52 protein-coding genes and 1 pseudogene (1 of these 53 only partly in view) are annotated in these 57,368 nt (G+C 62.1%); 31 read left to right on the top strand and 22 right to left on the bottom strand.

Going from position 1 to position 57,368, the window contains the following annotated elements:
* Window positions 1-1,303: the 3' portion of a glycosyltransferase family 4 protein gene (locus B0G71_RS28730; protein WP_258875680.1), read on the top strand. 1,211 nt of this gene lie to the left of the window's left edge; 1,303 of the gene's 2,514 nt are visible here — the last part of the coding sequence; its start codon lies off the left edge, out of view; the stop codon is at window positions 1,301-1,303.
* Between the two features lie 59 nt (window positions 1,304-1,362).
* Here B0G71_RS28730 and B0G71_RS28725 read toward each other — a convergent pair whose 3' ends face one another.
* From B0G71_RS28725 to B0G71_RS28710, 4 genes are all read right to left on the bottom strand, one after another.
* Window positions 1,363-1,590 carry a hypothetical protein gene (locus tag B0G71_RS28725; protein WP_116146017.1) on the bottom strand — a complete coding sequence of 76 codons (228 nt, stop codon included), beginning with the start codon at window positions 1,588-1,590 and terminating at the stop codon, window positions 1,363-1,365.
* Window positions 1,591-1,659: 69 nt separating this feature from the next.
* Window positions 1,660-2,904 carry a tetratricopeptide repeat protein gene (locus tag B0G71_RS28720; protein WP_258875679.1) on the bottom strand — a complete coding sequence of 415 codons (1,245 nt, stop codon included), beginning with the start codon at window positions 2,902-2,904 and terminating at the stop codon, window positions 1,660-1,662.
* 58 nt (window positions 2,905-2,962) lie between these two features.
* Window positions 2,963-4,828 carry a CHASE2 domain-containing protein gene (locus B0G71_RS28715; RefSeq protein ID WP_116146014.1) on the bottom strand — a complete coding sequence of 622 codons (1,866 nt, stop codon included), beginning with the start codon at window positions 4,826-4,828 and terminating at the stop codon, window positions 2,963-2,965.
* Entirely contained in the window at window positions 4,816-6,129 is a 1,314-nt protein-coding gene (locus tag B0G71_RS28710) for a FecR family protein (RefSeq protein ID WP_258875678.1), read from the bottom strand. The genes B0G71_RS28715 and B0G71_RS28710 overlap by 13 nt, the downstream gene beginning before the upstream one ends.
* Window positions 6,130-6,333: 204 nt before the next feature.
* Here B0G71_RS28710 and B0G71_RS28705 point away from each other — a divergent pair, with 204 nt between their 5' ends.
* From B0G71_RS28705 to B0G71_RS28670, 7 genes and pseudogenes are all read left to right on the top strand, one after another.
* Window positions 6,334-7,191: a Crp/Fnr family transcriptional regulator gene (locus tag B0G71_RS28705; protein WP_241974810.1), complete on the top strand. Its 858-nt coding sequence runs from the start codon at window positions 6,334-6,336 to the stop codon at window positions 7,189-7,191.
* Complete coding sequence (locus B0G71_RS28700) at window positions 7,080-8,411, top strand: glycosyltransferase (protein ID WP_309546272.1); 1,332 nt, start codon at window positions 7,080-7,082, stop codon at window positions 8,409-8,411. Before B0G71_RS28705 ends, B0G71_RS28700 begins: the two co-directional genes overlap by 112 nt.
* Entirely contained in the window at window positions 8,411-9,976 is a 1,566-nt protein-coding gene (locus B0G71_RS28695; protein ID WP_116146011.1) for a mannose-1-phosphate guanylyltransferase/mannose-6-phosphate isomerase, read from the top strand. Before B0G71_RS28700 ends, B0G71_RS28695 begins: the two co-directional genes overlap by 1 nt.
* 316 nt (window positions 9,977-10,292) lie before the next feature.
* Window positions 10,293-11,264, top strand: a complete 972-nt coding sequence (locus tag B0G71_RS28690) for an EAL domain-containing protein (protein WP_116146009.1) — start codon at window positions 10,293-10,295, stop codon at window positions 11,262-11,264.
* Window positions 11,265-11,320: 56 nt separating this feature from the next.
* Complete coding sequence (locus B0G71_RS28685) at window positions 11,321-13,177, top strand: diguanylate cyclase domain-containing protein (RefSeq protein WP_116146008.1); 1,857 nt, start codon at window positions 11,321-11,323, stop codon at window positions 13,175-13,177.
* Between the two features lie 335 nt (window positions 13,178-13,512).
* A pseudogene (locus tag B0G71_RS28675) lies at window positions 13,513-14,522 on the top strand (IS30 family transposase).
* Between the two features lie 42 nt (window positions 14,523-14,564).
* Window positions 14,565-15,371 carry an IS5 family transposase gene (locus tag B0G71_RS28670; RefSeq protein WP_116146006.1) on the top strand — a complete coding sequence of 269 codons (807 nt, stop codon included), beginning with the start codon at window positions 14,565-14,567 and terminating at the stop codon, window positions 15,369-15,371.
* 55 nt (window positions 15,372-15,426) lie between these two features.
* Here B0G71_RS28670 and B0G71_RS28665 read toward each other — a convergent pair whose 3' ends face one another.
* The 3 genes from B0G71_RS28665 to B0G71_RS28650 form a co-directional block, all read right to left on the bottom strand.
* Entirely contained in the window at window positions 15,427-16,737 is a 1,311-nt protein-coding gene (locus tag B0G71_RS28665) for an SUMF1/EgtB/PvdO family nonheme iron enzyme (RefSeq protein WP_116146005.1), read from the bottom strand.
* Between the two features lie 131 nt (window positions 16,738-16,868).
* Entirely contained in the window at window positions 16,869-17,672 is an 804-nt protein-coding gene (gene fnr / locus B0G71_RS28660) for a fumarate/nitrate reduction transcriptional regulator Fnr (protein ID WP_404935410.1), read from the bottom strand.
* A 254-nt stretch (window positions 17,673-17,926) separates the two neighbouring features.
* Window positions 17,927-18,394: a universal stress protein gene (locus B0G71_RS28650; RefSeq protein WP_116146000.1), complete on the bottom strand. Its 468-nt coding sequence runs from the start codon at window positions 18,392-18,394 to the stop codon at window positions 17,927-17,929.
* A gap of 289 nt (window positions 18,395-18,683) precedes the next feature.
* On the opposite strand from B0G71_RS28650, the gene B0G71_RS28645 reads away from it, so the two are divergent.
* Entirely contained in the window at window positions 18,684-19,373 is a 690-nt protein-coding gene (locus B0G71_RS28645; protein ID WP_116145998.1) for a FadR/GntR family transcriptional regulator, read from the top strand.
* 210 nt (window positions 19,374-19,583) lie between these two features.
* Here B0G71_RS28645 and B0G71_RS28640 read toward each other — a convergent pair whose 3' ends face one another.
* Window positions 19,584-20,177: an acyl-homoserine-lactone synthase gene (locus B0G71_RS28640; protein ID WP_116145997.1), complete on the bottom strand. Its 594-nt coding sequence runs from the start codon at window positions 20,175-20,177 to the stop codon at window positions 19,584-19,586.
* 152 nt (window positions 20,178-20,329) lie between these two features.
* On the opposite strand from B0G71_RS28640, the gene B0G71_RS28635 reads away from it, so the two are divergent.
* Window positions 20,330-20,647, top strand: a complete 318-nt coding sequence (locus B0G71_RS28635) for a hypothetical protein (protein ID WP_106276804.1) — start codon at window positions 20,330-20,332, stop codon at window positions 20,645-20,647.
* Here B0G71_RS28635 and B0G71_RS28630 read toward each other — a convergent pair.
* Entirely contained in the window at window positions 20,631-21,335 is a 705-nt protein-coding gene (locus tag B0G71_RS28630) for a LuxR family transcriptional regulator (RefSeq protein ID WP_116145995.1), read from the bottom strand. The genes B0G71_RS28635 and B0G71_RS28630 overlap by 17 nt on opposite strands.
* Before the next feature lie 795 nt (window positions 21,336-22,130).
* Here B0G71_RS28630 and B0G71_RS28620 point away from each other — a divergent pair.
* The 6 genes from B0G71_RS28620 (at window position 22,131) to araD (ending at window position 29,281) form a co-directional block, all read left to right on the top strand.
* A complete protein-coding gene (locus tag B0G71_RS28620; protein ID WP_116145994.1) occupies window positions 22,131-23,072 on the top strand; it encodes an SMP-30/gluconolactonase/LRE family protein in 942 nt (313 codons plus the stop codon).
* Window positions 23,073-23,311: 239 nt separating this feature from the next.
* The gene (locus B0G71_RS28615; protein WP_116123148.1) at window positions 23,312-24,481 is read left to right on the top strand and encodes an extracellular solute-binding protein; all 1,170 of its coding nucleotides are present in this window, start codon (window positions 23,312-23,314) and stop codon (window positions 24,479-24,481) included.
* Between the two features lie 89 nt (window positions 24,482-24,570).
* On the top strand, window positions 24,571-25,650 hold the full coding sequence (locus B0G71_RS28610; RefSeq protein ID WP_116145992.1) for an ABC transporter ATP-binding protein: 1,080 nt from the start codon (window positions 24,571-24,573) through the stop codon (window positions 25,648-25,650).
* Window positions 25,647-26,525: an ABC transporter permease gene (locus B0G71_RS28605; protein ID WP_116145990.1), complete on the top strand. Its 879-nt coding sequence runs from the start codon at window positions 25,647-25,649 to the stop codon at window positions 26,523-26,525. Before B0G71_RS28610 ends, B0G71_RS28605 begins: the two co-directional genes overlap by 4 nt.
* Window positions 26,525-27,463: an ABC transporter permease gene (locus tag B0G71_RS28600; protein WP_116145989.1), complete on the top strand. Its 939-nt coding sequence runs from the start codon at window positions 26,525-26,527 to the stop codon at window positions 27,461-27,463. Before B0G71_RS28605 ends, B0G71_RS28600 begins: the two co-directional genes overlap by 1 nt.
* 12 nt (window positions 27,464-27,475) lie before the next feature.
* Window positions 27,476-29,281, top strand: a complete 1,806-nt coding sequence (gene araD / locus B0G71_RS28595; RefSeq protein ID WP_258875677.1) for an L-arabinonate dehydratase — start codon at window positions 27,476-27,478, stop codon at window positions 29,279-29,281.
* 105 nt (window positions 29,282-29,386) lie between these two features.
* Here the strand turns inward: araD and B0G71_RS28590 are convergent, their stop codons facing one another.
* Together B0G71_RS28590 and B0G71_RS28585 are read right to left on the bottom strand one after the other, a co-directional pair.
* A complete protein-coding gene (locus B0G71_RS28590; protein ID WP_012426177.1) occupies window positions 29,387-29,992 on the bottom strand; it encodes a short chain dehydrogenase in 606 nt (201 codons plus the stop codon).
* 216 nt (window positions 29,993-30,208) lie between these two features.
* The gene (locus tag B0G71_RS28585) at window positions 30,209-30,661 is read right to left on the bottom strand and encodes a DUF3005 domain-containing protein (protein WP_041759487.1); all 453 of its coding nucleotides are present in this window, start codon (window positions 30,659-30,661) and stop codon (window positions 30,209-30,211) included.
* Window positions 30,662-30,984: 323 nt separating this feature from the next.
* Here B0G71_RS28585 and B0G71_RS28580 point away from each other — a divergent pair, with 323 nt between their 5' ends.
* The 3 genes from B0G71_RS28580 to B0G71_RS28570 all read left to right on the top strand — a co-directional run bounded on the left by B0G71_RS28580 (window position 30,985) and on the right by B0G71_RS28570 (window position 33,239).
* Entirely contained in the window at window positions 30,985-31,218 is a 234-nt protein-coding gene (locus tag B0G71_RS28580) for a hypothetical protein (RefSeq protein WP_012426179.1), read from the top strand.
* A gap of 126 nt (window positions 31,219-31,344) precedes the next feature.
* Window positions 31,345-32,271 carry a serine O-acetyltransferase EpsC gene (gene epsC, locus B0G71_RS28575; RefSeq protein WP_116145987.1) on the top strand — a complete coding sequence of 309 codons (927 nt, stop codon included), beginning with the start codon at window positions 31,345-31,347 and terminating at the stop codon, window positions 32,269-32,271.
* Window positions 32,272-32,417: 146 nt separating this feature from the next.
* A complete protein-coding gene (locus B0G71_RS28570) occupies window positions 32,418-33,239 on the top strand; it encodes an AraC family transcriptional regulator (protein ID WP_116148947.1) in 822 nt (273 codons plus the stop codon).
* 3 nt (window positions 33,240-33,242) lie between these two features.
* Here the strand turns inward: B0G71_RS28570 and B0G71_RS28565 are convergent, their stop codons facing one another.
* From B0G71_RS28565 to B0G71_RS28555, 3 genes are all read right to left on the bottom strand, one after another.
* A complete protein-coding gene (locus tag B0G71_RS28565; protein ID WP_116145985.1) occupies window positions 33,243-33,758 on the bottom strand; it encodes a metal-dependent hydrolase in 516 nt (171 codons plus the stop codon).
* A gap of 138 nt (window positions 33,759-33,896) precedes the next feature.
* Entirely contained in the window at window positions 33,897-34,367 is a 471-nt protein-coding gene (locus B0G71_RS28560) for a hypothetical protein (protein ID WP_116145984.1), read from the bottom strand.
* A 195-nt stretch (window positions 34,368-34,562) separates the two neighbouring features.
* Entirely contained in the window at window positions 34,563-35,711 is a 1,149-nt protein-coding gene (locus B0G71_RS28555; protein ID WP_106276824.1) for a porin, read from the bottom strand.
* Window positions 35,712-36,336: 625 nt separating this feature from the next.
* Between B0G71_RS28555 and B0G71_RS28550 the strand changes: the two genes are divergently transcribed.
* Entirely contained in the window at window positions 36,337-36,873 is a 537-nt protein-coding gene (locus tag B0G71_RS28550; protein ID WP_116145982.1) for a hypothetical protein, read from the top strand.
* A gap of 217 nt (window positions 36,874-37,090) precedes the next feature.
* Complete coding sequence (locus tag B0G71_RS28545; protein WP_116145981.1) at window positions 37,091-39,043, top strand: PhoX family phosphatase; 1,953 nt, start codon at window positions 37,091-37,093, stop codon at window positions 39,041-39,043.
* Window positions 39,044-39,098: 55 nt separating this feature from the next.
* Here B0G71_RS28545 and B0G71_RS28540 read toward each other — a convergent pair whose 3' ends face one another.
* Window positions 39,099-39,533, bottom strand: a complete 435-nt coding sequence (locus B0G71_RS28540; protein ID WP_116145979.1) for a hypothetical protein — start codon at window positions 39,531-39,533, stop codon at window positions 39,099-39,101.
* A 238-nt stretch (window positions 39,534-39,771) separates the two neighbouring features.
* Between B0G71_RS28540 and B0G71_RS28535 the strand changes: the two genes are divergently transcribed.
* From B0G71_RS28535 to ggt, 6 genes are all read left to right on the top strand, one after another.
* Window positions 39,772-40,473, top strand: coding sequence for a CDP-alcohol phosphatidyltransferase family protein (locus tag B0G71_RS28535; protein WP_116145977.1), 702 nt, complete (start codon window positions 39,772-39,774; stop codon window positions 40,471-40,473).
* The gene (locus B0G71_RS28530; RefSeq protein ID WP_116123162.1) at window positions 40,470-41,282 is read left to right on the top strand and encodes a 2OG-Fe(II) oxygenase; all 813 of its coding nucleotides are present in this window, start codon (window positions 40,470-40,472) and stop codon (window positions 41,280-41,282) included. The genes B0G71_RS28535 and B0G71_RS28530 overlap by 4 nt, the downstream gene beginning before the upstream one ends.
* Window positions 41,279-42,298 carry a lysylphosphatidylglycerol synthase domain-containing protein gene (locus B0G71_RS28525; RefSeq protein WP_116145976.1) on the top strand — a complete coding sequence of 340 codons (1,020 nt, stop codon included), beginning with the start codon at window positions 41,279-41,281 and terminating at the stop codon, window positions 42,296-42,298. The genes B0G71_RS28530 and B0G71_RS28525 overlap by 4 nt, the downstream gene beginning before the upstream one ends.
* A gap of 27 nt (window positions 42,299-42,325) precedes the next feature.
* Window positions 42,326-43,090 (top strand): NTP transferase domain-containing protein, encoded by a 765-nt coding sequence (locus tag B0G71_RS28520; protein WP_106276841.1) that lies wholly within the window; start codon window positions 42,326-42,328, stop codon window positions 43,088-43,090.
* Window positions 43,091-43,341: 251 nt separating this feature from the next.
* Complete coding sequence (locus B0G71_RS28515; RefSeq protein ID WP_106276843.1) at window positions 43,342-44,745, top strand: MFS transporter; 1,404 nt, start codon at window positions 43,342-43,344, stop codon at window positions 44,743-44,745.
* A gap of 208 nt (window positions 44,746-44,953) precedes the next feature.
* The gene (gene ggt / locus B0G71_RS28510; protein WP_116145974.1) at window positions 44,954-46,687 is read left to right on the top strand and encodes a gamma-glutamyltransferase; all 1,734 of its coding nucleotides are present in this window, start codon (window positions 44,954-44,956) and stop codon (window positions 46,685-46,687) included.
* A gap of 133 nt (window positions 46,688-46,820) precedes the next feature.
* Here the strand turns inward: ggt and B0G71_RS28505 are convergent, their stop codons facing one another.
* Complete coding sequence (locus B0G71_RS28505; RefSeq protein WP_116145972.1) at window positions 46,821-47,858, bottom strand: S1C family serine protease; 1,038 nt, start codon at window positions 47,856-47,858, stop codon at window positions 46,821-46,823.
* Between the two features lie 51 nt (window positions 47,859-47,909).
* Entirely contained in the window at window positions 47,910-48,179 is a 270-nt protein-coding gene (locus B0G71_RS28500; RefSeq protein ID WP_147308715.1) for a hypothetical protein, read from the bottom strand.
* On the opposite strand from B0G71_RS28500, the gene B0G71_RS28495 reads away from it, so the two are divergent.
* A complete protein-coding gene (locus B0G71_RS28495) occupies window positions 48,178-48,576 on the top strand; it encodes a VOC family protein (RefSeq protein WP_106276851.1) in 399 nt (132 codons plus the stop codon). The genes B0G71_RS28500 and B0G71_RS28495 overlap by 2 nt on opposite strands.
* 156 nt (window positions 48,577-48,732) lie before the next feature.
* Window positions 48,733-49,659, top strand: coding sequence for a polyphosphate kinase 2 (ppk2, locus tag B0G71_RS28490; protein WP_116145969.1), 927 nt, complete (start codon window positions 48,733-48,735; stop codon window positions 49,657-49,659).
* Between the two features lie 109 nt (window positions 49,660-49,768).
* Here the strand turns inward: ppk2 and B0G71_RS28485 are convergent, their stop codons facing one another.
* Window positions 49,769-51,355 (bottom strand): inorganic phosphate transporter, encoded by a 1,587-nt coding sequence (locus B0G71_RS28485; protein WP_116145967.1) that lies wholly within the window; start codon window positions 51,353-51,355, stop codon window positions 49,769-49,771.
* Window positions 51,356-51,562: 207 nt separating this feature from the next.
* Window positions 51,563-52,192 (bottom strand): short chain dehydrogenase, encoded by a 630-nt coding sequence (locus B0G71_RS28480; RefSeq protein WP_258875785.1) that lies wholly within the window; start codon window positions 52,190-52,192, stop codon window positions 51,563-51,565.
* A 229-nt stretch (window positions 52,193-52,421) separates the two neighbouring features.
* On the opposite strand from B0G71_RS28480, the gene B0G71_RS28475 reads away from it, so the two are divergent.
* Entirely contained in the window at window positions 52,422-53,303 is an 882-nt protein-coding gene (locus B0G71_RS28475; protein ID WP_116145964.1) for a CHAD domain-containing protein, read from the top strand.
* Between the two features lie 42 nt (window positions 53,304-53,345).
* On the opposite strand, the gene B0G71_RS28470 is transcribed toward B0G71_RS28475, so the two are convergent.
* Window positions 53,346-54,386, bottom strand: a complete 1,041-nt coding sequence (locus tag B0G71_RS28470) for a VTT domain-containing protein (RefSeq protein ID WP_116145962.1) — start codon at window positions 54,384-54,386, stop codon at window positions 53,346-53,348.
* A gap of 294 nt (window positions 54,387-54,680) precedes the next feature.
* On the opposite strand from B0G71_RS28470, the gene B0G71_RS28465 reads away from it, so the two are divergent.
* Window positions 54,681-55,595 carry a DMT family transporter gene (locus B0G71_RS28465; protein WP_116145961.1) on the top strand — a complete coding sequence of 305 codons (915 nt, stop codon included), beginning with the start codon at window positions 54,681-54,683 and terminating at the stop codon, window positions 55,593-55,595.
* A 33-nt stretch (window positions 55,596-55,628) separates the two neighbouring features.
* Here the strand turns inward: B0G71_RS28465 and folE are convergent, their stop codons facing one another.
* Together folE and B0G71_RS28455 are read right to left on the bottom strand one after the other, a co-directional pair.
* Window positions 55,629-56,267 carry a GTP cyclohydrolase I FolE gene (gene folE / locus B0G71_RS28460; protein ID WP_116123172.1) on the bottom strand — a complete coding sequence of 213 codons (639 nt, stop codon included), beginning with the start codon at window positions 56,265-56,267 and terminating at the stop codon, window positions 55,629-55,631.
* A gap of 123 nt (window positions 56,268-56,390) precedes the next feature.
* Window positions 56,391-57,320, bottom strand: coding sequence for a LysR family transcriptional regulator (locus B0G71_RS28455; protein WP_106276866.1), 930 nt, complete (start codon window positions 57,318-57,320; stop codon window positions 56,391-56,393).
* Window positions 57,321-57,368 lie beyond the last annotated feature (48 nt).

Raw genomic sequence — 57,368 nt, 5'->3', positions numbered from 1 at the left:
GGGTAGCCTGTGCGACGCGTTGCTCGCGGCCGGGCGGCAAACCACAACAGCATCCGATGCCTTTAATGCAGCGGGTGCCGTGAGGCTGGCTGCACCCAGCGTCGTGACCCGCCAGGCAAAGCCCGTTCTCGGCGTCATGAATACCTTTCCCATCGCGCCGGTAATCAGTGGTGGGAAACTCCGCCTGCAGGGGCTTTATTCGCGTGTTGCCGACCAGTTCCAGGTGCAGTTCGTCAATCTGGCACCCTCACATCTTCACGGCGTGCGCAAGCTTGCCCCTGATTTCAGCGAGGAACTGGTGCCAAAGTCCCGGGCGTTCGCCGAGGCCGAGCAGCAGCTGGAGCACACGCTGGGTGCTTCGGTTGAAGATCTGGCAGCGGCACTCCATCCGGACACCGCGCCTCAGTGGCTCGACGCCATTGATGCACTGGTACGGCGTGCGGATTTGATTGTGTGCTCGCATCCCTATACCGTGCCGGCGTTGCGTAAAGTTTCGTCGCGGGCTTTCGTATATGAGGCGCACAACGTCGAGGCCGATCTCAAGGCAGATATTTACGGCCCGCACCGATGGGCGATTGACCAGGTGTCGGCGCTCGAACGCCGCGCCGTGCGGGAGGCGTCTCTCGTCACCGCCTGCTCGGTCCAGGACCGCGAACGCATGGCTGAACTATACGGCGCGGCAGACGACGCAAAGCTGATTGTCGTGCCCAACGGGATCGATGTTGCCGCGACGCCTTTGCGTGCGGTCGCACACATACAGGACCGCCGCGCGGCGCTGCGCGTGGCGCACCCCCTCGCACTCTTCATGGGCAGCGCTCACGGGCCGAATATCGATGCCGCCCGCCTCGTCGTGGAGGCTGCCGCGCAGCTGCCTTCGGTCCATTTTCTGCTGCTGGGTTCCATCTGCCACGTCATGGAAGCATGGGAACGACCCGCGAACGTTGGCCTTCTGGGTGTCGTGAGCGATGTGGAGAAGGCCACCTGGCTTGCGATTTGCGACCTGGGTTTGAACCCGGTCATTTCAGGATCCGGGACCAATCTGAAGCTATTCGAATATGCGGCAGTCGGGCTGCCCGTAGTAAGTACGGAGTTTGGTGCTCGCGGGTTGGGTTACCGTGCGGGACAGGATTACGTGTTGGCGGAACCGCACGCTTTCGCACAAGGCATCAATGCGATGCTGGAGCTGACGCAGACAGAACGCGATCGCATGGTGCACAACGCGCGACGGCGCGTTGAAACGCACGGCGACTGGGCGGCGATTGCCGCCACCTACTCGCAGGCGCTCACGCAGCTTCTCGGATAAGCACTAAGAACGGGGCCGGTCGGGACGACCGTCACCCGTTCGGCTTAGAGCACTGCTTCTTACAGCAGATAATGGCTGAGCGGCAGCAGCGCGTCCGGCTGGCCGATTACCGTGAGTTCCACCGTAGGTGCGGGAACTGCGGACTGCGCCGGCGCTGCGTGCGTGACCTCGTGCAGCAGGCTGTCGACCGAGTCGTACGAGTGATGCAGCAGACCTTGCCATTCCAGGCAGACCGACCGGTCTTCGGCGGCTGCTGGCGTTTGCGAAACACTGATCGAGTTTTTCATGGAAAGGATGTAACGGCGGAAGTGATGATAGGGTTGCCGCTATTCTAGCGATTCACGCAGCGATTGTCGTCAGTACTTCCAGGAAAGACCTAGCGAGCCGCTGTACACGGTATACGCGAACAGTGAGATGGAACTGGAAACACGCTGAGCGGACATCTGCGCATAAAGGGACCAGCCGGCCGTCACGGGGAACGTGTAACGTAGCGCCGCTACGCGGATTGTCTGCTGCTGGTTGAGACTACCGAAGAACACGGGGTCGTAGGCGGTGGCGTCATTCAGTGTCCGTTGCTGCAGGATGGCTTCGAACTGACCATGGCGGTCCATGTCGTAGTCCAGTGAAAGCCACGCTGAATAACCGCGCTGCATGCCACCCGGGCGACCGTTACGTGGCCAGTCCCACGCAGGACCGAAAAAGAACTGCATCGATGTACGCTTGCCCACGTGTGCCTGGAAGGCGGCACGCACGGCGAAGTACATGGCGTCGTAGAGCGAATTGCCAGGATAGGCGGAGTCCACGACCGTCAGGTCGAGTCCGCCACGCATGAGCAAAGGCTGCCATGTGGCCGGCGGCAGCCAGAAGCCTCCGTGCCATGCCAGATCACGCTGATAGATATGCGTGCCGAGCCACAGCACGTTCGTCGTGATCTGGTTATCCATCTCACCATGCATGAAGCTCGTTCTGTCGGTTACGCCAATGGTCACCGCGCGCTGGTCGAAGTTGTGCAGACTGCGGTATTGGCGGTCGGAAATTCCGCCCATCAGTTCGAGGCCGGGCACAGCTGCAATCGGGTACTCGCCCTGAATGGCCGATTCGATGTACTCGTCATGGCGCGGCAGGTTTTCGGGTGCCAGGGTCAGGGAGTTTAGTGGAGCGCCAGGTGCGAAGATCACGATCGGATCGGAAGGGCCGAAGTTCGCATTCGACGTCACGCCGGCCCCCACGCTCACAGCGAGCTGCGGCCGCGATTCGACCGATATGCAGGTGTTCGCCCTGTAGTAAAGGATGAGTTTCCCGATCGCGGGCGGCAGCTCATAATGTGCTTCGAGGCGGGCGAGCGTCCGGAGGGACTGGTCTCGTTCCCCCAACTCACAGTACAGAATGGCGATATCGAGTAGGGCGCCTGCCTGGCGGGGATCGCGCTGTGCGAGTTCGGTAAGTAACGCGAGTGCGCGCTTTCGGTCGCCCTCGCCGATCGCAGCCTGCGCCTGGGCCTGCAGGTCGTCGTTGATGATCTGCTCAAAAGCATTCTGCGGCGTTTGTGCTACCGCATACATCGGAAGGATCAACAGGGCAGTCAGGTGAATGGCGCTCAATGCCAGCCTGCAGATTGCGCTCCTTACGCGGCCCGACAGCAGTGCGGCACAACGCTGCCTAACAAACTGCATGAGGCTTCCCTTCGTTCAGCGTATAGAGTTGCTCAGCCGCATCGCGCCCGCGCAGTGTTGCCTGAACACATGCCCGCAGGCCATGACGTGTGGCCTGCCGTGCCGTTTCCTGCCCGATCAGCAAACTGGTTTCCAGAGTCCGGGCGTACTCCTGAAGTCGCGACGCTACGTTGACCGTATCGCCGATCGCGGTATAGGACTTGCGAAAAGTCGAGCCGATTTCGCCGACCACAGCGGACCCGCTATTCACCCCTATGCGTACGCGGATCGTCCTGCCTTCCAGAATGGGCAGTGCGCTGCGGTTGAGCACGTCCAGTCCGCGCAGCATCGCCAGTGCGCAATCGAGTGCACGATCGGCATGGTCCGGTTGAGCAAGGGGCGCGCCCCAGAACGCCATTAACGCGTCGCCCATGTATTTGTCCAGCGTGCCTTGCGACTTGAGTACACAATCCGTCAGCGTGCTGAGGATGACATCGGTCATCGCCGCCAGCTCTTCAGGCGGCATTTGCTCGGCCAAGCGCGTGAACCCTTCAATGTCGACAAAGAGGACTGAGATCTGCCGGCGCTCCGGCTTGAACGTGGCGAGCCCTCGCTGCCGGATAATTTCACGCAGCACTGTCGGCGGCAGGTAATGACTGAAGCGACGTTCAAACGAACGTATTGCCGCCTGTGAAAAGATCCATTCGATGGGCGCCTGAACAAACATGAATGCTGTGGCCGGAACCAGCGGCAGTGCCGCGAGGCTTGCAGGCACGCAGCGCGTCGAAACGAGCAGCACAAGCCATAGCGATGTCACCGCGACCAGGGCAACCAGCGCGATGCTCGCGCGTTGCGTGCGGAACATGACGGAAAATGCAATGATCGAGCAGGCGGTCCACACCATCGGAAGCCATGAAAATGACAGCGTGGTCCCTTTGCCAGATTCGAGATCCAGCATTTCGCCGAGCAGTTCCGCGTGCACGACGACCGCAGGCAACCAGGGATCGATGGGGGACGCGACGTGGTCTGTCAGTCCCAGCGCCGACGAGCCGACCAGCACGTAACGACTTGCGAGCAGCGCGGAGGGCGCCGTCTCGGCGAGCACATCGTAAGCGGATACCACGTCGAATGACTGGACTGAATGTCTGTACTGCACGTGCATCAATCCGTCCGAGTCAACGGGCAGACTGTGGATTGGCAATGCTGGCGACCGGCCGTCGGCACGGCAATGCATCAGTTGCCACGCAAGCATGGGATAGGCCGCATTCGCATATTCGATGAGCGGGGCGATGGACCGCACAACGCCGTCCAGACTGGCGTGCGGCGTAACGTGTCCCACACACAGGTCGGCGGTGTCGAAGAAGTTGCCCACATAGCCTGAGGCCGCGGGCGCGTGCGGCGTGCCCGTGCCCGCGGCGAGCGCGCCCCCCAGGTGACCCGCATGAGGCACATTCGCGCTGCTGGACAGTGCGAATGCCTGGGCAAATACGAGCGGAAACCGGCGCGCGACGGCAAGTAGCGCGTGATCGCCCTCGGGCGATCCGGCCTCAGGGAACATCACGTCGAGGCCAACGGCTCTCGCGTGATACTGCGCGAACAGATTCTCTGCCAGCCGTGCGATGACAGCACGCGGCCATGGCCACGGGCCGATGACTTCCAGCGAGTGCTCGTCGATGTCGACTAGCGCGATGCGCGAATCCGGCCGGGCGCTCAGCAATTGCACCTGCTGCCAGTCGTCGATCGCGTATCCGAGCCGGCGGTAAGGCTGAGGCAACCAGATGTCGCACGCCAGCAGGCACGCGGTCAATGAAACCAGTCCGAATATTGTGAGGCGGATGCGGTCGAGCGTAACCAAGCCTGCTATCGGGACCACTGGGTGGCTCCAACCGCCGTATTTTTACCGTCAAGAGACTGCAGGAACAGATAGCCGGCCTGCGTCGCATTCTTGCCGGCGAGTCCGCCCAGAACGGTGGCCTGCGAGCCATAGTTACTGTGCAGCTTGCCGTCGGGGCCGACGCCACCTTGTGCCGACACGGCGTAGTTCGTGCCGTTCGCACTGAGGCTAAGGCTCGTCTGAAAGGTACTGGCGCCGAAGTTGACTGACAGGAACGGCTTGCTGATCTGCGCCTGCGTAGCTGTCCCGGTTGCAGTGTTCATCACGTAGGCGCTAGAAGCCTGGAGTTCAAATGTAAAGGTGCCGAACGTGGGCATCACCATGTCCGTCTGCGGGGTACGTGTCATGGCGAACGGGGTGAGCAGTCCCAACTGGTCGCTGCCTTGCTGGAGCAGCGCAGCCAATGTCGTATCGCTCGGTGCCGCCGCGAGCGGCGCAAAGCGCCCCCAGAAGATTTGTTGTGATTCGGGCGGCTGTGCCGGGGGCAGGCCAGGGGGCGCGAGCGGGGGTGCCGGTGTGGTTGCCGGTCCCGATGGGGCGGCAGGCACTGTCAGCGGGAAACTCAGTTCTGCCGGCGCAACACCGGGGTTGACCGGCTGCATGATTGCCGCCCGTGCGCTGTTTTCCTCGTTCTTCAGTGCTGCGGCCGCCTGCTCAGGGATCAAGCTCGGGAGTGCCGAGTCGACCACAACCGGGTGGGCGTTGCCACGGTAAACCTGCAACACTGCGTTGGGCTGGCCGGCGAACAGTTGTGCCGCAGTCGGCCCTTCGCACGGACCGGTGCCCGTAGCCGCGCAACCGGCACCCAGCGGGGTCATCACGATGCCACCGCTGCGCACGTCGGCGCGTGTCACGTTGGCGTCGGTAAACACCGTGAAATCGGTGCCTCGAACGCCCAGTGCAGCAACGGGCGTATTCATGCGGTAGTGGTCGCGGGCTGCCTGGGCGCCGGTGCCGGATATTTCCCTCACCACGCCCTTATGCAGCGACAGTTTGATCACTGTCTTTTGGGGTTCTGCAGGATCGTATTCGTACCGCTCGAACGTTAGCGACGAATCGGGCCGCACACTGATGAAGCCGTGATCGACCGTTGTTATGTACACGTAGCCGTCGACTCCGGTCTCGACCGTATCACCCTGTGCGATGGCGGCGCCGCGGGAAAGAGGCACACAGTCTGCCTGAGCGTGCTGCGCACACGCCTTGCCAATCACGACAACTGCGTTGCCGAGCGTCACAGGCTGTGCATTGGCAGCCCCGTACAAGAAGAAAGTCGCGCCCACAACGAATCGTAGTGCGGCGACTGGCCCCATCGTCATGCATTTTTGCATCTACTTTTTTTCCCCGAAAGCGGCGAGGCAATGTGGTCCATTGTTGCCGCAATGATCAGACATTTTTTGGCTGGATGATGTGACGGTCGTCACAGATATCCGTGCAAAGTGCGCCTATCTTCTCTGCGTGTCACAGCCGGGGAAAGCATTCGAGAGATGTCGACAGAACATGTAACTACTAACACGGGCCCGCCGAAGGCTATCGATCTACTGAAACAGCAGAAACTGCTACGTAACGTGGCAGATGAAGTCATTGAAGAGACGAGCCGCCATATCCGCTATCGCCGCTTCAGCAAAAGGGAGTTCGTTGTCCATAAGGGCGATGCGGGTTCGTCCCTGCTGATGCTGATGTCTGGCCGCCTGCAGGTCATCGCGCTGTCGGAAGACGGCAGGGAGGTCGGGCTGAACTTTGTTGAGCCAGGCGACTACTTTGGCGAACTGTCCATTATCGACGGCGGTCCCCGGTCCGCATCAATCATCGCGACGGCCGAATCGGTCGTGGGGTTTCTGCCAAAAGCCGAAGCCCAAGCACTTTTTTTTCGGAATCCTGCAGTTGTCGAGGCGTTATTGCAACGGTTGTGCCGCACCATCCGCCAGGCCTCTAATTACCGGTCGATGCTAGGCCTCACCCGTGCGTATTCGAGGGTGTATTCGGTGCTGGAATCGTCGATGCGAAAGAGCGCCGGGGACCTGCTGACGATCGAGAACCTGCCAAATCAGCAGGCCATAGCGATCATGGCCAACGTGAGCCGGGAAACGGTGTCGCGAGCCATCCGCACGCTTATCGACGGACAGGTCATCGAGCGTGACTATCGGCGCCTGATCGTCCGCAATGCGGCCTTGCTCACGAAGCTTGCAAGAGGGGAGGCTGAACTGCAACTGCGTGCCAAAGCGATAAGCGAATGCACCGGCGCCGAGCAGCCGCCTCTGCACGGAAACGCGGCTGCTGTTGTAGACAGCAGCAACCGCCTCGAAAAATTCCGGCGTCCGACAGGCACCTCAAAGGCAGACTGATGCGCGTTTTACACTTTTACAGGACCTATCTGCCGGACACGATTGGCGGGGCAGAGCAGTCGATCTACCATTTGTGCCGCGCTGGCGCGGACTTGGGAATCAGGAACACCGTGTTGACCTTGACAACCCAGCGGGGAGGGGAGCGCTTTCTCAGCATGCCAGGTCATGAAGTCGAGCGCGTCAGGAGCCGCTTCAAGGTCGCGTCGGTCGAATTGTCGTGGCGCGCGGTGCGGCGCTTTCGTGAGCTGAGCGAAGAGGCGGATATCCTGCATCTGCATTTTCCCTGGCCGATGGCAGATATCGCGTATCTCGCTGCGCACGCGCGCAAACCGACGGTGGTTACCTATCACGCGGACATTCGGCGGCAACCGCGGCTGCTTGCCATGTATCGGCCGCTCATGCATCGCTTTCTCGGTGGCGTTGATCGCATTGTAGCGACGTCACCGCAATACGCGGCGACCAGTGAGGTGCTGAAGCTCTTTCCGAAAAAAGTCGAAGTGGTGCCACTGGGTCTCACCTCGGCCTACTACCCCGTGCCCGATGATGCGCTGATGCGTAGCTGGAGCGAGCGCATCGGCGGCCCGTTCTTCCTGTTTGTCGGCGTCTTCCGCTACTACAAGGGACTGCCAGTCCTGATTGAAGCGATCCGGCAAACCGGTTATCCGCTCGTGCTGGTAGGCGACGGTCCTCTTACAGATGAAATCCGTGCGCTGGTAGCCCAGTGCGGCGCAAGCAATGTTCATTTCGCTGGCCGCGTGTCTGAAGTCGACAAGGTAGCCCTCATCCGGCTCAGTCGTGCGTTAGTCATGCCCTCACCGGATCGCGCGGAAGCATTTGGCATCTCGCTGCTCGAAGCCGCGATGATGGGCAAGCCGATGATCACGTGCGAGATCGGCACGGGCACCAGCTTCGTGAACGCCGACGGAGAAACCGGACTGGTAGTCGCTCCGGATAATCCCGGTGAATTGGCGCAAGCGATGCACGAACTGTGGGAAGACTCGCTGCTGTGCGAACGCATGGGTCGGCGCGCGACACAGCGCTTTGAAAACCTCTTTACCGCCCATCGCACCGCGGCTGCATACCGCGCGATTTATCAGAAAGTGATTGACGAACGCAATTCAGGCAGGCGCACAGTGATGCCCATGAAGCCGCCGCATAACGGGCCACTTGCGGAAGCCCCTTTGTCTGCAAATCCCCGTGCGGTATTGGAGAAGCAATAATGGATATGACGCTCCCACGTTTCGGCGAGTCACAACAGCGGTCAGTGGAAGATGGTCCGGCTGCAGCGCCCCGCCCCACGCCGCTGATCCTCCCGGTAGTCCTGGCAGGTGGTTCCGGCACGCGGCTATGGCCGCTCTCCCGTGAGGGACACCCGAAGCAGATGATCGGGGTGCTGGGCGACGTTTCACTACTGGCTCAGTCAGTAACGCGGCTCGATTGTCTGGCAACCGATGCAGGCCACCGGGGACTGCTGATCTGCGCTGAGGAACATCGCTTTCTTGCTGCCGACGAGTTGAAGGCGAGTTCGCGAGACTGGCAGATGATAGTCGAACCGGCTAGTCGCAACACCGCGCCCGCGCTCACGCTCGCCGCGCTTGCGGCCCGCTGTGGCGGTGACGATCCGGTGCTGGTCGTGACGCCTGCCGATCATGCGATTGCAGACGTGCCCGCGTTCGAACAGGCTGTCCGTGCAGCCGCGCGAATTGCCCAGACTGGCCAGATCGTGACGCTAGGCGTCGTGCCAGACCGTGCGGAATGCGGCTACGGTTATATTGAATTGGGCGGTCCCATCAGCACCGAACCGGCAAGCGGGGCGCGCGCCCTTCAGCGCTTCGTCGAAAAACCCGATCAGGATGTGGCGGTCGCGTTTGTGGAAGGTAAGCGGCACTGGTGGAACAGCGGCATTTTCGTGATGCGCGCATCGGTGTGGTTGCGCGCAATCGACGCGTTGCGGCCCGACATTGCACAAGCGTGCGCCGCCGCGTTCCAGCGCGAGGACGGCGATCTGAAGGCAATGCGGATAGGGCGGGATGAATTTGCGACCTGTCCGTCGGAGTCCATCGACTATGCGGTCATGGAGCGCCTCGAGGAAATCGGTCTCACCGCCGCGGTTGTGCCGCTGAACGCGGGCTGGTCAGATGTGGGGTCCTGGGATGCGGTGTGGAGCGCCTTGCCTCAGGACGAAGCCGGCAATGTCGCGCGGGGTGATGTAGTGCTCACAGACTCTTTCGGCACCTATGTCCACTCGGAAGGTCGGCTCGTGGCCTGCATCGGTGCCAGGGACCTGATTGTCGTGGAAACGGCGGATGCAGTGCTCGTTGCGGACAGGCATCATGCCCAGGACGTCAAGGCGGTCGTCCGACAGCTTAACGATCGCGGCAGCAGTGAAGCGAAGCATCACCGCAAGGTTCACCGGCCATGGGGCCATTACGAATCGATCGAACATGGTCCGCGCTTCCAGGTCAAGCGTATTGTGGTCAGGCCGGGCGCAGCCCTCTCCCTGCAGCTTCACCATCACCGTGCCGAGCATTGGATCGTGGTCAGCGGTACTGCGCGCGTGACTCGTGGTGAAGAGACATTCCTGCTCGCGGAAAATGAATCGACCTATGTACCGTTGGGCGTCAAACACCGGCTGGAAAACGTCGGACGGGTTCCACTCGAGATGATCGAGGTTCAGTGTGGCAGCTACCTCGGCGAGGACGACATCGTTCGTTTCGACGATCAGTACGGTCGCGATGTAAGTGCGGCGAATACGTCGGAAACTCGCGCATCCACAGCCGCTTGATCCATTTTTTGGGGCCGCGTTGCCGCCGAGCCGACAGTCTGGTTGCGCGCGCGAAACGGAGCATGAAGTAGCCGGTCTGGAGCGCCATAGTCTCGTCGCGGATGCGTCCTTTTGCGCGGCAGTCCTTCCAGCGGAAGGTCACGCCGTACTCACCGAACGTGACCGGGCGACTCACCGCGTGTGACGATGATCCTGATACGCAAGTTTTGATACGTCGCTGTTACTCGTTTTCCAAACGCAGTCAGGTCATAGTACGCAAAACAGATAACGGTGCGAAAGCAACGCCATGCGATTTTTCCCACGCTGCAGAGCACGAATGCGCCGGCTGCGACCTGTATTCGAAGGGCATCTTGAAGTGAGGGTGATTGTTGCCGCTGCGTTGGGCGCGGCCGGCTTCCTCGGGGCCAGCCTGATCGCATCTCGAGAAGCCGTGGTGCTGTTTACCGCTCTATCGGCTTGCCTCGCGGCTGTGTACGTCGGTCACCTGGTTCGCCCAAAAACAAGATTGCGGCGTGCGGCGCGCATCGGTCTTCGCCGCGGGGAGTTCCATGTTGTCTATCAGCCCATTGTGGACATCCGCACGCGAGATTGCGTCGGCATGGAAGCCCTGCTCCGGTGGGACCATCCAACGTTCGGAGCCGGGGGCCCTGGGCAGTTCATTGGAGAACTTGAAGGCACGCGTCTGCTCTGCGCGTTGACCCGTTTCGTGCTGCGCGAGGCGAATAGCGCACTGGCCCAACTGCCGTTTGCTCAGCACTGGCATATATCGGTAAATATCTGCGCCCGGCATCTGATGGAAGACTGCTTTGTCAAGGACATCTGTGAGTCCGCCGGTCCGATAATGGAGCGTCTCGTTCTGGAACTCACCGAGCGCAGTTGCGTCGAGCGTACGCCGCGCGTTGTCAGGGCGCTTGGCCATTTGAGGCAACGCCATGTACGCCTCTCACTCGACGATTTCGGCACCGGCTTCAGCAATCTGGACTTACTCGCGGACTTCCGGTTCGACCACGTGAAAGTAGACCGGAGATTTTTGGCCATGCGCGGCGAAGCGCGCATCCATTTTCTGAAGTCAATCGCTGCGCTGGTGCATTCACTTGGTGCGAAAGTTGTCGTGGAAGGCGTGGAGAACGCTGCAGAACACGATGTGGTCCAACGCTCGGGAATCGACCTCGCGCAGGGATACTGGTATGGGAAGCCGATGGCAATCGATCAACTTCGCGCGTTTGCGTCGGCGAAGACGTCGATAAGCGCGTTACACAATCTGTCCGGAACGGAGCATGGAGCGTGAAAGACGAATGCATCATGGATTCGCAGCAGCAGCAACGATAACCAACCAGCGCCACCATGCCACCAGAAAACGACTACGATCAGTACTTTGAACGCGTGACCCGGATTGCCGCACGCGCGCTGAATTTACCATTATCCGTTATATGTCTCGACAGTTTGGGCCAGCCACAAGTCATAGGCGCCAACAACTGCGATCGAGACGTCGTAGCCCAAGTGGCGAAGTACTATAGCCGGACGCTCCAATGCGAGGAACCGTTCGTTGTCAGGGATACGTTGTCTGATGCGGAGCTTGCGCAGGGGTCACTGGCAACCAGCGAATGGGGGATCCGTTTTTTCGCCGGCATTGCGCTGCGTCTACCGTGCGGCAAACCCATCGGTATGCTATGTGTGATGCACTCGATGCCGCGGCGCTTCTCACGCCAACAGCGTCAGATGCTGGTAGACCTGGGGCAAATGATCGAGCACGAAGTTGGCCTGCGCAAGCTGGACAGCTCCGATCGTTTGCAGGTGCTTCAGGCCATTGACCGGCTTCAGGCGCAGCACGCACTGTACGTCGAGACGTTCCATCGGACACCGGTCGCTATCGCGCATATCGGAAGGGACTGGGAGTGGCGGCACATGAATGATGCCTGCGTGAAATTCTTCGCGCACTCGCGCGCTCCGCTGACGAAAACGAACATACTCGATCTGCTGCATGCGAGCGACCGGACCAACCTTCAAGAGGCTGTACAGGCACTTGAGCGTGGACGTGGAGTCGAGGTCCTGACGCTCGATGTAACGTTCCGGCTACGCAACAAGCAAAGTAAGCCAGCGCGAGTGCAAGTGGCACTGGAGCAGACGACGTCGATGCGCGACGGAGGCTGGCTGTTTGTCATTCACGATACCGAGGCGGAGCAACGAGAAAAGGCCGCGCGCGATGCGCGGGAGGCTGAACTGCATCGGGGAGCACATGAGGCTTCGGAAGTTCTGCGCAGGGCGCATGAGCAACTGACGACCGCCGAGCGACAATTGGGAGCCACGCGGGTAGATTTGCGCGCCATCGCTGACAATCTGCCGGTGTTGGTCGCTTACGTCGACGGTGAGCGACGTTATCGGTTCGCCAACTCGACCTATCGCGAGTGGCTGGGGGTGGACCCGGAGGAGATCGTGGGACGGCTCACCCGTGAGGTTCTCGACGCTGACTTTTTTGCTGCCATCGAGCCGTACGTCCAGCGCGTGCTCAACGGCGAAAGGGTCGAATACGAGGTTGGAGCGACGCTTAACGGGAGTCGACGTGTCCTGCGTGGTGTGCTGGTGCCGCGTCGCGTGCACGATCAGTCTGCTGACGGGTACTACCTGCTGGTGCACGATGTGACCGAGCGAACGGCGTTGCTCGATCGCCTGCGGCATCAGGCGTTCCACGACGCGCTGACCGGCCTGCCTAACAGACGCTCGTTCCTCGAGAGGCTGGATGAGGCGTGCGCAGCAGGTGGCGACGGTGTGGCTGCCATCATGTTTATCGACCTGGACGGCTTCAAGGCCGTGAATGATACATACGGGCATCAGTGCGGCGACGAAGTACTGGTTGAAACCGCGCGCCGGATCAGCCGTTGCGTGCGTGGCGGGGATCTGGTCGCGCGGCATGCCGGGGATGAGTTCACGGTGCTGCTGACCGGCCCTGCAATCGATCGTGCTGCACTGGAGAGAATTGCACGTGCAATCCTGCTGACACTGAGCCAGCCCGTAACGATTGGGGCGGAGGTCATCCAGTTATCGGCCAGTATTGGCATGCTGCTGCGCGGCCAGGCAGCTTCATTGAGCGGGGAAGCCTTGTTACGCGCGGCGGATGCCGCAATGTATCGTGCGAAGGTCGCGGGCAAGGCGCGTATAGTCGTGCATGAGCTTCACGATTCACGGATCGGCGTGCCGGGTTGAGATCAACGCCCGTCTCATGCGTGCTGAACCGGACCGGCCAGCTTTGCGCCGCATCGCGATTCATCGGCGCACAGGGCGCCTAGTGTCGCGACCGCCTTATCGAGCCGTGCCGACCACGGGTATCCATAGTTCAGACGCACACGGTGTCGGAAGGCGCCATCCGCAGAGAAGATAGCTCCCGGTGCGACGCTGATGCCACTATTGAGGGCAGCCTGGAAGAGCTGTATCGAGTCTACGTGATCCGGTAGCACCACCCATGTGAAATAACCTGTGTGATTCATACACATGGCGGCCTCAAATCTGAAGTGCAACACCGTTTCGTATCAGGTGTTGCGATGCACGAAAGAACGCAGTACCAGCAACTACAACCTGAAGAGTGCCTGACCATTGCAAGCCTGCATCTGCAGGGTTCGAGTATCCGGGCCATGGCCCGGATACTCGGGCGCTCGCCGGCCACCGTTAGCCGTGAACTGACGCGAAACGGCTCGCCAGCAGGCTACGCATCGGTAGCGGCTGAAGCGCTCAGCGCCTCACGCCGCCCCACAAAGCTTTGCCTGCAAAGCGTCTGCTGGCGTATCGTTCTCACCACTGCTTGAGTGGAAATGGTCACCCCAGCAGATATCGGGCACACTGAAACGTATGTATCCAACCGACCCGACCCAGCAGGTTTCGCACGAAACCATCTACACGGCCATCTACGCCCAGCCGCGCGGCGAACTGCGCCGTCAGCTCATTGCCTGCCTGCGCCATGGTCACAGCACGCGCATGCCGCGCACACGCGGCACAGACCGACGCGGACAGATTCCCGACATGGTCAGTATTCATGTGCGGCCCGCCCGAAATCGAGGACCGACTGCTGCCCAGACACTGGGAAGACGACTTCATCAAGGGCGCGGGCAACCAGTCCTCGGTCGGCGTTCTGGTTGAACGGACCAGCCGCCTGGTGCTGCTCGCAAAGATGGAAGACGCCACCGCAGCTTCAGCGTTGGCGGCCTTCTCCGCCAAACTCAACTCGATTGTCGCGCCACTGCGGCAGAGCTTCACTTATGACCAGGGCAAAGAAATGTCGCGTAACAAGGAGTTCACGGCCGCAACCGGCGTGAACGTGTACTTTTGCGACCCGCACAGTCCCTGGCAGCGCGGCACTTGCGAAAACACCAACGGGCTGCTGTGACAGTATCTGCCCAAAGGCACCGACCTTTCGGTCTACAGTCAAGACGAACTCGACGCCATCGCCGACAGTCTGAATAGCCGGCCTCGTGCAACTCACAACTTCCATTCGCCATTCGAGGTCTTCACCGCGACCCTCGCATCAGCAAGTCAACCTCAAAGCTCTAAACATTAGAGGGTGTTAGGCACTTTTTGTCGGACCTGGTATCCTGGTGGGATGAAAAAACGCAGGCCTTACCCAACGGATGTATCGGATGAAGAGTGGTACTTCGCCGCTCCGTACCTGACCTTGATGAACAAGGACGCACCGCAGCGCCGCTACGAACTGCGTGAGATGTTCAACGCGCTTCGCTGGATCGTACGCGCGGGTGCACCGTGGCGTTTGTTGCCCAATGACTTTCCACCGTGGGAACTGGTCTACCAGCAGACGCAACGCTGGATTCAGGCCGGCTGTTTCGAGGCCATGGTGAATGACCTGCGTTCGATCATCCGGATCGCCCAGGAGCGTCGTGGTCAACCCAGCGCGGTCATTCTCGATGGGCGGACCCTGCAGTCGACCTGCGAGAGTGGACCTCGCGCCGGTTACGACGGCTACAAACGCAAACGCGGCAGCAAGGTCCACATGGCGGTTGATACGTTGGGGCAATTGCTTGCTGTGCATGTTACGCCGGCCAACGAACAGGAACGTGCGCAGGTCGGAGAACTGGCGCGTCAGGTTCAGCAGGCCACGGGCCAGACGGTCAAGGTGGCGTTCGCCGATCAGGGATATACCGGCGAAGAGCCTGCGCAGGCAGCACTCGACGAAGGAATCGAGCTTCAGGTAATCAAGCTGTCGGAGGCGAAAAAGGGCTTCGTGCTGTTGCCGCGCCGCTGGGTGGTCGAGCGCAGCTTCGGCTGGCTCAACCGCTTCCGCCGGCTGGCCAGAGACTACGAGCGATTGCCCGAAACCTTGGCTGGTTTGCACTTCGTCGTATTCTCCGTGCTTATGCTTGTCCACTTTGCAGCCCTTAACAAAAGTGCCTAACACCGTCTAATCCCGCTGTTGCGCTTCACCCTTGAAACCGCCCTTTATTTGTCAATCACCTCACACACCGAAATCCCGCATACACATACTGATAGTGCGGCTGGAACCAATTCCGGAAAGCCGGCCGTAGCATGCACTGCGCGGTGCGTGCCGAACCGCCTTTGATCACATAGTGCTGGCCATCGAAAAAGTTGGCCGAATAGCCCAGATAAAATGGAAAAGCTTCGAAGCCAGGCAACGCATCGAACACCGTCGAGGTCCACTCCCAGCCGTTGCCGAATTGTCCTTCCACGCCGAACGCGCTGACGTTGTCCGGATACTCGTCTACCGGTTGCGGATCCCAGCTGCGAAAATCGAAATTTCCCGACGCGGCGTGCGGCGCGCCTTGTGCCGCACGTTGCCATTGCGCTTCGGTTGGCAATGCTTTGCCTGCCCAGCGTGCGTACGCACTGGCTTCGGCGTGGCTCACATACGCGGGCCAGTCGAGCGGCAGCGGCACCTCATCGAACATGGTGCGAAATGTCCACGCGCTCGCCTGGCCGCCTGCATCGTGCCGGGACCAGCACGCGGGATGCTCGATGTGCTCGGCTTCTTTCCACGCCCAATCCTTCTCCGACCACCAGTTCGGTTCGCGATAGCCGCCTGCCTCGATGAACTCGCGGAATGCGCCGTTCGTAACCATATGGCGGTCGATTTCAAAGGCGGGCACCTCGGCCTGCATTTCGCCGAACTCGTTGTCCCAACCGAACCGTCCACCGTCGCGTGGCATGCCGAGTACAGTTGTGCCGGCCGGTACGCTGACCATCGAAGACAATGCGTCACGTGGCTCCCCACGCGTCACGACAGGCTCGCGCAATTCCGTGACCTTCTGCGCAAGCGGCAACTGATGGAGCATGTACGCCAGCGTTTCAGCATGCATCAACCGATGCTCGATCGCCACATTCAACAATTGCTCCGAGGCGTCGGCCTGGGCACCGGTGCGGTCGAGTTGCGCGGCGTGTGTCAGCGCGTCGAGCTCACGGTCGATCTGCTCGCGCGCACGCGAGCCGTAGCCGCGAACGACGTCGAGCGACGGCCAGTCACTCGGTTGATCGGTCGGAAAACCGCCGTCGACGGGATCGATGCCGAAGGCAAAAAGCTGGTCGAGATGCGGATCGAACGCCGGCAGATCGCACAGGCGCTGATCGAACAGATTACGATCGAAAGCTTCCAGATGGCCGATGTAAAACACGATCCGGTGACGCTCGCGGATCGGCCGTTCATACAGAAACTCAGGTTTGACGATGGAAAACAGTGCGTCAGTCACTTGACGCGCTTCGATCAGCCGCTGCACGAGCGGGTGATGCGGGGCGGGGTCGCGATTCATTTCGCCGGGTCTCCTTGCGGGGGACGGACTAAAGACTGTACCCGCTCGCAGGAGCCATGCCAAGACGAAAGCGCGTGAAAAAAGGAGTGCGCGAGGGACGGCGGCGGCGCGGGCCGTCTCCCGCCGCAAGCCTAGACTTGCTGCAGACCGTCCAGATCGACGATCCGGATGTGCTTGCCCTGTGTGTCGATCAGGCCGCGCTTTTGAAATCTTGACAGGGTGCGGCTTACGGTTTCGAGCGTCATGCCGAGGTAGCTGCCCATGTCCTCGCGTGTCATGCGCAGATTGAATTCCGCCGACGAATAACCTCGCCGCGCGTTCCGTTCGGAGACGTCGAGCAGGAATGCCGCGACCCGTTCGTCCGCCGAGAGCGAACCGAGCACCATCATCTGCGCGGCTTCGCGGACGATCTGCTCGCCCAGCAGCTTGTGCATGCGTTCCTGCATCGAACTGATTTCGCGGCACAGCGACTTGAGCGCAGTGTACGGGACGATGCAGACCGTGCTGTCTTCGAGCGCGAGCGCGCTGCAGGCGTGCGTGTCGTCGCTGATGCCGTCGAGGCCGAGCGCTTCGCCCGCGAGCCGCAGACCGGTGACCTGTTCGCGGCCGTCGCGGTGCGCCATGACGGTTTTCATTGAACCGGAGCGCACGGCGTAGATATTGTCGAAGCGGTCGCCGCTGCGATACAGCGCTTCGCCGCGCTGAACGGAGCGCGCGGAACAGATGAGCGTTTCGAGTTTCATCAGTTCGTCGGGCGACAAACCTTGGGGCATGCAGAGCTGCCGCATGGCGCAACTCGAACAGCGAGCGGCGGAACGCGCGCTTGCCCTTGATGGCGCCGCGCGACGGCTGCCGCGCACCGGCAACGAACTTGCGGCGGAGGCTGCGGGTTCGGCAGTGCCGGCGAAGTGCGTAACAGCGATAGGAGTGAGCATGTTCTGCAGCCAGTGGTGGGGTACCGACAGATTGTCCCATCTGCCGCGTCGCCCGCTTCGCGTCAAAATGACACGTTCGGGCAGTCAGGCGCGTTGAGCAATGTCACACCGGCGTTCGTGAATTTGTTGATGGACTGCTATGAATGGTGAGCAGGCAAACCGGCTCATACCCTGGCAGAAGAAGATCGCTTTGCTGATTGAGCGCGCGCGGTCGATACGACAGGCAGTCGCATTGCGCACGGGCGCGGCGCTCATCAATCCGCGGTGCCGGACTTGCCCGCTGCGGACGGAATGAGCAGCACAGGCAGGCTCGCCTGCCGCACGCAGCGCTCGGCGACGCTGCCGAGGATCAGGCGCTGAAAGCCGCGTCGCCCGTGCGTGCCCATGACCAGCAAGTCGGCGTTGAAGTCGGCGGCGGCTTTGAGCACGACCACGGAAACGTCGTCGATCGTGGATGCCTCGCTCACCACCAGGTCGCCTTTTACGCCTTGCTCGGTCATGGCCTTGGCGAACTCGGCGCCGAGTTCCATGCCTTCCTCGACAAGGCGATTGCGCAAGACGGACGGGTCGTAACCGGGCGCTTCGAAATACATGGGTGTGTTCTCGACCACGTAGAGCGGCTGCAGGACCGCGCCGCTGGATTTGGCGAGCGCGAGCGCTGCTTCGAATGCACGGCGGGAGGTGTTGCTGCCGTCGACCGCTACAAGAATGCGTGTGTACATTTCGACTCCGCGTCTGAAGGATCCGGATGCCGCAGCTGTTTTCAAACGCTGGGCGCAATGACGATCATTGCTGATGCAAGCCTTCATGATCGCCGAAAAACATGCGCTCCACCTGGATGTAAGTCAAACTCTTATCAAATTTTTCGATTGCGTCGGCTGGTTCAGCAAGCGCCGGAGGGCAAGCGTCGACGGGACTTTGCTCCCATTCGCAGCGCATATCCGCGTCCAAGGCGGAGCAAGGTTTGCCTTACAATTACAGTCTACTCAGACAAGTTGCTCCAGTCCGCTGATGAACGAGCGCAAAACGACGGGCTTACCCGACAAGATCTACGGCGACATTCTCAATCGCATTGTCGAAGGCGAGTACAAGGAAGGTGAGCGCTTGCCGACCGAGCATGCGCTGGCCGAGCGTTTTGCGACGTCCAGGCCGACGGTGCGCGAAGCTCTGGCGCGCTTGCGAGCCGACGGCATCATCATGACCCGGCACGGTTCGGGCACGACGGTGGCGCGCCGGCCGGACCCGGACGTGCGCCGCTTCGCCCCGCTCGAAACGCTGTCCGATATCCGTCGCTGCTATGAGTTTCGCATCGTGACAGAAGCGGGCGCCGCGGAGCATGCGGCGCTCAAAGCCGACGCCGACGACATTGCCGCCATCCAGCACGCTTGGGACCAATTGGAACGGATCGTCGAGACGCAAGGGATCGGCGCGAAAGACGACTTTATGTTCCACCTGGCGGTAGCGCGTGCGTCGAAGAACCCGTTTTTCATCACGGTCATGTCGTTCATCGAGGAGCAGATCCTGTTCAGCATGAACCTGTCGCGCAATCTTTCGCTGGTGAAAACGGTGGCGCGGCAGCGGCTCGTGCAGGACGAGCATAGGGCTGTGCTCGACGCGATCCGCCGCAAAGATGCGCGAGGCGCTGCGCACGCCATGCGGGCGCATCTCGAGAACGCGCTCGAGCGCATGTTCGGTTCCTGATCTGCCGCCCGCTCTCGCCGCGCGCCAGGGCGGCGGCGAGTTGCCAAGCTACTTGCCCAATGCGATTCCATGGCGCCCTGGCGTGGCGTCTAACCGCCGCTTACGCGGCAGCGAACCGGCCGCGCGATAACAGCCAGGCAGCAGGCAGGCAGCAGGCAGGCAGCAGGCAGGCAGCAGGCAGGCAGCAACTAAAGGGCAACCAGGCGAGCGCTACGCCGCAACGGCCATCGGTCCGAACAGCGCGGTACGAGTCTTCGGACTCACCGCGATATCAAGCGCCACCGCTCGTTCCACGCCGATCTGCAATGGCGACCCGAGCCGGCTGACGTCGATGCCGGTCTTGCGCAGCAGCCGCTCGATCGGCGTCGTGGTCACCGTGACATACCGCGTGATGCCCATCTGGTCGGCGAACGTCACCAGTTCGTGGATGGCCTGCATGGTCAAATCCGCAAAGCCGAACGATTGCTCCTCGCCGATGGTTTCGATCGCGAACCGGCTCAATTCCCAGATGTGCCGCCCTACCGGCGCCGCCGCGCCATGCAGCAACTGCGGGAAGGTGTCTTTCAGCATATTGGGCCCCTCGGTCGGCATCAGGCGCCAACAGCCGCGCACTTGCCCGTCGTCGGCCTGGATCAGCATGTAGTGCGGACCGAGCGCGTCATAGCCGTCGATCTCCATGCCCGCGATGGTCGGGATTTCCCATCCGAGCCGCCCATGAAACACCCGCGCCCGCAGGCGGTACATCTCGTTGATATCCGCGTTGTCGAATTCCTGACGCATTCCAATCCGGATTGCTGTTTGCATGACGTTCTCCTGAACGTGTTGGGGTACCCAATACGCAAGAAAACTTATGCATTTTGAATGTTTCTGCCACCTACCTACCTGGATAGGTGTGCATGCTTATCGGGTAACGCAAAATTCGAGACAAGCACTGCACTCAACCGACAGGACCGAAAATGGAACTCCTCGAAAATCATTGGCAACCGCAAACCGGCCTTCAAACCCGCCCGGCGGAGCCGTCCACGGCGGTGGACCGGGTTCTGATCATTGCTTACCGCAAAAAGAAAAAAGAAAGCCAACGCCGCTTCTGGGCCCGCTTCGGCGTAACGCAGTCGCGCGGCAGCCGGTTCGAATCGGGTGCTGAAATCCCGGCGCCGGTCTCGATCCTGCTGGGTCTGTATTTCACCAAAACCGTTTCCGACGCCGATCTGGGCCGTGCCGAGCGCGTGCTGTACAGCCGCGACGCCGCCGCCTTGCTCAACCCGGGTCAATAAGCCCGAGTTGCGCTGCGATCACGGCCGCCGCACGCCGCGAATTCACACCGAATTTCGTTCTGATGTTCTTCATGTGGAAGTTCACCACGGCTTCCGAACAGTTCAGGATGTGGGAGATTTCCCAGGTGGATTTGCCGCGTGCGGTCCATTTCAGGCATTCGCGTTCGCGCGGCGTCAGTTTGGGCATTAAAGACTGAGCGTGCGTATTCAAATGCCGCTGACTCGTGTCGATTACCAGGTCGCGCAATAACACCAGATTCGGCAATGCCACGTTGATATGGCGCCAGAATTCATCGTTGGGATTGTTGTCGTTGACGAAGCACATCATGCCGGCTTCCTGGTTCGGCCCGTGAATCGGCAATGTCACGCCGGAACGCAATCCGTGCGAACGGGCTTCCTCGTACATGGAAAGCTGCGCCGCGGTCGTGAAAATGTCGGGCGACCAGATCAGCGGCGTGGCGCGTGTCGCGCAATGCGCGACGGTCGGGTCGATGTGAACCAGTCCCTGCTCGTCATAAGTACGGCGCCACGTGGACGCGTACGTGCTGCGCACATAGGCGTCTTCCAGGCGAATGGTCGGACGCGGCAGCATGGCGATCAAAAGCCTGTCGAAGCCCCACGTCTCGGCGAGGCCCGCGATTGCACCGAACCATTCCGTTTCGTCGGCGGCGTTCAGTAGCGGTGCCATCTGCTCGATAAAATGTAGCGACAATTTTCACTCTCTCAGGCTCGCAAACATCCCGTTGCGGTTAATTGCGGTACGGCATTCCGTCCGGTGGTTTTTATCTGCACAATCTATCACCAAAATTTATTTCGCAAAGCGAGAAGTGAATTCTAAACAATGCCAGGCGCGGCGCTCTGGTGAGAATGCGAATGAACCGCTCTTTGTAACTGATTTCTTTGATCGAATTAACATTCACCGATCCTTTATGTGGGTAATTCTCTCGTAGTAGCCGTTTTGATGCCATTCATTGGCAACATTATTGGAAGCATTCCAATTAGCGGTCGCTGCCAAAATTCCGGTCAAAATCGCACTGATTGCCCATCTTGTATGTCCGCAGGTGGGACGGCTGCTGCGAGATAAACGCCACTGCCATAAGCTATATTGTCATACAAAAGCGACATGGCGTAGTTTGCAACGTCCGCACCTCGCGCGAAGATTCGCCGGACCGTGCTTGTCATCAGGTTGTTTGACAACATTCTCAGCCCAGCCGCGAGCGGTCAAAAGGGTGGTCGCGAGAGGGCGCAACGTCTTTACGAGGCTTCTTGCCCCTCGAAACTTGCGCGACGAGATCTCACTGATTCCCGTGCTCCGCAGCGCCGTGACGTTTCCAGGATCGCCGACGTCGGGCCGATTTTGCCGTTGCTCAGTTCGACGCCACCCGAGCATCGTGCGAAGATCGAGCACGCCGCGCGGGTGCTGCTCGCGTTAGAGCATGAGTTCCGCGCAAGCTAACCCTACCTCGAGCCTTGAACCGCCAGCATGACCGACAACAGCCGACGCTATCCCGATCCCTCCATCCGCGTGCTCGATCCGCGCTTCAAACCGTTGATCCTTGCTTCCGCGTCCGTCGAGTGCCTGTATCAGGGCGCGCGCTGGTCCGAGGGCCCGGTCTGGTTCGGCGACGGCCGCTATCTGCTGTGGAGCGACATTCCGAACGACCGCATCCTGCGCTGGGATGAACCAAGCGGCACGGTGTCGACCTTTCGCCAGTCGTCGAACAATGCCAACGGCCATACGCGCGACCGTCAGGGCCGCCTCGTCAGCTGCGAGCATCTGACGCGCCGTGTCACGCGCACGGAATACGACGGTTCGATCACCGTGCTCGCCGACCGCTATCGCGGCAAGCGCTTCAATTCGCCGAACGACGTCGTCGTGAAATCGGACGGCTCGATCTGGTTCAGCGATCCGACCTTCGGCATCGACAGTTTCTATGAGGGCGAGCAGCAGGAGTCGGAACTGCCGGCGTGCGTGTACCGCATCGACGGCCAATCCGGCGAAGTCACCGTCGTCGCCGACGACGTGCTCGGCCCCAACGGTCTGGCGTTCTCGCCGGACGAGTCGGTGTTGTATATCGTCGAATCGCGCGGCGAGCCAAGCCGCAAAATCCGTGCGTTCGACGTCGACAACAACGGCGGCGCGCTGTCGAACAACCGCGTGCTGATCGACGCCGGTCCGGGCACGCCGGACGGCTTTCGCGTCGATGTCCACGGCAATCTGTGGTGCGGCTGGGGCATGGGCACCGATGAACTCGACGGCGTGCGCGTCTTCACGTCGCAAGGCGAGCCGCTCGGCCACATTGCGCTGCCGGAGCGCTGCGCGAATGTATGTTTCGGCGGGCGGCATCGCAACCGGCTGTTCATGGCGGCAAGCCACGGACTTTATTCGCTCTACGTGAACACGCAAGGCGTGCAAGGCGGCTAGTTGCCTGACAAGTCGTCGTCAGAGTACGTGTTCGACTTCGGGTTTGCCCTCGGATGCAGCGCGCAAGCCATTGAGCGGCAAGGATTCATCAGGAAAACCGCGGTTTTCGGGGGCCGGTTGCCGCCACGAGTATTGGCTTGACATCAGCTGTCCCGCTTCGCTATGTTCCATTGGTAGAAAGACACCGCCAGCAGCGCATTCGACCGGCGGATTTCCATACCAAGAAGCGAGGAGACGCAATGACTGTTTCAGACAGGTTGGCGCTCAGGCTGGTGTCCGTATGTCTCGCGGCGAGCGCCGCTTTCGCATCCGCCGCGCACGCGGCCGACCCGGTCACGCTCAATATCGTCGACGTGGCCGGCGACCTTCAACTCACGCAAAAAGGCTTCGAGGCCTTCAAGGCGAAGTACCCGAACCTCGTCGCCAATCTCACCTTCACCAATGCGCCTGCGCCGCAGTTGCCCGGCAAGATCAAAGCGATGCAGGCCGCCGGCCGCTCCGATATCGATCTCGTGCTGACCGGCACCGACGCGCTCGCCGCGGGCATCGAACAGGGTCTATGGATGAAGTTGATGCCCGAGAACGCGGCTGCGTTCCCCGGCGTGCTCGACAAATACGCGCCGGGTCCGCGCAAGATGCAGGATCTCGCGCAAGGCTACGGGCTCGAAGTAGCGTACATGCCTGCCGGCCCGCTGCTCGAATACAACCCCGCCAAGGTCAGCGACCCGCCGAAGACGCCCGAACAACTGCTGCAATGGTGCAAGGCGCACCCGGACAAACTGATCTATGCACGGCCGGCGAATTCCGGTCCGGGCCGCACGTTCCTGATGGGCTTGCCGTACGTGCTCGGCGACAAGGATCCGCAGGATCCGATTCACGGATGGGACAAGACGTGGGCCTTTCTGAAGCAACTGAACGATTGCATTCCTTACTATCCGGGCGGCACCTCGGCGGTGATGAAGGAGCTCGGCGAAGGCACGCGCGACATGACCGTGACCGTGACAGGCTGGGACATCAATCCGCGCGCGCTCGGTATTGTGCCGGCCGAATTCCGCGTGCAGGCGTTCGACAACATGACGTGGGTGAACGACGCGCACTACATGGTGATTCCGAAAGGCGTGCCGAAGGAAAAGCTCGACGTGCTCTACAAGCTGATGAACTTCATGCTCGAGCCGGCGCAGCAGGCCATGACCTATGACGACGGTTATTTCTATCCCGGCCCGGCGATCAAGGGCGTGAGCGTCGAGCAGGCGCCGGCGCACAGCCAGGACGTGCTGAAGAAATACGGCCGGCCGGAGTACGCGAAGCTGCTGGCCGAGCGTCCGCACGTATTGCCGCTGAATGCCGCGGCGATGGTCGCGGCTTTCAAGAAATGGGACACCGAGGTCGGCGCGCAGAAGACCAAGTAGCCTCCGCTCCCGCAGTGCACGCACGCATGCCGTCTCGATCCTCACGTGATCTATGACGGCGTACGCCTCGCGCGTATCAGGAAACCGCCATGAAGCATCACTTTGAACAGTTGCGGCTCGACTCGGTGAGCCGCAGTTTCACGAATGCGGAAGGCCAGGCGATCGCGGCGCTGCGGGGACTCGATCTGACCATCCAGCGTGGCGAGTTCATCGCGTTGCTGGGGCCGTCCGGTTGCGGCAAATCGACGGCGCTCAATTGCATCGCCGGATTGCAGCCGTTGAGCAGCGGCGGCATCTGGCTCGACGACAAACGCATCGACGTGCTGCCGCCGGAGAAGCGCGGCTTCGGCATGGTGTTTCAGAACTACGCGCTGTTTCCGCATATGAGCGTGCTCGACAACGTCGGCTTTGGTTTGAAGATGCGCGGCATCGGCAAGAGCGAAGCTGTGCGCCGGGTGCGCGAAGCGTTGCAACTCGTGCAACTCGTCGGGCACGAGCGCAAGCTGCCTGGACAACTGTCCGGCGGCCAGCAGCAACGCGTCGCGATTGCGCGCGCGATCGTGATCGAGCCGCCGCTGATCCTGATGGACGAACCGCTGTCGAATCTCGACACCAAGCTACGCATCGAAATGCGCGCGGAGATTCGCCGCATCCATAGCCAGCTCGAGCGCGCGACGCTTTACGTGACGCACGATCAGGACGAGGCGCTGTCCATGGCCGATCGCATCGTCGTGATGAGGGAAGGCGTGGTGCAGCAGGTTGCCACGCCGAAAGAGGTCTATACGCGGCCGCAGAATCTGCACGTCGCGCGCTTCATGGGCTATCGCAACGTGGCCGAGTTCGAACTCGAAGGCACGCAAGGCGAAGGCGTGATGGTGAGCGCGAACGGTGTGCGTCTGCTCGGCACGCCAATGGCCGGCTTCAACAGCAAACGCGTGAGCGTCGCGCTGCGTCCCGAGGATATGGAGCGCGCCGCGCCCGGCGCGGAGAATGCCTTCGATGCGTTGGTGACGACCGTCGAATACGGCGGCCGCGATTCGCTGCTGCGCGTGAAGACGGCGTTCGGCGATATCTGGGCGCGCGTCGGCGGAGAATTCGAAGAGGGCGAGCGAATCAGCTTGCGCGTGCCGCCGTCGCGCACGCTCGTCTACGACGCGGAGACGGCATGAACACGCCCACGCTGTCGCCGCCGCTCGCGCCGCACGACGCCAAGGCGTGGCTCGTCGCGCCGGCGTTGCTGTTCATCGTCGCGTTGTTCATTTATCCGTTCGCATACGGTCTGGTGCTGTCGTTCCGGCCGATGAACGGCGGCGGCCTGTGGGCCAACTATCTGGCCTTTTTCACCGACACGTCGATGTGGCCGACGATCTTCGTCACGCTCAAGCTCTCGGTGCCGGCCACGCTGATCAACGTGGGCGTCTCGGTGCCGGTGGCATTCGCGTTGCGCCGCTACTCGCGCTATCAGAAGTTCGTCACGACGCTGCTGGTAATTCCCGTAACCCTCGGCACCGTGTTGATCGCCGACGGCATGCTCACGTACTTCGGCCCGAACGGCTGGTTTCCGCAAGCGCTCCACGGCCTGCATCTCTATACGCAGGAAGTGCGCCTCACGCATAACTTCTGGGGCGTGCTGATTTCACTGATCGTGTCGGGCTTCCCGTTTGCGTTTCTGTTGACGCTGTCGTACGTGACCGGCATCGACCCGACGCTCGCGGCCGCGGCCGCGACGCTCGGCGCGAGTCCGTGGCAGCAGTTTCGCCGCATCTATCTGCCGCTGCTGGTTCCGGGGTTGACGATGGCGGCGTGTCTGTCGTTCGTGCAGGCGTTTTCGGTATTTCCGTCGGCGGTGCTGCTCGGCGCGCCGGCCGGGCCGACGCGCGTGATGTCGATCGCCGCCGCCGAAGCCGCGTTCGAAAGTTACGACTATTCGCTGGCGTCCGCGATCGCGATGGTCATGGGCTTCGTGCAGTTGCTGGTGGTTGCCGCACTGCTCGGCGCGCGCCGCTTCTTCTACAGCGGTCCGGCCACAGGAGGCAAAGGCTGATGACGACCGATCATCGCGCGGCGCAGCCTTCGTGGTCCTCGCCGGCATCAAAGGATCACGACGACGGTGCGCGCGAGCCGGATAAGCGCACCGGTCACACCCGGCAGCGCACCGGCGTGCCAGGCCGCGTCTGGCGCGTGCTGGTGTGGGGCGCGATGGTGTTCTTCCTCGTCAACGTGGTGCTGCTGATCGCGACCGTGGCGGTCAATTCGATCGCGACGCGCTGGTTCGGCACCTTGCTGCCGCAAGGCTTCACGCTGCATTGGTATGCGCAGGCGTGGAGCGATTTCCAGTTGGCGAGTGTGTTGTGGGTGACCGTCGAAGTGGTCGGCGCAGTCGTGCTGCTGTCGGTCCTGCTCGGCGTGCCCGCGGCTTACGCGCTCGCGCGCGTGCAATTTGCCGGCAAGCGCATCGCGATGCTGATTTTCCTGTTGCCGCTGATGGTGCCGCCTGTCACGTACGGCATTCCCATGGCGACGGTCATGTACAAGGTCGGCCTCGCCGGCACGCTGAGCGGCGTGATTCTGGCCAACCTCGTGCCGGCGTTGCCGTTCGTGATTCTCGTGATGACGCCCTTCATTGAACAGATCGATCCGAATCTCGAAGCGGCGGCGCGTATTTTCGGCGCCAACACGTTTCGCTATTTCCGCTATGTGCTGCTGCCGTTGCTCGTGCCCGGCATGCTGGCCGCGGGCTTGCTGGTGCTGGTGCGCACCATCGGCATGTTCGAGCTGACTTTTTTCACCGCGGGCCCCGCGACGCAAACGCTTGTGGTCGCGCTGTACTACGCTGTCTTTTCAACCGGCGTGCGCGCGCCGCAATCGATCGATGCGATGGCGATGATCTATATGGCGATCACGCTGATCTGGGTGCTGATCGCACTGCAATTCGTGAGCCCGACGCAGATCGTGTCGCGTGTGAAGGAACAGAAGCGCTGAATATGCCCGAACATGAGCCACTCTTGCGGCGTGGCGAAAGACATCGTGGAGCAGACGTTGACGAAGCGAAAGAAACCCGAAGAACTGCGCAGCCACCGCTGGTACGGCGTGAACGATCTGCGCTCGTTTGGCCATCGTTCGCGCACCGCGCAAATGGGCTATGACCGCGAGGAATACGCCGGCAAACCGGTCATTGCGATTCTCAACACGTGGAGCGAGATCAACGCTTGTCATACGCACTTCAAGCAGCGTGTCGAGGAAGTGAAGCGCGGCATCTGGCAGGCCGGCGGCTTTCCGGTCGAACTGCCGGTGCAGACGCTCTCCGAGCCGTTCCAGAAGCCCACCACGATGCTGTATCGCAACTTCCTTGCCATGGAAGCCGAGGAAACGCTGCGCTCCTATCCCGCTGACGGCGTCGTGCTGATGGGCGGTTGCGACAAAACCACGCCCGCTTTGCTGATGGGCGCAATCTCGATGGACTTGCCGGCGATCTTCCTGCCCGCCGGCCCGATGTTGCGCGGGAATTGGAACGGCGTGACGCTCGGCTCCGGTTCTGACGTCTGGAAATACTGGGCAGAATTGCGCGCGGGCACGATCACGCAGGACGACTGGCAGGGCATAGAAGGCGGCATTGCGCGCTCGCCGGGGCACTGCATGACCATGGGCACCGCGTCGACCATGACGAGCGCGGTCGAAGCGCTCGGCTTCACGCTGCCCGGTTTCGCGTCGATTCCCGCAGTGGATTCGCGCCATGCGCAGATGGCGGCGAAAACCGGCAAGCGTATCGTCGAGATGGTGTGGGAGGACCTCAAACCGTCCGACCTGATCACGGCAGGTTCCGTCGATAACGCCGTGACCACCTGCCTCGCGCTGTCCGGTTCGACCAACGCGATCGTGCACATGATCGCGCTTGCGCGGCGCGCCGGCATCGAGTTGACGCTCGATCGCTACGACGACATCTCACGCCACACGCCGGTTTTGGCGAACGTCCGTCCGACCGGTGCGTATCTGATGGAGGACTTTTTCTACGCGGGCGGTTTGCGCGCCTTGCTCGCCGAATTGGGCGAGCTGATCGACCGTTCGCAGAAAACCGTCAACGGCCGCACGCTCGGCGAGAATCTCGAAGGCGCGGAGATTTTCAACGACGACGTGATCCGCCGGCGTGACAAGCCGCTGCTGCCCAACAGCGGGCTCGCGGTGCTACGCGGCAACATCGCGCCCGACGGCGCTGTGATCAAACCCGGCGCCGCCGAACCGCATCTGCTCGTGCACACCGGCCGCGCGGTGGTGTTCAAGGACTACAACGACATGGCCGCGCGCATCGACGACGACGCGCTCGACATCGACGAGAACAGTGTGATCGTGCTTCAGCACGCGGGACCGGTCGGGGCGCCGGGGATGCCTGAATGGGGGCAATTACCCATCCCGCGAAAATTGCTGCAGAAAGGCGTGCGCGACATGGTGCGCATATCGGATGCGCGGATGAGCGGGACGAGTTACGGCGCGTGCGTGCTGCACGTCGCCCCGGAGTCGTTCATCGGCGGGCCGTTTGCGTTGGTCGAGAGCGGCGACATGATCGAGCTCGACGTGCCGCGACGCAAACTCAACCTGCTGGTGACGGATGATGAACTCGCGCGCCGCAAAGCTGCGTGGGTCAGACCGGCGCCGCGTTTCACGCGCGGCTACGGCGCGATGCATCAGGTGCATGTGATGCAGGCGAATCAAGGTTGCGATTTCGATTTCCTGCAACGCGGCGGCGCGCAAGCTGCACCCGATGCGGACGTCGCCAAAGATACGGGCGAGCCGGAGATTCACTGAGTCGATGAGGCCCGTCGACAGCGTGACGCGGCCCTTGCAGCGCGCCGGCAAGGTGGGAACAGGGCGCGATGCGGCTCGATAGCCGCATCGCGTGAATCCTTCACTTCAATAGCCGACGCGATACACGCGGCCAGTCTGCGCGCCTTCCACGCTGCGCAGATAAGCCATCGCCGCGCGCTGCGCCGTCACCGGCTCGAAGCCGCGGAAGTAGGGCGCATAAGCGTCCATCGCTTCGGTGAGCACGGTCGGGCTCACCAGGTTGATGCGAATGCCGCGCGGCATTTCGATCGCCGCGCCGCGCACGAAACCTTCGAGTGCCAGATTGACGGTGGTCGCGCTCGCGCCCTGCAGAATCGGTTCCTCAGCGAGGATGCCGCTCGTCAACGTGAACGAGCCGCCGTCGTTCACATATTGCTGACCCGTGAGCACCACGTTGATCTGGCCCATCAGCTTGTCGCGCAGGCCAACCCAGAACTGTTCGATGCTCATCTCGGGCAACGGACCGAAATACACCCTGCCGGTCGCGGTCACAACGCCATCCACTTTGCCGATCTCGCGAAAGAGCCGCTCGACGCTCGCCGGGTCGGTGCTGTCGACGTGGTATTGCCCGCGCGTCGCGCCCACCTCGATCACTTCATGGCGCGCCTTCAGTTCCGCGCTCACCGCTTGCCCCAGCGTGCCGGTGGCGCCGATCACGACGATCTTTTTCATCTACTGCTCCGTTGAGGGTTGACGTGCAGTCGATTCTGCCGATGTTTGCCGCAAGGAAATAGCCTCGCCGGCGTGCAGGTCCTGCAACCCTGAGTTTCTAATCGAAGTAAAAGCGCGCACCGCGAATCAAACGGTGCGCGCTTCGCAATACACGGATTAATTAGGGCTCGCGCGAGAATTCAAACGCGCAATCAAATGCGAACTTTGCGCGAATGTTTATTTCACCCGATGTAATTCGATCAGCCTCGTAGGGCGCAAATGATTAAGGGCGTAATGAATGCGGCCGCGGTCCTGACGGCTGCCGACCGGCCGTGGATCGTCGTACTGATGGTCCGCCGAATACGCACCTTGCGGCGCGACCATGCCTTTGTCGATCACGGTGTAACCCGGTTCGAGCGCGAGCAGCAGATGATTGCCGCCAACCCGGCTGTCGAAGCCGGCCATGCCGTCGAGCGACTCGGGCACGCTGTTCGTGAGGGTTGCATTGCTGGTGGTGATTTCGTCGGGCGAGATGGGGCTGTGGCCCGCTATGCGCGCGGCTTCGAGGTTTTTGCCGTCGGTGTCGACGGTGCTGTCGTGGGTGCGGTCGTTGTGCAATTCCGCAGTGTTCGCGCGGCTGGTGGCAGCCGGTTGCGTTGCGTCTGCTGGCTTCTTGATATCGCTGTTCATCATGCATTCTCCTTTGAAGAGGACATGGTGTGACATGCAGCAAAACCCGTTCCGCCTCGCACAAACCCTGATTCACCTGTTCTTGCTGCGCTTTGTCCGCAGTCGCATGCGCAGTTGCGAGTGAGGTATTCGGCTGGCGATTGCGTCCGCGATTCTTTTCGATTTTTTTAATGGACGCGTATTTTCTACAGAGTATGATCTTACTCCGACGAGCGAAGCGCGGTTAAATTGGAAGACATTCGGTCCGGCTATTTCTTGATGGCCGGTAGCACCGTCTGCGCGCCACTCAAAACATTTTACGGGGCCGTCAGGGCGGGTGACACATGCACTTCGATGCTGCATTCACACATCGCGGCTATTTGTTAAATTGCGCCCCCGCGCGCGCGGTGGATGGCACTTGGCAACCTTACGTGGTCATCTCCCGCTCGAGCGACGGCGAACTGGTCGCCAACCGTTTTTTTCCCACCGACTTGCGCTTTCGTGAGGAAGCGGCCGCCATTGCGCATGCGCGCGACTGGGCGGTGCGCTGGATCGACGCGAGCAGCGTGACCATCTGAGCGCCTCCGGCGCCATGTCGTACCGCGTGCTCCGCCGTCGAGCGGGGCTGCGCGGGCCGCGGCAAAACGCGGTAATCTCTCGGCATAATCACTTCGAACCGTGCTCCCGCGCGGCGCTGTCCTTTTATGCCTAATGTGCCTACCCAGAACTGGGGCCTCGAAAAGATCGTCGCCGACTTGCGCGCGTCGCGTGAACAATTGCATCGCACGCGGCATCCGCTCGGTATTCGCGAGCTGCCATCGCGCGAAGCGGTAGTCAACATTGTCGCCGGACTGCGCGCGGCGCTGTTTCCCACGCATTACGGCGCGCCCGATCTGACTGACGAGACCGTCGACTATTACGTCGGCCATACGCTTGAAAGCACGCTACGGCTGCTCGCGGAACAGATCCGCCGCGCCCTGCGTTTTTTGCCGGAGTTCGGCGAAACGCCAGACGCCGATTTGCAGGCGCGCGCATTCGACATCGCGCGTGAATTCGGCACGCAATTGCCGGGCATCCGCGCATTGCTGGTCAGCGACATTCAGGCGGCTTTCACCGGCGATCCGGCCGCGCAGCACATCACCGAAATTCTGCTTTGCTATCCGGGCGTGTGGGCGATGACGCATCATCGCCTCGCACATGCGCTGCATCGCCTGGGTGTGCCGTTGCTGGCGCGTTTCATCAACGAGATCGCGCACTCGGCAACCGGCATCGATATTCACCCGGGCGCGACGATCGGGCCGAGCTTCTTTATCGACCATGGCACGGGTGTCGTGATCGGCGAGACGGCGATCATCGGCGAACGCGTGCGCGTGTATCAGGCCGTGACGCTCGGCGCGAAGAGTTTCGCCGCGGACCTCGACGGCACGCTCGTCAAGGGCAACGCGCGCCATCCGATCGTCGAGGACGACGTCGTGATCTATGCCGGTGCGACGATTCTCGGGCGCGTGACGATCGGCCGCGGCTCGGTGATCGGCGGCAATGTTTGGCTCACGCACAGCGTGCCGCCGGGCAGCAGTGTGTCGCAAGGCAAGATCCGCGAGGGTGAGCGGTCCGACGAGGGGCGGCAGTGATACGCGGCCTGGGTCGCGCGTGGCCGCGTGTCCTCATGCAAAGGCTAGCGTGCCGACAACTGGCGGCGGTGATGCACGGCGGCCCGGCTTGCGAATCGCCGCGTGTGCCGATGCGCGAACGTCTCTTTAGCTGCTAAACGATGACCATGCCGCGCGGCCGCGTCCATATGCCTCGCTGCGCGATCGGCGGCGTCGAAGCCACGGTGGCCGAGACGGCGCATGCGTTTCCGCGTCACTCGCACGACCGTTTCGGCGTCGGTGTAATTGTGAGCGGCGGGCATCGGTCGGCGAGCGGACGTGGGCTCGTCGAAGCGCGCGCCAACGACGCGATCATGGTCAATCCCGGAGAAGTGCACGACGGCAGTCCGCTCGACGAACGCGGACGCGCGTGGCGCATGTTGTATTTCGAACCGTCGATGCTCGTCACGGCCGCGAGCGAGCTGACCGGCGCGGCGGCGCGCGAGCTCGAACTCACGCAGCCGGTCGCGCACGATCCTTTGCTGAAGCGTTTGTTCGAGCGGCTGTTCGCTGTCGCGGTGGAAGCGCCTATCGTGCCGGACGATCTGGCGCGCGAGGAGGCGTTGCTCGAACTGCTTGGGCACGTCGTGCGCGTTCATGCGACGCGGCCAGCACGCTCCCAGTCGGCTGATGCGTCGGGTCCGATTGCGCGAGCAAAGGCACGCATTGACGACGACCCTTCTTCGCCACTCACGCTGGCCGACCTCGCCGCCGACACCGGCATGAGCCGTTTCCAGTTGTTGCGCGGTTTCGCGCATGAAATGGGTCTGCCGCCGCACGCGTACCGAATGCAGCGTCGCGTGGTGCTCGCCAGACAATGGATCGCGCGGGGCGCGACGCTTGCCGATGCGGCTGCCGCGGCGGGCTTTGCCGATCAGAGTCATATGACGCGCGCGTTCGTGCGTCTGCTCGGCGTAACGCCCGCCAACTACGCGGCTGCGCTGCGCTGAGGTTCAGCCGATCCGCAAATGCTGGAGCAAGGCCGTGCCGTGCACGCCATGCAACCAGACGTGCTGCCCGATAAACCACGCCGCCGCCCACGAAGCCGCCACCACGATCAGATCGCAGTGGCCGCTATTCCAGAGATTCAACGAGTGCCGCCCGGCAATCCATGGCACGCCTAATGGATTCGGCCAATCGGCGAACAGATGCATCAGGCCGCCACAGGCGAATCCGAACGCCGGCGCGGCATAGAGCGAATGCCCAAGCCAGTGATACGACACCGCGAGCAACGCGAGCCATCCCACGCCCCAATGCGTCAGCGTGCGATGCGTGATCCACAGACGCCGCGCGCGCGACCACCACGCGACTTCCAGCCAGTCCGGCGCCGTACTGCCGATCACACCTGTGATGAAACTCAACAACACGCCGACATGAAATGAACCGCCGCCGCCGGTGCGCGCGACGATTGCCGCCGCGATGACGCCGGCCGCAAAACCGGTGGCGTGATGTGCTTTGCTGGATGCCATCGAAACTTACGGCAGAGGGCCGCTTCAGGAACAGAGGGCGGCTATGTTCGCAGATGCGCGGATAAAAAAATAGCCGGCACGCGAGTTAAAAAAATCGCGTGTCGGCGTACCTTCAGATCGCAAGCGAGTGGCCGAAGCTCACGTCGAGCAACGTGCAATATCGAAGCGCATTTCCGGTTCCGGCGGATCGTCCGGCGCGTTGGCAGGATGCATCACCTTGATGACCGAGCCGGCATTCGACGGCGTCAGCGTTACGAAATACGAGTTGTTCGAATCGGAGCCGACGGCGATCTCCGTCGCGCCGCCGACGTGCGACGTGCGCACACGTGACAATCGGCTTTCGAGGCAATCGGCGACATAGGCGGGGGCGCGTTGCGAAGACACGTATATCATCGGCAGGGATGCGTCGCGGGCTGGGCCGCTGGAAGAGCCGCAGCCGGCGAGGGCAGCGAGCGCGGCGGCTGCGGGGGCAAGCAGGAGAAGTCTTTTCATGGTCCGATCGTCGGCGTCCCCGGTCGTACGCGGGAACTTGGGGCGCGGGCGAAGCGCAACGCGATAGAGCACAACGTCATGCTTCGCGACGAAGCCGCCGTTCAACCGCAACGGCATCGCAACGTTGCAACGTTGCGGCAAGGAAGGCAGCCGGGCTCAGTATACCCATCGGGTGCACGCGTCGTCACCATCCGTGGCGATCGGCATTGTGTCTAAACGTAAAGTCATAAAACCCGCGCGTGAGCGTGTCACGCGCGGGTTGTGTGCGCCGCGAATCGAATCATTCGCTCCGCAGGCATCAACTGAAAATACTTAGAAGCGGTGACGCAAGCCGACTGCTGCCGCCACCTGATTGCCGTTCGACGACGGCGCGAGCGTATTGATCGCCGCAACGTTCGAACCGAAGTTGCCGAGTTCGCCCGAGGCATGCTGATACACGCCTTCCACGTACACGTCGGTGCGCTTGCTCAGCGAGTAGTCGCCTTGCAGAGACACCGTGTGCCACTTCGGATCGCCCGAGCCATTCGAGCCGGACATCTTGCCGTCGGTGAACGTATACGAGGCCGCGAGGCTCAGTGCCGGCGTGAGCGCATAGCGGCCGTTCACTTCGTAGTTGTCCAGGTGCAGGTTGGTGCCGGCGACGCCAGGCAGCGTCGTACCGCCGACGTCCACGCCAGTGATGCCGTCGAGCTGCGTATGCGTATAGACGAAACCGACCGTTGCCGGACCGTACGTGTAGTTGATGCCCGCGCCGTACGTGCGTTGCAGATTGGCCGCGACCGCCGCCGTGCCGTCCCCTTGCGACACCGCGCCGCTCAGGTTCGAACTGCCGGATTGGTTCAGTTGCAGGTAAGCGGCGGCAACGCTCAACGGACCGTTGTCATACGAAGCGCCGACGCTCCATGCGCGGTTGTTGGAGAAATCACCGGCCGAGTTGCTGAAACCGTACAGACCGCCGAACTTCAGCCCCGCGTAATTCGCGCTCGTGTACTTGACGGCGTTCTTGATCGAGAACGAGTTGTCGAGGTTGTCGTTATCGAGCGGGTGCGCCGCGAGGTTGTTGCCGTAGCCGGCGCCTGCTTCGGACAGCGGCGCCAGGTAGTCGACCACGGAATCGTATTGGCGGCCGAGCGTCAGCGCACCGTACTGATCGCTCTTCAGACCGACGAACGCCTGACGGTTGAACATCGTGTTGCTTTCCGTGTCCTGCCCGTTATTCAGGTTGAAGCCGCTCTCCAACGTAAAAATCGCATGCAGGCCGCCGCCGAGGTCTTCGCTGCCACGCAGGCCGAAGTAGGTGTCCGACGCCGAGCCGCTGCCTTGTTGCCAGTTGCTATGGCCACCCTGGTTATTCGAGTAGACGAGGCCGGCGTCCAGCGTGCCGTATAGGGTGACGCTGCTCTGGGCATGAGCGCTGATGGCAACCGCGCTGAGGACGCCTGCGATGAGGGTTTTTTTCATGGTTAGATAGCTCCGAAACAGTGCATAGGGAATCGCATTCGAGTGCTCACCGCCAATTGCGCCGGCGGCCTGACGATCCGCTGCGAAGTGTATTCCTGCTATTCGTATCTTTAATTGCGGATGGCACAACAATGATTTTTCTAATTCGTAATAGCGAATGGGTAATTGTTTAAGTATGGATAAATAAAGGAAAAATCAATTTTACGGTGAATTCAGGAAGGCCGTGTCAACAGCGTATTGTTGCCTGATCGCGACGACTTGCCGCAAGCCACTGGCAGTATAAGTTGGTGTCTATTTTGAGATATTTGATCGATCTATTCTGTTTCCCGCAATGCACTCTTTCAATTTCCCGGATCTATCTCATTGAATTACGGTTTTACAATTCGTCTCGCCCCTTGACCAAGGGTGTCTTTTTCATTTTTATGCGCGGCCTTCGGGCCGCGTTTTTTGTATTTTTATAGTCGGTTTATAAGTTCTCGCAAATGCGGAAATAGATTATTTCGATTGCCGTTGCGATTGCCGCGGCTTGTCCGTTCGTCAGAGGGCCGCATCCGACGTGAGCGGGGCGGGTAGAATTGCGCGCTTGAGATGTGTTTCCGCCCCCGCGAACGTGAGTGAACCTGCAATGACCGATCTACCCCTTCCATCGTCCGACACCGCTGAAGATCTCACGACGGAAGGCACGTCCGAACTGGGCGAAACCGTGCATGAAGCACGTCTGTGGCGCGACGACGGCTGGACCGCGCGCGTCATCAAGAATGAGGACGACGAAGGCTGGGCCGTCGCGATGATCAAGGACGGCGAAGCGGAACCCGCGCTCGTCGGTCCGTGGACGATGGGCCGCAACAAGAAGGATCCGAAACCGCTGGACACGTCGGCATTCAACACGCTGGTGAAGACGGCGTCTGAAGTGCTGCGGCGTCATGAGCAGCAACTGCGCGCGCAACTGCATAAGGAAGTGCGCGTGGCGAGCGCGGACGGCAACGGCGAACTCGACATCACGCTCGACATCGTGCCCGACGAAGACGAGCCCTATGCATTGCTGACCGCGCTCGACACATTCGGCGAGCAGCTCGCGCAAGTGCAGGTCGCGCCTAACTTCAAGCTCAGCAAGGCAAGCGCGGCGGCGTGGGTCGAGAACGAGTTTCGCCGTCCGGGTTAAAAGCCGCGCCGCTGCGGCCGGCGGCAGGCTCCGGGGCTCGCCGGCGTCGTCTGTCGACGGCCTGGATTTAAATTACTAAAGCCTGTCAATATACTTTCATATTTGCTTCATAGAATCCTCGCGTCATAGCGGCGCGAGCGTGAACCATGTGGTTTGGGTCCGAGTGCGTGCCGGCTGTACATTCATCCACGCTACCCAAACACTGGATCACGACAACATGGCAGAGCCGCTCGACCTTTCCCGCCGCAAGGCCTTGAAACTTCTCGTGGGCGCGCCGATGCTGCCGCTCGGAGGGCTCGCCACGGCCTCGATGCTGACCGCTTGCGGCGGCAGCGACGAGCTGGCGACGCCCGTCAAACCGGTTGCCAACTTCGTCTCCGCGGCGTTCGCCAGCATGGCCGCGCCGACGCTGGCCGACCCCGCCGCCATGGCGAAGACCACAGTCGGCTCGACCTTGACGGTACAACTGAGCGACGGCAGCAGCCGCGCGTTCAAGCTGGCGTATCAGCCGTTCTTCGTCACCGGCGACAACGTGCCGAACGTGAAGGGCGGGACGATTCTTGCCGGCGGCTATTTCGACATCAACAATCAGCCGATCGTCGATAAATCGGTGGCGGGCAAGGAGCGCCAGTTCTACTCGGATTGCCCGGACGGCAGCTCGCTGATCCGCGTCGACAATCCCACGGTGAAGGGCCTCAAGGGCAACGCGGTATTCGCCGTGGTGCAATTCGAATACACCACGCGCGATCAGAGTCTGGTCTCGATGTACGGCCAGTTGCCGTCGCCGATCGCCGTGCTCACGCTCGACCAGGACCCGGCTACCGGCAAGCTCACGCTGGCGGGCTACTCGAACGTCGATACATCGAAGGCCCATGGCTTGTGGATCACCTGCGGCGCGAGCCTGTCGCCGTGGAATACGCATCTGTCGAGTGAAGAGTACGAGCCGGACGCCACCACGATCGCCAGCAACAGCCAGTTCAAGGGCTTCAGCCGCAGCTTGTATGGCGATGAAACCACCGCGAACCCGTATCACTACGGGCATCTGCCGGAAGTCACCGTGAATCCGGACGGCACCGGCGCGATCAAAAAGCACTACTGCCTTGGCCGCATTTCGCACGAACTGATTCAGGTGATGCCGGACAAGCGCACCGTCCTGATGGGCGACGACGCCACCAATGGCGGCCTGTTCATGTTCATCGCGGATCGCGAAGCCGATCTGTCGGCGGGCACGTTATACGTCGCGAAGTGGACGCAGGTGTCTTCGAGCGGCGCGGGCGCGGCCACGCTGTCGTGGATCAAGCTGGGCCACGCGACCAGCGACGAAATCGAGGCGCTCGCCAATCAGCTGCGCGCCAGCGACATCATGGACGTCGCGACCAAAGATCCGCTCGATCCGGCCTACACGAAGATCAACTACAACGGCACATTCAACTGGGTGCGCGTCAAGCCCGGCATGACGCAGGCGGCAACGTTCCTCGAGACGCATCGCTATGCGGCGCTGGCCGGCGGCAGCATGGGCTTCACCAAGCTCGAAGGCACGACGGTCAATATCAAGGACAAGGTGTTGTATTCGGCGATGTCGCGTATCGAGAAGTCGATGGTGCGCGGCAATGCCGCATCCACCGACGTAGCCGTCGATAAGACAATCAGCGCCGGCGCGGTCTACGCGCTGAACATGAAGGGCGGCCAGCGCGACCGCGGCGGCGCCGCGATCAACAGCGAATGGGTGCCGGTGGACATGGCCGCGCCCGCGGCGCTGGTCGGCGAGGATCTGTCGACGGCCGACGCGCTCGGCAACACCGCGAATCCCGAGCGCATTGCCAACCCGGACAACCTCAAGTTCTCGGAGAAGCTGCGCACGCTCTTCATCGGCGAGGACAGCGGCATGCACGTGAACAACTTTCTGTGGGCGTACAACGTCGACACGAAGACGCTCGCCCGCGTGCTTTCGTGCCCGGCGGGCGCCGAGTCGACGGGCCTGCACGCGGTCGATGAAATCAACGGCTGGACTTACGTGATGAGCAACTTTCAGCACGTCGGCGACTGGGAAAGTCCGTTGCACGACAAGATCAAATCGACGCTCGATCCGCTTGTGCGGGCGAACTATAAGGACCGCTTCGGGGCGACGGTGGGGTATCTGACGGCGGAGCCGGCGGGGATTAAGTTGTAGGCCCAAGGCGGGGGCGAGCGGTCATTCACGCAAAGCCCTGCCGCCCCCTGCCGCCTCAACTCCGCTTGCAAAAAATCGCCGTAATCAGCGGCGCTACGCGGTGCACGATCGCCCTGCTGCCGGTGCCGGCAATCGCGTTCCGCACTTTCGCCTCGCTGCCGAACACCACGACGCCGTAGGCCGAACGCGCGACCGGTTCGCCGTCGCCGACACGGAACATGGGATCGTCCTTTTCGTATCCGACCACCGCGAACACCCGAAAGCCATATGCCGTCAAATCCGCGCCGGACGTCGGCGAAAAGGCGTTGATCGAGTTGCTCTCCACACGCGTGGGCTTCGGGTCGATCAGCTGTTGGTCTGCGAGGTCGGCAATGAACTGATGGCCGCTTTCATTGCAGGCGAGCGGCGCATCGAGCGCGGTGGCGTAACTGGCGAGCGGCAACGTGGCGGCTGCCAGAGCAAGGAGTACAGACGAAAGAACGCGTTTCATAAGCGTGGACGGCCACCTGAATCGATGTAGTGTGTTCGCAACGGGCGGTGGCGTGAAGTCGAGACCCGAAAAGACGTTGCGCATCGAAGTCATACCCTTGACAGGCGCAACTGGTTTGTACTTTATCGCGATTCGGCAAATCCTGCTTTGCAGGCAGCACGGATCGGGAACCAACGGCGCCTAACGAAACGTATGGGAAGAAAGCAATCTTTTGCGATCCCGTATATATTTCCGGGTTATGAATTCGCGACCCGAAACTCCAATTAACGTTCCGCCGCCCAGAACATGGGACGCGCGGCTCGCCCGCCGGCTCGTGACTCCGCTCGTGAACACGCGGGTCACCCCGAACCATCTGACCACGCTGCGCCTTCTGATCGGGCTGGCAGGCGCGCTGTGCCTCGCTCACGGCGGGTTCGCGTGGGCCAATGCCGGCGCCTTCCTGATCGTGCTGTCGAACTTCGTTGACCACACGGACGGCGAGCTCGCGCGCATCAGTGGCAAGTCGAGCCGGATCGGTCATTTTTACGACCTTGCTTGCGACGCGCTCGTGACCGTGATGTTGTTCGTCGGCATGGGTGTCGGAGCGGGCGCCTCGCATATCGCGGGCTTGAAAATCGCGCCGGGTGTGCTCGGCGCGGTGGCCGGCGTAGCGATCGCGCTGATTTTCTTCCTGCGCATGCGCATCGAGGAAATGGCGGGCAAGGCAGGCACTAAGCAGGCCTCCGTCGGCGGTTTCGAAACTGAAGATGTTTTGTATCTGCTGCCGATCGTCACACTGACTAGCGTCGTCTTGCCCTTCGTCGTGGTTGCGTCGATCGGCGCGCCGCTTTTCGCTGTTTGGGTGGTGGTCGACTACTGGCGCGTTGCGCGCCGTGCCGCCAGCCCGGCGCCGGCTGCCGCCAGTACGTCCGAAACCCGTCAAATGTGGGCCAGCGAATGAGTACGCAGGCCGAAAACGACGTGATCGCGTCAGTTCCGTTAGAACGTTCGCCGGCTGCATCGCCCGCACCGAATGCCGACCGGGCGGTCGCGAGCCGCACGCGCGGGTTCGACAACCCGCGTCTGCGCAAGGATTTCGCGGAGCAGGGCGCGTTTCTTTATCTGGAAGACTTTCTCGCGCCCGAAGTCACGGCGCAGCTCGTGCATAGCGCGCGTTCGCTGCTCGACGAGGTGAACCGCAACTATCTGCCGGGCCACAAGCAGGGCGGCAGTGTCAGCCGTCATACGATCGACCGCCTCGCGCCGTTCATCGCCGAACTGTACCGCTCGAAGGAATTGATCGGCTGGCTGGAGCAACTGAGCGGCGACAAACTCCAGCTTTCGCCCGCCGACGATCCGCATGCGTACGCGCTTTACTACTACACGCGGCAAGGCGACCACATCGGCTGGCACTACGATACTTCGTACTATGACGGCCGCCGCTATACGCTGCTGCTCGGCGTGATCGACGAATCGTCGTGCCGGCTCGACTACGAACTCCACACGCGTAATCCGGATGTGGCGGATCAGCCGGGCTCGGTGCAGATTCCGCCCGGTGGCCTCGTGTTCTTCGACGGCGACAAGTTGCGGCATCGCATCACGCCCGCCGGCGCGAACGAAATGCGCGTGTCGCTCACTTTCGAATACGTCACCGATCCGAATATGCGGCCGTGGCGCCGCTTCATCTCGAACATGAAGGACGCAATTGCGTACTTCGGCTTCCGCCAGGTTTTTCGCCAGATGACCCAACGCGGGAAGGACCGCGCATGAGCCGCGCGGCCCTGATTCTGCTGTCGATCGGGACAGCGCTGTTTGTCGGCCTGCTCGCGTGGCAGGGTTTCGGCTCGGTTGCTTCGACACTGCTTACCGCTGGCTGGGGACTCGCGCTCGTCGCGGCGTTCCACCTCGTGCCGGTGCTTCTCGATGCCGGCGCGATCTCGGTGTTGTTCCATCCTCGTCGCGACGGCATTCATCACGATCTGACATGGCGCGACGCGCTGTTCGCGCGCTGGATCGGCGAGTCGGTGAATAGCCTGCTGCCGGCCGGCCAGATCGGCGGACCGGTGGTCATGGTGCGGCAACTGTCCCAGCGTGGCATGCGCATGCGCGATGCGGCCGCGGCGATCACGGTGAGCACGACCGCGCAGGCGCTCGCGCAAATCATCTTCGCGCTGGGCGGACTTTTGCTGTTCGGCGCTTACGCAGCGCACGGCGCGCTGCACGATCTGCGGACTGCCACGCTGATCGCGACCGGCGTGCTGGGCGCGATGATCGTCGGGTTTTACTATGCGCAGCGGCGCGGCCTGTTCGGGCGCTTGCTCGGCATGGTCTCCAAGGTTTTCGGCAAGCGCGACTGGTCTTCGCTGATGACGCGCGCCGAAGCCGTCGACGCCGCCGTGCAGGCCATGTACCGCGAACGCGGCCGCGTGGCGGCAAGCTTTGCAATGAGTCTTGTGGGCTGGATCGTCGGCACGGTGGAAGTGTGGCTCGCGCTGCGCTTTCTCGGCCATCCGGTCGACTGGGTCGACGCGTTGTTGCTCGAAAGCCTGGGCCAGGCCATTCGCGGCGCGGCGTTTATGATTCCCGGCTCGCTCGGCGTGCAGGAAGGCGGCTATCTGCTGCTCGCGCCGCTGGTCGGTTTGCCGCCGGACGCGGCCTTGGCCTTGTCGCTCGCCAAGCGCGCCCGCGAAATCCTGCTAGGCTTGCCGGGTCTGCTGGTTCTGCACTTCAGCGAACGAAGCTGGCAACGGCGCCGCGCGACAGGGCGCGTGCCGGTTGTCGATTAAACTCCGTATTTTTTCAAAGGACCGCGCATGCGTGCCATCATCCTCGCTGCGGGCCTCGGCCTGCGTCTCCAGCAACCGCCGGAAGCTCAGTTCCCGAAGTGTCTGTTGCAATTCGACGGCATGAGCCTGCTCGAACGGCATCTGCAAATGCTCGAAACCGCCGGCGTGACTGAAGTCGTGCTGGCGCTCGGCTTTCAGCCGGAATCGGTGCAGGCGGAACTGGAGCGCATCAACTGGCCGCACAAGGTGGAAACCGTGCTGAACACGCGTTACGACCTGGGCAGCGTGCTGACGGTGCACACGGTGGCCGAGGCGTTGACGCGCGGCGGCGACGTGCTGTTGATGGACGCCGACGTGCTTTACGACGAGCGCATTCTGGCTGCTCTGGTGGCGGGCGAGACGGTCAACCGCCTGTTGATCGATCGTGATTTCGAAGCCGGCGACGAACCCGTCAAGCTGTGCCTGAAAGACGGCGTGCCGGTCGAGTTGCGCAAGCAGCTCGCGGTCAATCTCGAGTACGACACGATCGGCGAATCGGTCGGGTTCTTCCGCTTCCGGCAGGAAACCGCGCAACGCTTCGCGCAGATCGTGGCCGGTTATGTGGACAGCGGGCGGGCCAATCTGCCGCACGAAGAAGCGGTGCGCGATCTGCTGCTGGAGCGCAGCCAGGTGTTCGATACCGCGGACGTGACCGGCGCGCCCTGGATCGAAATCGACTTCCCGAACGACGTGGCTCGCGCAAGCGCCGAGATCCTGCCGCAATTGCAGCCGTTGGTCAGCGCATCGCGTTAAGTCATCCGTCTGCCGGTTCGCTGTCGTATCGGAAGTTGAGCCGGCTGAATGCCGGCTCAACTTTTTGCGTTTGCTTTTGCGTTTACGTAAGTTGACGGATCGCGCACTCACGCGTTGCGACGCTGCGTGGTTGCGCGTTCAACCATGCGTGTCTATCCGAATGAAAAGACCTCGCGCAACAACATCTGTTGCCGATGCGATGCCATAATCGACGCTTTACACAGGCGGCCTTGCAACCCGTCGCCATGCCAATGCCTCTCGCTTTAGGCACTTTCATTGTTCCGCTGATCGTCGCGTGTGCGATGTTCATGGAAAACGTGGACGGCACGGTCATCGTGACGTCGCTGCCGGTTCTGGCGCGCGATCTCGGCCAGGATCCCATCACCCTCAAGCTTGCCGTGACGGCTTATGTCATCGGCCTCGGCGTCTTCATTCCAATCTGCGGCTGGGTCGCTGACCGCTTCGGTTCGCGCACGGTGTTTCGCGCGGCGATCGGCGTGTTCATGGCCGGCTCGCTGATGTGCGCGGCTTCCACATCGCTCGGCACGTTTGTGGTTGCGCGATTCGTGCAAGGCCTCGGCGGCGCGATGATGGTGCCGGTGGGCCGCATCATCATTTTCCGTTCTGTGCCGAAGTCCGACTTCATCCGTGCAGTCAACTATCTGACGGTGCCGGCTTTGCTCGGACCGGTGGTCGGGCCGCCGCTGGGTGGTTTCATCACCACCTATCTGCACTGGCGTCTGATCTTTTTCATCAACATTCCAATCGGCCTGCTGGGCATCTGGCTCGCGAATAAACACATCGCCAACGTGCGCGAAGCGCATCCGGGCCGGCTCGACTGGACCGGTTTCTTTTTGTCCGCGAGCGGGGCGTCGCTGTTCATGCTGGGGCTCTCGCTAGTGGGCGGCGAGTTGGTGTCGAACCCGGTGTCGGTGGGCATGTGCGTGATCGGCGTGGTGTTGCTGACGCTGTATGTGCTGTACGCGAGCCGCGTCGAATTGCCCGTGCTCGATCTTCGGCTGCTGCGCATTCCGAGTTTTCACGCGAGCGTGGTGGGTGGCTCGCTGTTTCGCATCGGCCTCGGCGCGGTGCCGTTTCTGTTGCCACTTGCATTACAGGAAGGCCTCGGCATGACGGCGTTCAAGTCGGGGTCGATTACCTGCGCGTCCGCATTCGGCTCGATCTTCATGAAGGCGGCCGCGTCGCGCATTCTCGAGCGTTTCGGTTTCCGCACGGTGCTGATGTTCAACGCGTGCTGCGCGGGCCTCGCCATCGCGGTCTACGGTCTGTTTTTTCCTGGCACGCCGCATTGGTTGATCTGGTGCGTCGTGCTGTTCGGCGGTTTCTTTCCGTCACTGCAGTTCACGTCGTTGAACACTTTGGCATACGCGGATATTCCGAGCCGCGACGTGGGTCGCGCGACGAGTGTCGCAAGCGTGATCCAGCAAATTTCGCTGGGCCTCGGCGTGACGATCGCAGGTATCGTGCTGCAGATTTCGCATAACGTGCAGGGTCATTCGACCATTGTTTTCTCTGATTTCTGGCCGGCTTTTCTGGTGGTCGGGCTGTTCTCGTTCATGTCGATTCCGATTACCGCTCGACTGCCACACAACGCCGGCGATGAGATTGCGCGCGGCAGTCGCGGACGCGCATAAAGCGCCGTACCGCGCGGCATGCCGCATGTTGAAGAAGCCTGTCCCGGCTGTTTTGACGCGCGCTTCCCGGCGCGGTCCAACCGGTTTTTTTGTGTGCCGCAGCATGAACCCTACGACATCTAGCGGCTTCGCAAGCGAGTAGTTCACATGTTATAAACCCTCGAGACACCTGTATTCATCGGATAAAAGTCGTCTTGGGGGATATGCAATGAAGTTGTTCCGCAACGTTAAATCGTCGGCCAGCGGATTCGCGCTGGTCGCACTCGTCTCAGTTTCCACCGGCTTTCTCGAAGCCACGCCGGCAATCGCCAAGCCGCCCGCGAAAGCCCAACCGGCTGTCCTCACTGCCTCCGCCATCGCGGTCGCGGACAAGTTCAGCGCCGACGCCGCCGAGCAGATCTTCAAGGAAGGCGGCAACGCCGTCGACGCAGCCGTAGCCATTGCCTTCACGCTTGCCGTGACGTATCCGGAAGCGGGCAACATCGGCGGCGGCGGTTTCATGACGCTCTATGTCGACGGCAAGCCCTACTTCCTCGACTATCGCGAGCGTGCGCCGCTGGCCGCTACCCGGAACATGTATCTCGACGACAAGGGCGAAGTCATCAAAGGCATGAGCCTGTACGGCTACCGCGCGGTCGGCGTGCCGGGCACCGTGGACGGCATGTGGCAGGCGCAGCGCCGCTTCGGCAAGCTCAAGTGGAAGCAGGTGCTCGCGCCGGCCATCCACTACGCGCGCGATGGTTTCGAGGTCAGCCAGCAATTGCAGGAACGCCGCGACGATGCCGCGAAAGAGTTCGCCGGCAAGACCAATTTCGATACCTACTTCGGCAATCTGAAGCAGGGCGTCAACTTCAAGCAGCCGGATCTGGCCGCTGTATTGCAGCGCATTTCAGATCAGGGCGCCAAAGACTTCTACCAGGGCAAGACGGCCGATCTGATCGCGGCGTCCATGCGCGGTCACGGTCTGATCACCAAGGCGGATCTGCAGCAATACAAAGCAGTGTGGCGCGAGCCGATCCAGGCCGACTGGAACGGCTATCGCGTCTACACGGCGCCGCCTCCGAGCTCGGGCGGTATCGGTCTCGTGCAGTTGCTGAAAATGAAGGCCGACCTTGCGCCCGACTTCAAGGACGTCACGCCCAATTCCGCTCAATACGTGCACCTGATCGCGGAAATCGAAAAGCGCGTGTTCGCCGACCGCGCGCAATACCTCGGCGATCCTGACTTCTACAAGGTGCCGGTCGCGCAATTGACCGACGACGCGTATATCGCCAGGCGCGCCGGCGAAGTGAATCCGAACGCGCCGTCGGACACGAAGAGCGTTCAGGCCGGCCTTGGCACGTCGATGCCGGAGAAAGCGGAAACCACGCACTTCTCGGTGATCGACAAATGGGGTAACGCCGTGTCGAATACGTACACCATCAACGGCTATTTCGGTTCGGGTGTGGTGGCGGACCGCACGGGCATCGTGCTGAACGACGAGATGGACGACTTCTCCGCGAAGCCGGGCGTCGCGAACATGTTCGGCGTGGTGGGCAGCGACGCGAACGCGATCGAACCGAAGAAGCGGCCGCTCTCCTCGATGAGCCCGACGATCCTCACGAAGGATGGCAAAGTATCGCTCGTGATCGGCACGCCGGGTGGCTCGCGCATCTTCACATCGATCTTCCAGGTGATCAATAACGTCTACGACTACAACATGCCGCTGCAGCAGGCCGTCGCCGCGATGCGTTTCCATCATCAGTTGTTGCCGCCGAACACGATCTTCTGGGAGCCGTATAAGCCGATCGACGGCGAACTCGCCAAACAGATCGAAGCCAAGGGCTACACGCTGAAGGGGCAGGATTTCAGCGGCGATATCCAGGCGATCAAGATCAATGGCGATACGCCGGAAGCCGCAGCCGATCCGCGCGGCCGGGGTGTGACGCGCGTGATCCAGTAAGCGTTTTATTGTGGGGCATCGGGCAGTGCATCTTGAGTTGAGATGCGCGGCTTTCTAGAAGAAAGAAAAAGCCTCGCGTTCGTTCGAATGCGAGGCTTTTTTGTGCTCCCGGAACATGCACGCCGCTTTTGCCTCAGCTAACCTGCTCGACCGGCGTCAACGTCAATTCGAGTCGCTGCGCGCCGCGCAATACCGTCACATTGACAGGTTTGTCAATGCGCGATGCGTCGAGCGTGCGCTGCAAACTGTCCACATCCTGCACGGCCTGCGTATCGATCGCGATGATCGTATCGTCGGTGCGCAGGCCGCCAAGCGCGGCTGGGCTGCCTTTGACGATCTCCATGACATGTACGCCGCTTTCCGAGCTCAAGCCGAAATAGCGCTGCACGCGGCGCGACAGCGGCCTGGTGGTGCCCGCCACGCCGATATAGGCGCGCCGCACGCGGCCATGCGCGAAAATCTGCATGATGACCCACTTGGCGGTGTCGATCGCGGTGGCAAAGCAGATGGCTTGCGCGCCGGGAATGATCGCGGTATTCACGCCGATCACCTGGCCCGCCGAATTGATCAGCGGACCGCCCGAATTGCCGGGATTGAGCGCGGCGTCGGTCTGGATCACGTCGTAGATCATGCGCCCCGAATTCGAACGTAGCGAGCGGCCGAGCGCCGACACGACACCGGTTGTGACCGTTTGCGCGAGGCCGAGCGGATTGCCGACCGCAATCGCAATCTGCCCGGCGCGCAGCTTCGACGACTCGCCGAGTTCGACATGCGGCAGCGGCTCGGGCGAGCCGATCCGCAAGACGGCCAGATCGCTGCCGGGGTCGTCGCCGACCAGATCGGCGTCGAATTTCGCGCCGTCGGCGAGCGTCACGGTGATGTGGGTGGCGCCGTGCACCACATGACTATTGGTGAGCAGGTAGCCGTCGGGCGTGAACAGAAAACCCGAGCCGGTGCCGCCGCGCGAACCGCGGCTGGACGGCTCGCCGGGCAGGCGCCGTTCGACGGCAATGAAGGCGACGGCTTGCTGGACGCGTTCCAGCGCGCCGATCACGGTGCGGGAATAGGCGTCGAGCAGGGCGTCGTCGGAAAAAGGATTGAGTGTCTCGGGCCCGGGGGCGTCGGATGCGGCGCGCGACAGGTCATCGACGAAGCGTGGGCGGCTTCCCATAGCGATGCTCCGGATAAACGGAATGGCAGATGCGGGGCGCCGCGAAGGTTTTCAAGTGGCCGCGAGGCGCGCCGCGGCGGCGCGCCCTGTGAGACACTTTGCGAAGCCAGTGAGCGCCACAGCCACAGCCACAGCCGCAGCCGCAGCCACAGCCACAGCCACAGCCACAGCCACAGCCACAGCCACAGCCACAGCCACAGCCACAGCCACAGCCACAGCCACAGCCACAGCCACAGCCACAGCCACAGCCACAGCCACAGCCACAGCATGCACCGTGCTGGGCAGGTGACACGTCTGGCATGCCAAGGAGAGAGCCGCCATGAACTCAGCCGCCACATCAGCCTCGTCGAGCCGGCCCACGGAACCGCAAATCGAATCGATCAGCGCCATCACGCTCGCCACCCGCGATATGCCGCGCGCCGTGCTGTTTTATGAAGCACTCGGGTTTCCGATGAAATTCGGTGGTCCGCAGGAGGCTTTTACATCGTTTGCGTTCGGCGGTTCGTATCTGAACCTGATCGTCGATACGCGCGCGCCGGTCGCCTGGTGGGGCCGCGTGATCATCTACGTCTCCGACGTCGACGCGCTCTATCGCAAAGCGCTGGCGGCCGGGCTGAAGCCGTCGCTCGAACCGTCCGACGCGCCGTGGGGCGAGCGCTATTTCCACATCACCGATCCGGACGGCCACGAACTCAGCTTCGCGAAACCGTTGCGCTAGCGCCGGGCGGCCGGGCGAAACTCGCTATCATGGGAGTTGACAAGGCACGCAGCCGCTGTGGTAACACGGTTGACACCTGACGCTTCGATAATCGAGCGCGTCCGCGTCGCGTTTGCCGCCGCGCGCCTAACCATTTCCGTTGCCAGGAGAGCCGCAATGAAAGAGCAGGATCCGAGACCTGAAGCCGAATTGATGGCCGAGCGGCAGCGCCGTTTCGAAGAAGACCTGATCGACGCCTACGACGAAGAACTCGAGATGGAGGTCGACGACCGCATCATCGACGGCGCGGAGGGCTTCACGGCCGAGCATCGCGAGGCGCGCAAGATGTACTTCCGCGAGCTGTTCCGCTTGCAGGGCGAACTCGTCAAGCTTCAGGACTGGATCGTGCAGACCGGCCACCGCCTCGTGGTGATTTTCGAGGGGCGCGATGCCGCCGGCAAGGGTGGTGCGATCAAACGCATCACGCAACGGCTCAATCCGCGGGTGTGCCGCGTGGCGGCGCTGCCGGCGCCGAATAACCGCGAACGCACGCAATGGTATTTCCAGCGCTACGTGTCGCATCTGCCGGCCGGCGGCGAAATGGTGCTGTTCGATCGCAGCTGGTACAACCGCGCGGGCGTCGAACGCGTAATGAATTTTTGCAGCGACGAAGAATACGAAGAGTTTTTCCGGTCGGTGCCGGAATTCGAAAAGATGCTGGCGCGCAGCGGCGTGCAGATTCTCAAGTACTGGTTTTCGATTACCGACGAAGAGCAGGAAATCCGCTTCCAGAACCGCATTCACGACCCGCTGAAGCAGTGGAAACTGAGTCCCATGGACCTCGAAAGCCGTCGCCGCTGGGAAGCCTATACGCAGGCCAAGGAAGTGATGCTGCAGCGTTCGCACATTCCCGAAGCGCCGTGGTGGGTCGTGCAGGCGGTCGACAAGAAGCGCGCGCGTCTGAACTGCATTAGTCACTTGCTGAGCCAGGTGCCGTATCACGAGATCGAGCATTCGCAGATCGAATTGCCCGCTCGCGTCTATCACGACGAGTACAGCCGTCAGCCGGTGCCGGCTTCGATGATTGTGCCCGAGGTGTACTGATCGGCGAGAAAGTACGGTGAGGTGAAATGAAAAAGCGCGGAACGAGCCGCGCTTTTTTATGCCTTTTTCAGAAGCGGCGGCCGGTTGAGGAACCGGCCGCCGCGTGAACTCAAAACACCGCCCGGAACACCCAGTACAAGCCGGCTGCCAGCGCGATCGAAACCGGCAACGTCAGCACCCAGGCAAGGACCAGGCTGCGCACCGTGCCCCATTGCAGGCCGGAACCATTGGCCGCCATCGTGCCCGCCACGCCCGAGGACAGCACGTGCGTCGTCGAGACCGGCAGGCCGTACATGTCGGCCGCGCCGATCGTGAGCATCGCCACCAGTTCAGCCGACGCACCCTGTCCATAGGTCAGATGCTGCTTGCCGATCTTTTCGCCAACCGTCACGACGATGCGCTTCCATCCCACCATCGTGCCGAGACCCAGCGCGATCGCCACCGCGACCTTCACCCACGTGGGAATGAATTTGGTGGCGTGGTCGGTTTGCGTCTTGAAGTTGCCGATCGTTTTGGCGTCCTCCGGCGAGAATGCCGGCTGCTTGTTTTTGGCCATCAGGCGAATCGCTTCAGAGGCCACGTACATGTTGTTGCGCACGTTATCGACGATGCCTTGCGGCACCGCCGCCATCGAGCCCGACTTGCTGACCTGGCCGGCAATGAGGTCGGTCAGCTGCTGCAAGGCCGGCAGGGTGGCGGGCGTCAACTGGTGCGTGCGCACGTACGCTTCGACATCGGCGCGCGGATTGGCCGAGGGCGTGGCGCCCTGGGTGTACTTGGCGAGCGTCGCCGAGGTTTCGTGCGCGACGGCGAGGAACGTCTGCGTTTCCGCGGGCGTCACCGCCTTGTTCAGCGCATAGGCCGTCGGCACCGTGCCGATCAGGATCAGCATGATGAGGCCCATGCCTTTCTGGCCGTCGTTCGAGCCGTGCGCGAACGATACGCCCGTGCAGGTCAGGATCAGCAGGCAGCGGATCCAGAACGGCGGCGGCTCCTTGCCCTTGGGTTCGGCATACAGCGCGGGAACGCGCACCACCGCTTTCAGGATCAGCAGCAACAAACCGGCTGCGAGAAAACCGACCAGTGGCGAGAGCAGCAACGATTTGCCGACGCCCAGTGCCTGATTCCAGTCCACGCCGCTCGTGCCGTCGGTGCCGTGCATCAACTGGTTCATCAGGCCGACGCCGATGATCGAGCCGATCAGCGTGTGCGAGCTCGACGACGGCAGTCCGAACCACCACGTGCCGAGATTCCAGATGATCGCGGCGATCAGCAAGGCGAACACCATCGCGAACCCGGCGCTGCTGCCGACCTGCAGGATCAGTTCGACGGGCAGCAGTTGCAGCACGCCGAAAGCCACCGCGCCGCTCGACGTCAACACGCCGAGAAAATTCCAGCTGCCGGACCACACCACGGCGAAGTTCGGCGCAAGCGAATGCGTGTAGATCACGGTCGCGACCGCGTTGGCCGTGTCGTGAAAGCCGTTGACGAACTCAAAACCCAGCGCGATCAACAGTGCAATGCCGAGTAGCAGATAAGGCAGAACCGAGCTTTCGCGAACGGGTTGCAGATCGTCCAGTAAGTGCACAGCGCAATACACCGCGCCCACCAGAATCACTGCGAGGAAAATGACGAGGCTGATGTTGCGCCCCTTTCCGGCAGCAGTGCCTGGCTGTGGATACGAAAGTTCCGGCATGACGTGAGCCCCAGGGAGTTTGTCGGGAGTTTCCGATCCTGCGGGGCGTGTGTGTCGTAATGATGACAGTGGCTTGACGCGGCAGTGCGCCGCCGTGGCGCGCGAGCAGGGGCGCGGCCACTGGCGGTGCGTCGCCTTCAGAGTACGGTTACAGGTTGTCGGATGCGGATGCTCAGATGTCCGAAAAGGCCTGGCCCGTACGACCCGTCATGAGGCGGAGATCACTTCGCCGCTCGCGCCGCCACCGAGGCTGCGTTTGTAGGCCTGCGCCACCAAGGCGACTGGCACACCTTGCGACGGATCGCGGCCCATCGACTCGAGTGTCTCGGCGACCCAACCCGGGCTGACCACGTTCACGCGGGCTTTGCCGCGCAGTTCGAGCGCCGCCGAACGTGCGAACGCTTCCACGCCGGCATTCACGACGCTGACGGCCGCGCTGCCTTCCATCGGCTGCTGCGCGAGCGTACCGCTCGTCAGCGTGAAGCACGCGCCTTGCGACACGTGTGCCGCGCCGCAGCGCACCAGATTGACCTGGCCCATCAACTTGTTGGCAAGACTGAACGAGAAATCTTCGTCGGAGAGCGAGGCGAGCGGGGCGAACTTCGCTGCGCCCGCCGTGCAGACAACCGCGTCGAGCTTGCCGGCTTGCTGGTACATCGATTCAATGCTGGCCTTGTTCGACAGGTCCACGTGAAGATCGGAACCCTTGCGGCTCGCGGTGACGATGTCGTGTTCGGCGGCGAGCAGCTTGACCACCTCGCCGCCGATCAGACCTGTTGCACCGACAACCAGTATTCGCATACCAACCTCCTGAAAGCTGTTCGTGTTTGCGCCGATCTGGATTGCGGCGCCAGTGCGCGGCCGAACGGCCTCGCGTCAGTTAAAGATACTCGCTCCGTGGTCGCGATGTCGCCGAACACAGAAAAAGACCATGCTCGCTGCGAGGCGAGCGAGGCTTGCGTTGGATCATGCGTGCGGCCCGTCGAAGCGCCACAATCGTGACGTCAATTTTAGTTGGGCGCTTTTTTTGCTACTGTGTTGATAGGGTGTTCTCAAAGGGGCTTTGATGAAGCGCGATAATCCGAAAGGCGAGAAGCAATCCGTCGACAGCGACCCCGCGATTAAAGCGCGCTCCGCTCAAGAGGCCTTCGCGTCGTATGCGGCGCCTCTCGTCGATCACGCGATTGAATACGCCAACGCGGTGCGCGAAGACCCGTCACCGGAAGCGCTGCACAAATTGCGTGTGTCGCTGCGGCGCTTGCGCTCTTTGTGGTGGGCCTTCGAGCCCTTGCTGGAGAAAGGCGAGAACACCCGGCAACGGGCGCTGTATAAGTACCTCGCCACGGCCGCCGGCAAAACGCGCGACTGGGACATTCTGATCGAATTGCTGACGCGCGACGATAACGGCGCACGCAGCGGCGCGAGCGAAATAGCGCCCAAACTCAAGGACGCTCGCGGTGCCGCGTTGACGACGAGCCGCGAGACGCTCTCGAACGCCGACGTCAAGCATCTGCTGCGCGAAGCCTTGTCCAGTGCGTCCAAAGAACTGAATACCGCACATGAACGTATGCCGCTGCAAAAATTCGCGGACCAACGCGTGGCCGCTTCAGAGCGCTCGTTGAAGAAGCGGTTAAAACGCGCGCGACGTGCGAAGCGCTCCAATTACATTGCCTTCCACAATGTGAGGAAGGCAGGCAAGAAACTGCGCTATCTGCTCGAGTTTTTCGAACCCGTCCTGAGTGGTGGCCGCAAACGCACCCTCAAACGTTTGAAGCAGATCCAGAAACGTTTCGGTACGCTGAACGATGTGGTCGCAAGTGAGATGTTGCTGCGCGACAATGCGACCTTGCTCGCCGGCGTCGGCGATCCTGAAGCGGCGCTTCACTGGCTCGGCAAGGAGCGCAAGCGCCGGATGCGTTCGGCGGCCGGACTGCTGCGCAAGTTGTAAAGCGGCGACGGCGGCGAGAAGGTCGCACGTGATCGTGCCGGCTCAGACGCCTTGCGTGCTGCGCGGCGCGAAACCGCGCAACGTGATCGCCCCGAGCGCTTCGCCGCGCGATGCCGGCGCGCGGCCGGTGGTGTCCGGCTCCTCGACTAAGGCAAGCGGTTCGACCGGAAAGCCGCGCCGCTGCCAGGCATCGAGGCCGCCCCGTAGCGCGCGAATCCGCGTGTAGCCGTTATCACGCATGCGTTGCGTGATTTCGAACGCCGTCGCGCTGTCCGGGCAAATGCAGTAGATCACCATGTCGTGCGCCCGCAGCGCCCCGTCGATCTGCTCCCGCGAATGCGGATCGAGCGCGAGTGCGCCGGGAATGCGGCAAGGCGCTTCGAGCGAGGGCGCCTGCGGACGGGCATCGAGCACCTTGGGCGGTGGCGCGAGCCGGCGCCAGCCGTCGGCGGCCGCTTGTGCCGCTGCGGCGTCCCTGAAGCGGCGGCGTTCGCGCCGTCGTTGCTGCAGACGGAAGACCAGATAGAGCAGTGCGGTGGCCAGCAAAATGTCGATGACTGTGCCGCCACGTGCTTTGACGAATTCGAGCAGCATATGCAGTTGCCGTTCCGCCGCGGCGCCGCCTAGCAGCCAGAAGGCTGCCCACGCGAGGGCGCCGGCGAAATCCCAGACCGCATAGATGCGGACGTCGACGGCGGTCGTACCCATCAGCGGCGGGGTGACGAGCGCGAGTCCGGGGACGAACTTCGAGATCGACACGAGCGGCACACCGAAGCGCTCGAACAGCGCGCGCGCCTTGTCCACTCTTGAATCGACGGCGGGCGAGAGCCGGCCTAGAGCCGCAATCAGCTTGCGGCCATACAGGCGGCCAGCCGTGAACCATGCGCCGTCGCCGATCAGCGCGCCGAGCACGGCGGCGCCGAGGACCGGCCAGAACGACAGCGTGCCGGCGGCAATCGCGGATCCCGCGAACAGCAGCATGGGCACCGCGGGGATCGGCACGCCGAGGCGCGTCAACAGAACGTTGAGGAACACGACCGCGCCGCCCCAGGTCGACACCGCCGAAGACGGAAATGCTACCAATTGAGGAGCTCCTGTTTTTTTGCGGTTGAGCCGGCGTGCTTCCGGGGTTTTCTTCAGGTGGTTGCAAAGCGTGTACCCGAGCGGCCTGCCGGCGGCTGCCACGTGAGCGGCGCTCCGTTCGCTCAGGATACTCGATGGATTTGCCGCCGGGCCAGCATTGACGGCGTCATCGTGAGCGGGTTGACCTGGTTCATTGACTCGCTTTTTGACTTGCCCTGTTTTGCAATTTCGTTCAAGACCGCCGCTTGTCGTGCCTTTACTCTGCGTGCTCGATCCAACCAACAGGACAGCACTATGAACTCGCGGTATGCCGGATATCTGTTTTGCGCGCTGGCGATGGTCGGCGTCGGCAGCACGGTGGTGGTCAGCAAATCCATCGCGGCCGGACTGCCGCCATTCAGCGCGACCGCGTTGCGCTTCGCGATTGCCTTTCCGCTGTTCGTGCTGGCGATGCGCTGGCGAGGCGTGCGCTGGCCGCGTCTGGACCGGCGCGATACGTTGCTCGTGATCGCCCAGGCGGGCGCGGGGAGCGTCGGCTATACGGTGTTGCTGATCAGCGGGATGAAACTCGCCTCGGCTGCCGATGCCGGCGTGATTGCCGGCACCTTGCCCGCCGTGTCGGCCGGCGTCGCCATGCTCGCGCTCGGCGAGCGCCCCGCGCCCGCGTTGATCGGCGCGATCCTGCTGGCAACTGCGGGCGTGCTCGGGTGCACCTTGCACACCGTGCATCCCGGCGAATTCACCGCGCCGCGTATGGCGAGTTCGCTGGCGGGCAACGCGCTGGTGTTTCTCGCGATCGTCTGCGAGGCGTTGTTCATTCTGCTCAATCGCAAGCTGCGCACGGTGGTGGCGCCGTTGCCGCTGTCGGCGCTGATGTGCGGCATCGGTTTCGCGGTGGCGATCGTGCCGGCCTGCTTCGAAAAGCCGTGGGCCTTGCCGGTCGATGCGAGCGCACTCGGCGGCGTGCTGTATTACGCGCTGGTGCCGACCGTGCTGGGCTTCGTGCTCTGGTATGCGGGCGCCGCCCGGTTGAGCGGCGCCGAAGCGGGCTTGATGACCGCGCTCGTGCCGGTGAGCGCGGTGGCGTTGGCTGCGATGGTGTTGGGCGAGTCCGTCAGTGCGGCGCAACTGGCCGGTGTCGCGTGCGTGCTGGGCGCGGTGTTGCTGGCCACTTTCGGCCAGCTGCGCGTGAGGCGGAGCGTGGCATGAGGCAGGCGTGCCCCGCTTGCGCGCAACCTGGGTCTAGGTATTGGCGACCGCCATCACGCCCGGATTGCCGACGATCGACAGAAACTCGCGACGTGTCGACGGATCCGTGCGGAACGTGCCGAGCATGCGTGAGGTGACCATTGTCACGCCGGCCTTATGCACGCCGCGCGTCGACATGCATTGATGTGCGGCTTCGAGAATCACGCCGACGCCTGCCGGCTGCAGCACTTCGTTCAAGGTGTCGGCGATCTGCACGGTCATCTTTTCCTGAATCTGCAAGCGTTTGGCGAACGCATCCACCAGCCGCGCCAGCTTGGAGATGCCGACCACGCGATGCCCCGGCAGATACGCCACGTGCGCGCGTCCGATGATCGGCACCATGTGATGTTCGCAGTAACTTTCGAAGCGGATGTCTTTCAGCACGATCATTTCGTCGTAGCCGTCCACTTCGGAGAAGGTGCGGGCGAGGATTTCGCGCGGGTCGACCTGATAGCCCGCGTAAAACTCCTCATAGGACCGCACCACGCGCGCCGGCGTGTCGATCAGGCCTTCACGCGCCGGGTCGTCGCCGGCCCAACGCAACAGCACGCGAACCGCTGCTTCAGCTTCCTCGCGGCTCGGGCGCTCGGTTGCGGTTATCGGTTTGGTTTTCTTCGCCTTGCTACTGGTCATCCGTCGCTCCTACGGGATCGCGCGTCGGCTCTGTACGGAGCGCGCGGGTTCAATGAGTGCGGTCATTGTTCCATGTTTTGCAACGTGTCGTGCCGATGTCCCTGTGTGCTGTCAGGGCGCCGCTCATTTGGGCCATTCGTCCAGCGCGTCGTTGAACAGTTCGGCCACCACGCTGCGCAGCCAGCTGCCACGCGGATCGTTATGAAACTTGCGATGCCAATGCTGGCGCAGATCGAAATGCGGCAGCGGCAACGGCGGCTCCACCAGCGTGATCGACGCATGCTCCGACACGTACGCGAAGCCGATCGCATGCGGCACGGTGGCGAGCAGATCGGTGCGCGCGAGGATGAACGGCAGGCTCATGAAGTGAGGCGTTTCGAGCACGGCGCGGCGCTTGATGCGCTTCTTCTCCAGATACTGCTCGAGCACTTCCTGGCTGCGTCCTTCCGCGCGCACCACCGCATGACCTGACGCCACGTACTGCGCCAGCGTGAGCGGCGCCTTCGCCAGTGGATGTTGCGCGCGCATCAGGCAGATGAAGCGATGGGTGAAAAGACGCTGCTGGAAGAAATTATTGCCTGCGAGGTCGGGGAAATAGCCGATCGCCAGATCGACGTCGCCCGATTCGAGCCCGCGTTCCACCTGCGACGGCGAGACCGTCACCGAGCGCAGGTTCGCAAACGGCGCGCGTTCAGCGAACAGTTGCAGCAGCCGCGGCAGAAACACGATCTCGCCGACGTCGGAGAGCGCGATGGAGAACGTATGGGTGCTGGTGGCCGGGTCGAATTCCTGCACGTCGAGCATGCCTTTCTCGATGCGCGAAAGCGCGTCGCGCGCGGCGGGCAGGATGGCGAGCGCGCGCGGCGTCGGCTCCATGCCTTTGGACGTGCGCACGAACAGCGGATCGTCGAAGTACTCCCGCAACTTGCCAAGCGCGGTGCTCACGCGTGGCTGGCTGACGCCGAGCTGCTCGGCCGCGCGGCTGACATTGCGCGTGTCTTCCATCGCGACGAGGTAGGGGATCAGGTTCAGATCCAGGTTTGTTTCAGACATGCTCGACGACCTGCAGCGCGGAAAGCGTATTTGATAAGTGGATAGAGG

Origin of the sequence: Paraburkholderia sp. BL27I4N3 (assembly GCF_003386115.1) — a bacterium.
Lineage (GTDB): Bacteria > Pseudomonadota > Gammaproteobacteria > Burkholderiales > Burkholderiaceae > Paraburkholderia.
The sequence above is the reverse complement of the archived record's forward strand: the minus strand, read 5'-3'. Positions and strand labels throughout refer to the sequence as shown.

Coding starts and splice junctions, on each gene's coding strand:
- B0G71_RS28725 (WP_116146017.1), bottom strand. CDS start 1,590: ATGAAAAACTCGATCAGTGTTTCGCAAACGCCAGCAGCCGCCGAAGAC.
- B0G71_RS28705 (WP_241974810.1), top strand. CDS start 6,334: ATGTCGACAGAACATGTAACTACTAACACGGGCCCGCCGAAGGCTATC.
- B0G71_RS28700 (WP_309546272.1), top strand. CDS start 7,080: ATGCACCGGCGCCGAGCAGCCGCCTCTGCACGGAAACGCGGCTGCTGT.
- B0G71_RS28695 (WP_116146011.1), top strand. CDS start 8,411: ATGGATATGACGCTCCCACGTTTCGGCGAGTCACAACAGCGGTCAGTG.
- B0G71_RS28690 (WP_116146009.1), top strand. CDS start 10,293: ATGCGCCGGCTGCGACCTGTATTCGAAGGGCATCTTGAAGTGAGGGTG.
- B0G71_RS28685 (WP_116146008.1), top strand. CDS start 11,321: ATGCCACCAGAAAACGACTACGATCAGTACTTTGAACGCGTGACCCGG.
- B0G71_RS28670 (WP_116146006.1), top strand. CDS start 14,565: ATGAAAAAACGCAGGCCTTACCCAACGGATGTATCGGATGAAGAGTGG.
- B0G71_RS28665 (WP_116146005.1), bottom strand. CDS start 16,737: ATGAATCGCGACCCCGCCCCGCATCACCCGCTCGTGCAGCGGCTGATC.
- fnr (WP_404935410.1), bottom strand. CDS start 17,672: ATGCTCACTCCTATCGCTGTTACGCACTTCGCCGGCACTGCCGAACCC.
- B0G71_RS28650 (WP_116146000.1), bottom strand. CDS start 18,394: ATGTACACACGCATTCTTGTAGCGGTCGACGGCAGCAACACCTCCCGC.
- B0G71_RS28645 (WP_116145998.1), top strand. CDS start 18,684: ATGAACGAGCGCAAAACGACGGGCTTACCCGACAAGATCTACGGCGAC.
- B0G71_RS28640 (WP_116145997.1), bottom strand. CDS start 20,177: ATGCAAACAGCAATCCGGATTGGAATGCGTCAGGAATTCGACAACGCG.
- B0G71_RS28635 (WP_106276804.1), top strand. CDS start 20,330: ATGGAACTCCTCGAAAATCATTGGCAACCGCAAACCGGCCTTCAAACC.
- B0G71_RS28630 (WP_116145995.1), bottom strand. CDS start 21,335: ATGGCACCGCTACTGAACGCCGCCGACGAAACGGAATGGTTCGGTGCA.
- B0G71_RS28620 (WP_116145994.1), top strand. CDS start 22,131: ATGACCGACAACAGCCGACGCTATCCCGATCCCTCCATCCGCGTGCTC.
- B0G71_RS28615 (WP_116123148.1), top strand. CDS start 23,312: ATGACTGTTTCAGACAGGTTGGCGCTCAGGCTGGTGTCCGTATGTCTC.
- B0G71_RS28610 (WP_116145992.1), top strand. CDS start 24,571: ATGAAGCATCACTTTGAACAGTTGCGGCTCGACTCGGTGAGCCGCAGT.
- B0G71_RS28605 (WP_116145990.1), top strand. CDS start 25,647: ATGAACACGCCCACGCTGTCGCCGCCGCTCGCGCCGCACGACGCCAAG.
- B0G71_RS28600 (WP_116145989.1), top strand. CDS start 26,525: ATGACGACCGATCATCGCGCGGCGCAGCCTTCGTGGTCCTCGCCGGCA.
- araD (WP_258875677.1), top strand. CDS start 27,476: ATGAGCCACTCTTGCGGCGTGGCGAAAGACATCGTGGAGCAGACGTTG.
- B0G71_RS28590 (WP_012426177.1), bottom strand. CDS start 29,992: ATGAAAAAGATCGTCGTGATCGGCGCCACCGGCACGCTGGGGCAAGCG.
- B0G71_RS28585 (WP_041759487.1), bottom strand. CDS start 30,661: ATGAACAGCGATATCAAGAAGCCAGCAGACGCAACGCAACCGGCTGCC.
- B0G71_RS28580 (WP_012426179.1), top strand. CDS start 30,985: ATGCACTTCGATGCTGCATTCACACATCGCGGCTATTTGTTAAATTGC.
- epsC (WP_116145987.1), top strand. CDS start 31,345: ATGCCTAATGTGCCTACCCAGAACTGGGGCCTCGAAAAGATCGTCGCC.
- B0G71_RS28570 (WP_116148947.1), top strand. CDS start 32,418: ATGCCGCGCGGCCGCGTCCATATGCCTCGCTGCGCGATCGGCGGCGTC.
- B0G71_RS28565 (WP_116145985.1), bottom strand. CDS start 33,758: ATGGCATCCAGCAAAGCACATCACGCCACCGGTTTTGCGGCCGGCGTC.
- B0G71_RS28560 (WP_116145984.1), bottom strand. CDS start 34,367: ATGCCGTTGCGGTTGAACGGCGGCTTCGTCGCGAAGCATGACGTTGTG.
- B0G71_RS28555 (WP_106276824.1), bottom strand. CDS start 35,711: ATGAAAAAAACCCTCATCGCAGGCGTCCTCAGCGCGGTTGCCATCAGC.
- B0G71_RS28550 (WP_116145982.1), top strand. CDS start 36,337: ATGACCGATCTACCCCTTCCATCGTCCGACACCGCTGAAGATCTCACG.
- B0G71_RS28545 (WP_116145981.1), top strand. CDS start 37,091: ATGGCAGAGCCGCTCGACCTTTCCCGCCGCAAGGCCTTGAAACTTCTC.
- B0G71_RS28540 (WP_116145979.1), bottom strand. CDS start 39,533: ATGAAACGCGTTCTTTCGTCTGTACTCCTTGCTCTGGCAGCCGCCACG.
- B0G71_RS28535 (WP_116145977.1), top strand. CDS start 39,772: ATGAATTCGCGACCCGAAACTCCAATTAACGTTCCGCCGCCCAGAACA.
- B0G71_RS28530 (WP_116123162.1), top strand. CDS start 40,470: ATGAGTACGCAGGCCGAAAACGACGTGATCGCGTCAGTTCCGTTAGAA.
- B0G71_RS28525 (WP_116145976.1), top strand. CDS start 41,279: ATGAGCCGCGCGGCCCTGATTCTGCTGTCGATCGGGACAGCGCTGTTT.
- B0G71_RS28520 (WP_106276841.1), top strand. CDS start 42,326: ATGCGTGCCATCATCCTCGCTGCGGGCCTCGGCCTGCGTCTCCAGCAA.
- B0G71_RS28515 (WP_106276843.1), top strand. CDS start 43,342: ATGCCTCTCGCTTTAGGCACTTTCATTGTTCCGCTGATCGTCGCGTGT.
- ggt (WP_116145974.1), top strand. CDS start 44,954: ATGAAGTTGTTCCGCAACGTTAAATCGTCGGCCAGCGGATTCGCGCTG.
- B0G71_RS28505 (WP_116145972.1), bottom strand. CDS start 47,858: ATGGGAAGCCGCCCACGCTTCGTCGATGACCTGTCGCGCGCCGCATCC.
- B0G71_RS28495 (WP_106276851.1), top strand. CDS start 48,178: ATGAACTCAGCCGCCACATCAGCCTCGTCGAGCCGGCCCACGGAACCG.
- B0G71_RS28500 (WP_147308715.1), bottom strand. CDS start 48,179: ATGGCGGCTCTCTCCTTGGCATGCCAGACGTGTCACCTGCCCAGCACG.
- ppk2 (WP_116145969.1), top strand. CDS start 48,733: ATGAAAGAGCAGGATCCGAGACCTGAAGCCGAATTGATGGCCGAGCGG.
- B0G71_RS28485 (WP_116145967.1), bottom strand. CDS start 51,355: ATGCCGGAACTTTCGTATCCACAGCCAGGCACTGCTGCCGGAAAGGGG.
- B0G71_RS28475 (WP_116145964.1), top strand. CDS start 52,422: ATGAAGCGCGATAATCCGAAAGGCGAGAAGCAATCCGTCGACAGCGAC.
- B0G71_RS28465 (WP_116145961.1), top strand. CDS start 54,681: ATGAACTCGCGGTATGCCGGATATCTGTTTTGCGCGCTGGCGATGGTC.
- folE (WP_116123172.1), bottom strand. CDS start 56,267: ATGACCAGTAGCAAGGCGAAGAAAACCAAACCGATAACCGCAACCGAG.
- B0G71_RS28455 (WP_106276866.1), bottom strand. CDS start 57,320: ATGTCTGAAACAAACCTGGATCTGAACCTGATCCCCTACCTCGTCGCG.